The sequence below is a fragment of the Eubacterium album genome, from assembly GCF_025336545.1.
GTDB lineage: Bacteria > Bacillota > Clostridia > Lachnospirales > Lachnospiraceae > Eubacterium_U > Eubacterium_U album.
This window is the reverse complement of record NZ_JAODBU010000011.1, coordinates 1-57,671: the sequence shown is the minus strand read 5'-3', so window position 1 is coordinate 57,671 and position 57,671 is coordinate 1. Positions and strand designations below refer to the sequence as shown.

Annotated in this window: 48 protein-coding genes and 1 pseudogene (1 of these 49 running past the window's edge); 41 read left to right on the top strand and 8 right to left on the bottom strand. The window is 32.0% G+C overall.

What is annotated here, in order from left to right; translation table 11 throughout:
• The 9 genes from N5B56_RS11000 to N5B56_RS10960 form a co-directional block, all read left to right on the top strand.
• A protein-coding gene (locus tag N5B56_RS11000) for a discoidin domain-containing protein (RefSeq protein WP_260978946.1) crosses the window boundary here: on the top strand, positions 1-3,888 show its 3' portion. Its footprint begins 1,272 nt before the window's first position; only the last 3,888 of its 5,160 coding nucleotides appear in the window; its start codon lies beyond the left edge, outside the window; its stop codon occupies positions 3,886-3,888.
• A gap of 101 nt (positions 3,889-3,989) precedes the next feature.
• A complete protein-coding gene (locus tag N5B56_RS10995; protein WP_260978945.1) occupies positions 3,990-6,452 on the top strand; it encodes a galactose-binding domain-containing protein in 2,463 nt (820 codons plus the stop codon).
• Positions 6,453-6,901: 449 nt separating this feature from the next.
• Positions 6,902-7,867: a beta-ketoacyl-ACP synthase III gene (locus tag N5B56_RS10990; protein ID WP_260978944.1), complete on the top strand. Its 966-nt coding sequence runs from the start codon at positions 6,902-6,904 to the stop codon at positions 7,865-7,867.
• A 137-nt stretch (positions 7,868-8,004) separates the two neighbouring features.
• Positions 8,005-8,718 carry an AzlC family ABC transporter permease gene (locus N5B56_RS10985; protein WP_022088851.1) on the top strand — a complete coding sequence of 238 codons (714 nt, stop codon included), beginning with the start codon at positions 8,005-8,007 and terminating at the stop codon, positions 8,716-8,718.
• Positions 8,719-9,042, top strand: coding sequence for an AzlD domain-containing protein (locus tag N5B56_RS10980; RefSeq protein ID WP_022088852.1), 324 nt, complete (start codon positions 8,719-8,721; stop codon positions 9,040-9,042).
• 265 nt (positions 9,043-9,307) lie between these two features.
• On the top strand, positions 9,308-10,720 hold the full coding sequence (locus N5B56_RS10975; protein ID WP_260978943.1) for a glycoside hydrolase family 25 protein: 1,413 nt from the start codon (positions 9,308-9,310) through the stop codon (positions 10,718-10,720).
• Positions 10,721-11,085: 365 nt separating this feature from the next.
• Complete coding sequence (gene metA, locus N5B56_RS10970) at positions 11,086-12,009, top strand: homoserine O-acetyltransferase MetA (RefSeq protein ID WP_022088854.1); 924 nt, start codon at positions 11,086-11,088, stop codon at positions 12,007-12,009.
• Between the two features lie 14 nt (positions 12,010-12,023).
• Entirely contained in the window at positions 12,024-12,179 is a 156-nt protein-coding gene (locus tag N5B56_RS10965) for a hypothetical protein (RefSeq protein ID WP_158562616.1), read from the top strand.
• 128 nt (positions 12,180-12,307) lie between these two features.
• Positions 12,308-12,802, top strand: coding sequence for a CarD family transcriptional regulator (locus tag N5B56_RS10960; RefSeq protein WP_022088856.1), 495 nt, complete (start codon positions 12,308-12,310; stop codon positions 12,800-12,802).
• A 21-nt stretch (positions 12,803-12,823) separates the two neighbouring features.
• On the opposite strand, the gene N5B56_RS10955 is transcribed toward N5B56_RS10960, so the two are convergent.
• From N5B56_RS10955 to N5B56_RS10945, 3 genes are all read right to left on the bottom strand, one after another.
• Positions 12,824-14,287 carry a hypothetical protein gene (locus N5B56_RS10955; protein WP_487318532.1) on the bottom strand — a complete coding sequence of 488 codons (1,464 nt, stop codon included), beginning with the start codon at positions 14,285-14,287 and terminating at the stop codon, positions 12,824-12,826.
• A 10-nt stretch (positions 14,288-14,297) separates the two neighbouring features.
• Positions 14,298-15,023, bottom strand: coding sequence for a glycosyltransferase family 2 protein (locus N5B56_RS10950; RefSeq protein ID WP_260978941.1), 726 nt, complete (start codon positions 15,021-15,023; stop codon positions 14,298-14,300).
• A gap of 270 nt (positions 15,024-15,293) precedes the next feature.
• Positions 15,294-16,379 (bottom strand): DUF975 family protein, encoded by a 1,086-nt coding sequence (locus N5B56_RS10945; protein ID WP_260978940.1) that lies wholly within the window; start codon positions 16,377-16,379, stop codon positions 15,294-15,296.
• A 143-nt stretch (positions 16,380-16,522) separates the two neighbouring features.
• Between N5B56_RS10945 and N5B56_RS10940 the strand changes: the two genes are divergently transcribed.
• The 13 genes and pseudogenes from N5B56_RS10940 (at position 16,523) to N5B56_RS10885 (ending at position 31,243) form a co-directional block, all read left to right on the top strand.
• Entirely contained in the window at positions 16,523-17,389 is an 867-nt protein-coding gene (locus N5B56_RS10940; RefSeq protein WP_260978939.1) for a zinc ribbon domain-containing protein, read from the top strand.
• Positions 17,390-17,425: 36 nt separating this feature from the next.
• The gene (locus N5B56_RS10935) at positions 17,426-18,874 is read left to right on the top strand and encodes an aminoacyl-histidine dipeptidase (protein WP_260978938.1); all 1,449 of its coding nucleotides are present in this window, start codon (positions 17,426-17,428) and stop codon (positions 18,872-18,874) included.
• A gap of 105 nt (positions 18,875-18,979) precedes the next feature.
• Positions 18,980-20,863, top strand: a complete 1,884-nt coding sequence (locus tag N5B56_RS10930) for a fructose-1,6-bisphosphatase (protein WP_178514925.1) — start codon at positions 18,980-18,982, stop codon at positions 20,861-20,863.
• A gap of 79 nt (positions 20,864-20,942) precedes the next feature.
• Positions 20,943-21,071, top strand: a complete 129-nt coding sequence (locus N5B56_RS10925; protein ID WP_260978937.1) for a hypothetical protein — start codon at positions 20,943-20,945, stop codon at positions 21,069-21,071.
• A gap of 24 nt (positions 21,072-21,095) precedes the next feature.
• Complete coding sequence (gene nadA, locus N5B56_RS10920; RefSeq protein ID WP_346432201.1) at positions 21,096-22,004, top strand: quinolinate synthase NadA; 909 nt, start codon at positions 21,096-21,098, stop codon at positions 22,002-22,004.
• 95 nt (positions 22,005-22,099) lie between these two features.
• Complete coding sequence (locus N5B56_RS10915) at positions 22,100-23,398, top strand: L-aspartate oxidase (RefSeq protein ID WP_117908371.1); 1,299 nt, start codon at positions 22,100-22,102, stop codon at positions 23,396-23,398.
• 69 nt (positions 23,399-23,467) lie between these two features.
• A complete protein-coding gene (gene nadC / locus N5B56_RS10910) occupies positions 23,468-24,322 on the top strand; it encodes a carboxylating nicotinate-nucleotide diphosphorylase (RefSeq protein ID WP_260978936.1) in 855 nt (284 codons plus the stop codon).
• Between the two features lie 114 nt (positions 24,323-24,436).
• Positions 24,437-24,988, top strand: a complete 552-nt coding sequence (locus tag N5B56_RS10905) for a transcription repressor NadR (protein ID WP_260978935.1) — start codon at positions 24,437-24,439, stop codon at positions 24,986-24,988.
• A 235-nt stretch (positions 24,989-25,223) separates the two neighbouring features.
• On the top strand, positions 25,224-26,498 hold the full coding sequence (locus N5B56_RS10900; RefSeq protein WP_260978934.1) for a sensor histidine kinase: 1,275 nt from the start codon (positions 25,224-25,226) through the stop codon (positions 26,496-26,498).
• 257 nt (positions 26,499-26,755) lie between these two features.
• Positions 26,756-27,382, top strand: coding sequence for a DUF3267 domain-containing protein (locus tag N5B56_RS10895; protein WP_260978933.1), 627 nt, complete (start codon positions 26,756-26,758; stop codon positions 27,380-27,382).
• 109 nt (positions 27,383-27,491) lie between these two features.
• Positions 27,492-28,808: pseudogene (locus N5B56_RS13415) on the top strand (peptidase domain-containing ABC transporter); the annotation flags it as partial.
• Between the two features lie 39 nt (positions 28,809-28,847).
• Positions 28,848-29,696 carry an ABC transporter ATP-binding protein gene (locus tag N5B56_RS13410; RefSeq protein WP_313958663.1) on the top strand — a complete coding sequence of 283 codons (849 nt, stop codon included), beginning with the start codon at positions 28,848-28,850 and terminating at the stop codon, positions 29,694-29,696.
• Positions 29,696-31,243, top strand: coding sequence for an HlyD family secretion protein (locus N5B56_RS10885; protein WP_260978932.1), 1,548 nt, complete (start codon positions 29,696-29,698; stop codon positions 31,241-31,243). The genes N5B56_RS13410 and N5B56_RS10885 overlap by 1 nt, the downstream gene beginning before the upstream one ends.
• Before the next feature lie 540 nt (positions 31,244-31,783).
• Here N5B56_RS10885 and N5B56_RS10880 read toward each other — a convergent pair.
• Entirely contained in the window at positions 31,784-32,914 is a 1,131-nt protein-coding gene (locus N5B56_RS10880) for a transposase (protein WP_346432200.1), read from the bottom strand.
• Positions 32,915-33,169: 255 nt separating this feature from the next.
• Complete coding sequence (locus N5B56_RS10875; RefSeq protein WP_428979604.1) at positions 33,170-33,460, bottom strand: glutamine amidotransferase-related protein; 291 nt, start codon at positions 33,458-33,460, stop codon at positions 33,170-33,172.
• 30 nt (positions 33,461-33,490) lie between these two features.
• Here N5B56_RS10875 and N5B56_RS10870 point away from each other — a divergent pair, with 30 nt between their 5' ends.
• The 7 genes from N5B56_RS10870 to N5B56_RS10840 all read left to right on the top strand — a co-directional run bounded on the left by N5B56_RS10870 (position 33,491) and on the right by N5B56_RS10840 (position 38,402).
• Positions 33,491-33,691, top strand: coding sequence for a hypothetical protein (locus tag N5B56_RS10870; RefSeq protein ID WP_260978931.1), 201 nt, complete (start codon positions 33,491-33,493; stop codon positions 33,689-33,691).
• Between the two features lie 19 nt (positions 33,692-33,710).
• Positions 33,711-34,493, top strand: coding sequence for a class I SAM-dependent methyltransferase (locus N5B56_RS10865; protein ID WP_260978930.1), 783 nt, complete (start codon positions 33,711-33,713; stop codon positions 34,491-34,493).
• Positions 34,494-34,511: 18 nt separating this feature from the next.
• Positions 34,512-34,685 carry a hypothetical protein gene (locus N5B56_RS10860; RefSeq protein ID WP_022088871.1) on the top strand — a complete coding sequence of 58 codons (174 nt, stop codon included), beginning with the start codon at positions 34,512-34,514 and terminating at the stop codon, positions 34,683-34,685.
• 285 nt (positions 34,686-34,970) lie between these two features.
• A complete protein-coding gene (locus N5B56_RS10855; RefSeq protein WP_260978929.1) occupies positions 34,971-36,317 on the top strand; it encodes an ATP-binding protein in 1,347 nt (448 codons plus the stop codon).
• Between the two features lie 132 nt (positions 36,318-36,449).
• Positions 36,450-36,863 carry an NUDIX hydrolase gene (locus N5B56_RS10850; RefSeq protein WP_260978928.1) on the top strand — a complete coding sequence of 138 codons (414 nt, stop codon included), beginning with the start codon at positions 36,450-36,452 and terminating at the stop codon, positions 36,861-36,863.
• A 574-nt stretch (positions 36,864-37,437) separates the two neighbouring features.
• A complete protein-coding gene (locus tag N5B56_RS10845) occupies positions 37,438-37,764 on the top strand; it encodes a hypothetical protein (protein ID WP_022088874.1) in 327 nt (108 codons plus the stop codon).
• 119 nt (positions 37,765-37,883) lie between these two features.
• Positions 37,884-38,402: a VanZ family protein gene (locus tag N5B56_RS10840; protein WP_260978927.1), complete on the top strand. Its 519-nt coding sequence runs from the start codon at positions 37,884-37,886 to the stop codon at positions 38,400-38,402.
• Between the two features lie 27 nt (positions 38,403-38,429).
• On the opposite strand, the gene pyrG is transcribed toward N5B56_RS10840, so the two are convergent.
• Positions 38,430-40,034 (bottom strand): CTP synthase, encoded by a 1,605-nt coding sequence (pyrG, locus tag N5B56_RS10835; RefSeq protein ID WP_260978926.1) that lies wholly within the window; start codon positions 40,032-40,034, stop codon positions 38,430-38,432.
• Between the two features lie 589 nt (positions 40,035-40,623).
• Between pyrG and ftsH the strand changes: the two genes are divergently transcribed.
• The 9 genes from ftsH to N5B56_RS10790 all read left to right on the top strand — a co-directional run bounded on the left by ftsH (position 40,624) and on the right by N5B56_RS10790 (position 50,986).
• Positions 40,624-42,609, top strand: coding sequence for an ATP-dependent zinc metalloprotease FtsH (gene ftsH / locus N5B56_RS10830; protein WP_260978925.1), 1,986 nt, complete (start codon positions 40,624-40,626; stop codon positions 42,607-42,609).
• 527 nt (positions 42,610-43,136) lie between these two features.
• The gene (locus tag N5B56_RS10825) at positions 43,137-43,796 is read left to right on the top strand and encodes a YkgJ family cysteine cluster protein (RefSeq protein ID WP_117908379.1); all 660 of its coding nucleotides are present in this window, start codon (positions 43,137-43,139) and stop codon (positions 43,794-43,796) included.
• A 1-nt stretch (position 43,797) separates the two neighbouring features.
• Positions 43,798-45,696 carry an excinuclease ABC subunit UvrC gene (gene uvrC, locus N5B56_RS10820; protein WP_260978924.1) on the top strand — a complete coding sequence of 633 codons (1,899 nt, stop codon included), beginning with the start codon at positions 43,798-43,800 and terminating at the stop codon, positions 45,694-45,696.
• 131 nt (positions 45,697-45,827) lie between these two features.
• Positions 45,828-46,769: an HPr(Ser) kinase/phosphatase gene (hprK, locus tag N5B56_RS10815; RefSeq protein WP_178514921.1), complete on the top strand. Its 942-nt coding sequence runs from the start codon at positions 45,828-45,830 to the stop codon at positions 46,767-46,769.
• Between the two features lie 15 nt (positions 46,770-46,784).
• Complete coding sequence (locus N5B56_RS10810) at positions 46,785-47,729, top strand: ROK family glucokinase (RefSeq protein ID WP_117908383.1); 945 nt, start codon at positions 46,785-46,787, stop codon at positions 47,727-47,729.
• A 129-nt stretch (positions 47,730-47,858) separates the two neighbouring features.
• The gene (gene murB, locus N5B56_RS10805) at positions 47,859-48,776 is read left to right on the top strand and encodes a UDP-N-acetylmuramate dehydrogenase (RefSeq protein WP_260978923.1); all 918 of its coding nucleotides are present in this window, start codon (positions 47,859-47,861) and stop codon (positions 48,774-48,776) included.
• A gap of 18 nt (positions 48,777-48,794) precedes the next feature.
• Positions 48,795-49,655, top strand: coding sequence for an RNase adapter RapZ (rapZ, locus tag N5B56_RS10800; RefSeq protein ID WP_022088883.1), 861 nt, complete (start codon positions 48,795-48,797; stop codon positions 49,653-49,655).
• A 105-nt stretch (positions 49,656-49,760) separates the two neighbouring features.
• The gene (whiA, locus tag N5B56_RS10795; protein WP_260978922.1) at positions 49,761-50,729 is read left to right on the top strand and encodes a DNA-binding protein WhiA; all 969 of its coding nucleotides are present in this window, start codon (positions 49,761-49,763) and stop codon (positions 50,727-50,729) included.
• Complete coding sequence (locus tag N5B56_RS10790; RefSeq protein ID WP_022088885.1) at positions 50,726-50,986, top strand: HPr family phosphocarrier protein; 261 nt, start codon at positions 50,726-50,728, stop codon at positions 50,984-50,986. Before whiA ends, N5B56_RS10790 begins: the two co-directional genes overlap by 4 nt.
• Positions 50,987-51,197: 211 nt before the next feature.
• On the opposite strand, the gene N5B56_RS10785 is transcribed toward N5B56_RS10790, so the two are convergent.
• Both N5B56_RS10785 and N5B56_RS10780 read right to left on the bottom strand, forming a co-directional pair.
• Complete coding sequence (locus tag N5B56_RS10785) at positions 51,198-52,463, bottom strand: sensor histidine kinase (RefSeq protein WP_260978921.1); 1,266 nt, start codon at positions 52,461-52,463, stop codon at positions 51,198-51,200.
• Positions 52,464-52,466: 3 nt separating this feature from the next.
• Positions 52,467-53,177 (bottom strand): LytR/AlgR family response regulator transcription factor, encoded by a 711-nt coding sequence (locus N5B56_RS10780; protein ID WP_260978920.1) that lies wholly within the window; start codon positions 53,175-53,177, stop codon positions 52,467-52,469.
• Between the two features lie 225 nt (positions 53,178-53,402).
• On the opposite strand from N5B56_RS10780, the gene N5B56_RS10775 reads away from it, so the two are divergent.
• The 3 genes from N5B56_RS10775 (at position 53,403) to N5B56_RS10765 (ending at position 57,449) form a co-directional block, all read left to right on the top strand.
• Positions 53,403-53,981 (top strand): accessory gene regulator B family protein, encoded by a 579-nt coding sequence (locus N5B56_RS10775; protein WP_260978919.1) that lies wholly within the window; start codon positions 53,403-53,405, stop codon positions 53,979-53,981.
• Positions 53,978-56,191, top strand: coding sequence for a S8 family peptidase (locus tag N5B56_RS10770; RefSeq protein ID WP_260978918.1), 2,214 nt, complete (start codon positions 53,978-53,980; stop codon positions 56,189-56,191). The genes N5B56_RS10775 and N5B56_RS10770 overlap by 4 nt, the downstream gene beginning before the upstream one ends.
• Positions 56,192-56,297: 106 nt before the next feature.
• Complete coding sequence (locus N5B56_RS10765) at positions 56,298-57,449, top strand: leucine-rich repeat domain-containing protein (RefSeq protein WP_260978917.1); 1,152 nt, start codon at positions 56,298-56,300, stop codon at positions 57,447-57,449.
• Positions 57,450-57,671 lie beyond the last annotated feature (222 nt).

Sequence of the window (57,671 nt, the reverse complement as noted above, 5' to 3'; positions counted from 1 at the left end):
GAGACAGATGTAAATGTTTCAGTAGTTTCAGAAACAAAACCTGATTTTTACATTATGCCTGAGAATCTTGATACAGCGTCAGCATGTGACAAAGTCATGGATTACAGTGATTACTCAGTAAAAGTTGGTTTATGTGATGATAATCATGTAGCAATGCAGTCAACACATGTAAAAGGTTCACCATATATTTTTACTGAATATGGAACAACAAGAACAATTTATGTTTCATCATCAGCTGATGCACAGTGCTTTGATGCAAATGGAAATGCCATTTTAGCAAATAATCTTGATAAGATTACAGCTGACCATATCGGACTTCAGGTTACAGATGATGATAATAAGAACGGTACAAAGAACTCAACAAGTTATTATTGTTTAACAGTACCTGAAAATACAACATTTAAGAAAATCGGAAGTTATATTAAAGTAACATTCCCGGCAGACAACGGATATATGTCAATTGGTACAATGCAGGCAAAGAACCAGTTAGAAACATTCTTTGCACATGGATATGCATTTGTAACAGATACAGCCGTAACATATGATTATAGTGATGACAATGCAAAGATTAATTCACACTATAACTTAACAACAACAGTAAAGAGAAATGGATTTTCAAATGAATCTATGTTATGTATGCTTCCTCATCAGTGGAAAAATTCAACAGATGATAATAACGCATTCACAACATATACTTCAGTAAGAGGTGATTTAAAGACAATCATTTCAAATAAATTTACTACAACAAAAACATTTGCAGGTCTTATTCCAACATTTGCGATTCCATCAGGAAGTGATTTCGACAGTGAAGAAGCACAGATGTATTTAGCACAGTTAGATGATGCAACAAAGAATTTAAACCCTGCAGCAGATGCTTATTGGGAAGGTAAGAATTTACATCCGTTAGGAATGGGAGTTCTTATGGCTGACCAGTTAGGGGATACAGAATTAAGAGATGAATTCCTTGCTAGAATTAAGAAAATTCTTGTTAACTGGTTTACATATGATGGTAAAGATGACATTAGTTATTTCATTTATGATAACAATTGGGGAACACTTTATTATGCACAGAGTGAATTTGGTGCAAATGCTTCAATTTGTGACCACCATTTCACATATGGATATTTCATGTTTGCTGCTACAGTATTAGCAACATATGATGAAGAGTTCTACAACGATTACAAAGAAATGATTGAAATGTTAATCAGAGATTACGCAAATCCATCTGATACTGATAGTGAATTCTGTAGATTCAGATCATATGATTTATATGAAGGACATTCATGGGCAGGCGGATACGCAGACAATGATTCAGGAAACAATCAGGAATCAGCAAGTGAATCATTATTCAGCTGGGTAAGTTTATACTTATGGGGAACACTTACAGGAAATGACACATACAGAGATGCAGGTGTATTTGGTTTCTCAAATGAAATGGATGCAGTAGAACAGTACTGGTTCGATTATGATAAAGATAACTGGGTTAAAGAATGGCCATATGATGTAGTAGGACAGGTTTATGGTGGAATTAACTTCTACGGTACATTCTTCGGTGGACAGCCATTATATGTATATGGTATTCAGTGGTTACCGATTTCTGAATATTTAACATACTATGGTATGAATCAGGCAAGATGCGCAGAAATTTATCAGGGATTATTAGATGATACAGATACAGCTATGAAGAAAGCTGTTATCGTAGCTAGAAATGAAGGAAAGACTGAAGAAGAAATTCAGACAATGTTAGATACATATCCACAGGCAGATACAGGTTGGCAGCATATTACATGGCCATTCTTATCACAGACAAATCCAACATTGGCATTACAGAAATTCCTTGCAAATGATGATAAGGTACAGAAAACAGATACAGCAAATACATACTGGTTCATTAACAGTATGAAAGAATTAGGAACAAAGACAACTAATATTGTAGCAACAGGAGATTGCTCAGCAGCAGTTTACTACAATAAAAATACAAATAAATATACTGCTACAGTATGGAACCCAACAAATGATACAAAGAAAGTAACATTTAAGAACGCAAATGGAACAACTTTAGGAACAGCAACAATTGGTGCAAAAGCATTAGTAAGCTTTGAAGTATACAAAGATAAGAAATTTGATATTACTCAGGCTCAAACACCTGAAATTTCAGTTCCAACAGGTACATATGATGATACACAGTATGTAGAAATTAAGTCATCTACAGAAGGTGCAACAATTTACTACACAACAGATGGAACAAGACCAACAACTTCATCAAAAGTTTATGACGGCATTATTCCTGTATCAAGTACATCAACAGTAAAAGCAATAGCAGTAAAAGACGGATACATTACATCAGCAATGGCATCTTCAACAATTACAGTAAATGGTGCAGAAGTATCAAAGAATACTAACATCGCATTAGGAAAGAATGTAACAGTATCTTCAAGTGAAAACCCATCAATAGGTGGTGACAAGTTAGTAGATAATGATGGAACAACAAGATGGTCATCAGAATTTACAGATGATCAGTGGTTCAACATTGATTTAGGTGGAAATTACACAATCAACAAAGTAACACTTGATTGGGAAGCTTCATATGCAACAGCATATAAGATTCAGACATCAGTGGACGGAAATAGTTGGAATACAGTTTACAGTACAACATCAGGAAAAGGAGGAGATGAAGAAATTGTATTTGATGCAACGACATGCAGATATGTAAGATTTCAGGGCGAAAAGAGAGTAATGCAGTATGGATATTCTCTTTGGGAAGTTGGAGTATATGAAGCAAAGAAGGTTGAACAGCCATCATTTAGCTTAGCTTCAGGAAATTACTCAGGAAATAAGAAGTTACAGATTAGCAGTGCAACAAAGGGTGTTGAAATCAGATATACAACAGATGGTTCTACACCAAATGAAAATTCAAAACTTTATGTACCAAGCATTACTTTAAATAAGAATACAACAATTAAAGCAATAGCATACAGAAAAGGAATGATTGCTTCAGAAGTTACAACAGCTACTTACACAATTAATGGTGGAAGTACAACAGAACCTGAACAGCCAACAGAACCTTCAATTCCTGAAGAAGGAGAATCAACATTAGTTAATGTTGCTAAAGGAAAAACAGCATCAACATCAGGAACAGAGACAGATGCAATGGCAGTGGCAAATGCATTTGATGGAGATGAAGGAACAAGATGGTCATCAAATTTTGCAGATGATGCATGGATTGCAGTAGATTTAGGAAAGACATATGCAGTTAGCAAGGTTGTACTTAACTGGGAAGGTGCATATGGAGAATCATATAAGATTCAGACATCAACAGATGGAAAGAATTGGACAACAGCAAAGGATGTAACAGGAAAGAACGGAGGTATAGATACAATTACATTTAACACAGTAAATGCAAGATATGTAAGAATGCAGGGTGTTAAGAGAGGTTTACCATATGGATATTCATTGTGGGAAATGGAAGTATATGCAACTGTTAAGGAAACTGCAGAATATGGCGTAGTTTCTAAAGGAAAAACAGCATCAACATCAGGAGCAGAGACAGATGCAATGGCAGCAGCAAATGCATTTGATGGAGATGAAGGAACAAGATGGTCATCAAATTTTGCAGATGATGCATGGATTTCAGTTGACTTAGGAAAAACATATGCAATTGATAAGGTTGTACTTAACTGGGAAGGTGCATATGGAGAATCATATAAGATTCAGACATCAACAGATGGAAAGAATTGGACAACAGCAAAAGATGTAACAGGAAAGAACGGTGGTATTGATACAATTACATTTAACACAGTAAATGCAAGATATGTAAAAATGCAGGGTGTTAAGAGAGGACTTCCGTATGGATACTCATTATGGGAAATGCAGGTATACGGAAAGTAAAATACTAGATTAAAGGACAGGTATTAAAGAGGCTTCATGGCATGAAAAAGGGCTATGGGCCTCTTTTATATAATTATATTAGGAAAATTGGAGGGTAAAAAATGAACAGGAGAAAGTTAGTGTCAATGGCACTTTCTTTAATGATGGTTACCGCATCATTAGGAACAATTAACGGAACAGCTTCGGTAAAAGGAGCAGACACATGGAGAAGTAGTTTATATCCGAGTAACTGGACACCCGGATACATGAACAGTAGCGGACAGTTTTTACAGGATTTTTCATATGCAGGATATGAAAAAGGTGAAAAAGAAGTTCCAACTCAGATGAGTGGAATGTATGTAAATGTAGTAAATTATGGAGCTGACAGTACAGGAGCGAAAGACTCAACAGCAGCAATTCAAAATGCAATCAACGCTGTTGAGGCAGCAGGTGGTGGAACAGTATATCTTCCGGAAGGAACATACAAGGTAAAGCCAACTACTTCAAATTCAGCAGCTTTAAGAATAAAAGGCAGCAACATCTTATTTAAAGGAGCAGGAAAAGGAAAGACTTTTATAAGATGCTATGCGGAAAATATGAGATATAGTCAGGTTATTAATGTATCTCCAAATGGAGGAACATGGAATAGTGCTGACGATGGAAATTATTATAGCTTGTCACAGAACATACCAAAAACACCAACAAATAAAATTCATTTGAGTAATGTTGGTAATTTAAAAGCCGGTGACTGGGTAATTATTAGAAGTGACAGAACATCTGCATGGATTAATGAGCATCAGATGTCAGGATTCTGGTCAGCAAATGTAAATCCTACAACAATGGGAACAACATTTTATAGACAGATAACAGCAGTAGATAAGAATAGTAAGACAATTACAATTGATATCCCTACAAGATATTATATGAAAACAAGAGACAATGCCAGAGTTTATAAAGTAACTCCAAAGCAGCAGAATGTAGGATTGACAGACTTTTCCATTGGAAATAAAGCCAACAGCAAGACAAATGGAACAGGAGCATATGATGCAAATAATGCATTTTTGATTAAATTTGCATTAAATGTAAACTGTTTTGCAAAGAATATTTCTACATATCAGGCAGGAAATGCAAGTCAGATTCATATGATTTCAAATGGACTTGATTTAAGTCAGTGCAGAAGTATTACAATCGACAGTTGTGATTTTAGCCATCCACAATATGAAGGTGGCGGTGGAAATGGATATGGAATGAATGTTTGTTCACAGGAAGCATTAATTAAGAATTGCTCATCGACAAGTGCAAGACATAGTTTTTCATTTAAATATGCATATGCAAATGGAAATGTAATTTATCACTATACATCAACAAATCCAAAATACGGAAGCGATTTTCATATGTATTTAAGCATGTCTAACCTGATTGATAACGAAGAACTTAATGGTGACTTTGTTGAATCAAATGTAAGACCATATGGTGGCACTGCAGGAAACAGACATGGTTATACATCAACAGAAACTGTATTCTGGAACACAAAAGGAAATTATTATAAATCAGGAACAAATTATATTATTGATTCAAGACAGTTTGGAAATGGTTATATTATAGGAACTCAGGGTGCTGCAACTAATGTTAAGACAACACCTACAACGATGTCTTCACAGTACGGAACTGTAAATACAGCACCGGAAGACTATAAAGAAGGAATTGGAAAAGGAGCAACATTATATCCACAGTCACTTTATTACGATCAGCTTGAAAAGAGACTTTCGAAATCAAGTGGTGGAGAAACAGTAACAGCAAAGAAAATCCCGGGAACAATTAATGCAACAGAGTATGTAAGTGCTACATCAGGAATAACAAAGAACACATCTACAACACCAAATTATGTAGGAAACCTTGTTTCAGGATCTTCACTGGAATATAAGGTTAATGCAGCTGATACAGGAACATATAAGGTTAATATAGGTTTGGCAGCAGGAGACACAAAATACAATGCAAAGAACATTACAGTAAAAGTTGATGGAACAAATGCGATAAATGTACCGGTTATAGGAAGTACAAGTTGGACAGAATTTGTACAACACAATTTACAGCTGACATTATCAAATGGTGAACACACAATTGCAATTAGTTCAGTTGATGGAGCAGTTAATATTGGAGATATTGTATTTACTAAGGAAGTAGTAAAAGAAGAAGCGACTAATGTAGCTAAGGGCAAAAATGTTACAACTTCAGGAAATGAAAATAATGAGTTTGCAGGTAGTAATGCAGTAGATGGAAATAAAGATACAAGATGGTCATCAAATTTTGCAGATAATGCATGGATTGCAGTAGATTTAGGAAAGACATATGCAGTTAGTAAAGTTGTACTTAACTGGGAAGCAGCATATGGAGAAGCATATAAAATCCAAATATCAACAGATGGAAATAACTGGACAACAGTAAAGGATGTAACAGGAAAGAACGGAGGTATAGATACAATTACATTTAACACAGTAAATGCAAGATATGTAAGAATGCAGGGTGTTAAGAGAGGTTTACCATATGGATATTCATTGTGGGAAATGCAGGTGTTAACAAAATAATGCTTTGCAGAAAAAACGGATAATGCCGGTGTTACAATTATTGACATTAACCAAATAATACTTTGAAAAATCATAGGAAGAAATTTAATTATCTTATAAAATAATTTCTTATCCTTCACCCCATTTGGGCAGAGTACAATTTACCCAAATGGGGTATTTTAATTTGACAAAGAAATTAATATTCTCTATACTCCATATAGTAGTAAATTAACAATGATTTATATATTGCCCCGAAGCCTGTTGATATTAAGAGAAAGAGCATTTGTCCCCGTAGGTTCAATGTTTTGCCATGTGGAATGATTAGAACCAAAGGTTCTAAAGTCAGACCATATGGCAAAACGTTAGAACCGCTACGAGGGACAAGCAGCGCGAGCGTTCTTTCGTTAATATCAACGGGCTTCGGGGCAGATAATGAATAAACATAATTGAATATTAAAATGGAGAGAAAAATGTATACAAAAATAGTGGGAACAGGAAGTTATCTTCCAAAGAAAGTATTAACAAATGATGATATAGCACAGCTTGTAGATACAAATGATGAATGGATCAGGGAAAGAACAGGAATACAAAGCCGTCATATAGTCGAAGACGAAACTACGGTTACTATGGCATCAATGGCAGCAAAGGATGCACTTGAAAATGCAAATTTGCAACCTGAGGATATAGATTTAATAATAGTAGCAACTGTTTCAGCAGATAATCTTTTGCCTAGTACAGCATGTAGCGTTCAGAAGGAGTTAGGGGCTGTAAATGCAACTGCATTTGATATAAATGCAGCATGCTCAGGATTTTTATTTGCACTCAATACAGCAGATGCGTACATAAAAACGGGCATGTATAAAAATGCACTTTTAATTGGAGTGGAGACTTTGTCAAAAATCGTAGACTGGAATGACAGGGGAACATGTATTTTATTTGGTGACGGAGCAGGTGCAGCAGTTGTTGCAGCAAGCAAAACACCGGGGATTTTAGCAGGAATACAGGGCGCAGATGGAGCAGGCGGAGATGTATTAGCGTGCAAAGGACGTGAAAACAATAATCCTATTGTGAAAGGAGATTTGACACCGGGATATGTCTCAATGGAAGGTCAGTCAGTATTCAAATTTGCAGTAAAAAAAGTTCCTGAATGCATAGATGAAGTCCTAAATAAGGCAGGAAAGAATATAGATGATGTTGAATTATTTGTGCTTCATCAGGCAAATTTAAGAATTTTAACTTCTATATCAAAGAGAAAGAAAATACCTATGGACAAAATTCCTGTAAATCTGGATACATGCGGAAATACTTCTGCGGCAAGCGTACCGATACTTTTAGATAAAGTAAATAAAGAAGGAAAAATTAAAGGAAACGATTTGATTTTACTTGCCGGATTTGGTGCCGGATTAACTTGGGGAGCGGCACTTATACAGTGGTAAAGTTTTTTATCAAGGAGGAAACAAAATGAACGAAGTTCATTTCCTATAAAAGTTTCCGACGAATAGCCGCCGACCGAAGGGCGGGGCATTACATAATTTATATACAGTAATTTAATGAAATAATGGGATTAGGTAAAATGAAACAACATACACATAGAAAAGAATTTGTAAGGGGAATAAAAAATGGAATACCAATAGCCATGGGATATCTGGCTGTGGCATTTACATTAGGAATAGCGGCGAAAAAAGCAGGAATTACAGCATTTCAAGCAGGATTAACAAGTTTTGGACTTCATGCATCAGCGGGAGAGTATATTTGCTTTACTTTGATTGCAGCTCATGCAGGTTTAATAGAAATGGTTGTTATGGAAGCGGTTGCAAATGCAAGATATTTGCTTATGTCATGTGCATTGAGTCAGAAAATCCCGGCAGACACACCAATTTGGAAAAGGCTCATAATGGGATATTTTATAACAGATGAAATATTTGGAGTGTCAATACTGACAGACGGGAAATTAGACCCATATTATAATTTCGGAATGGCAGCAGTTGCGTCACCTGCATGGGTATTTGGAACTGTATTTGGCGTAGTGCTTGGAAATTTTCTTCCTGTTTCAGTGGTTAGTGCATTAAGTGTAGGTTTATATGGAATGTTTATAGCAGTCATCATACCTCCTGCGAGAAAGAATAAAATAGTTGCAGTATTGATAATAATAAGCTTTGTTGCAAGTTACATATTTAATAAATTAGCATTATTTTCAGCTATATCAAGTGGTATGAAAATAATAATACTTACAGTAGTAATTTCACTTGGAGCAGCAATTTTGTTCCCTGTAAAGGAGGAAAAATAATTGAACAGTAAAATATATATTTACATATTTGCAATGGCTCTTGTTACATATCTGATAAGAGTGCTTCCTCTTACATTAATAAGAAAAGAGATAAAAAATCAGACATTAAAGTCATTTTTATATTACGTCCCATATGTAACATTGGCAGTAATGACGTTCCCGGCAATTTTGGATTCTACGCAGAGTACGTTATCTGCAATCATAGCACTTATTACTGCAGTTGCACTTGCATGGTGGGGAAGAAGTCTGTTTCAGGTGGCAGTTATCAGTTGCGTAGTAGTGTTTGTAGTAGAATTTGCTGAAAAAATATTAGATATACTATAAGGAAAAAAATATCGGAGTTATGATAATGCGTAGTAAAAAATACGGAATAACAGTTGTTAATTTCAAATAAAGAAAGTGTTTTTAGTTAACAAAAGTGTGGCAAAAATTCTGAAATTTAGCGCAGTCTATTGTAATAATTTATATATACAGTAAAATTGAAAAAGTGATGAGAAATCGATATTTTACAAGAGAGTTTGTAAAGTATATGCTAGTTACAATATAAATTTGGGTCAAATATACAATACTATATAAAAGGAGACCAACTATGAAATCAGAAGCAAAGAAAAAAGTAGCCGTTTTTCTTGTGGCGGCACTAATTGCTACGACGGTGCCATTTAATTTTACAAGTGTAAAGGCACAGGCAAAAACAAATCAGAATAATAAATATTCAGTAAGGGTAAATGCTGAAGAAGAACCGGTGACTGTTGATGGTAGTCAGCAGGAAACAACAAAAGAATCACAGGAAACTACAGAACCATCAAAAGAGACAAGTACAATAGAGACAAGTACAACAGAAACTTCTACAGTACAGGAATCATCAACTACAGATATTACAACAACACAGCCTGTAACTGAAACAACAACACAGGCTTCTACGGTAGAGACAACAACACAGGTCCCAACAACGGAAGCACCAACAACATCAAAAAAGACAGCATGGGGAGAAAGTAACGGTAAATTCTATAATGACAAATTAAAGCAAATTACAGGCGCTGTTGCAAAAGGTTTAGATGTAAGTCATCATCAGGGAAAAATAGATTGGGAAAAAGTTAGTAAATCGGATGTTGACTTTGTTATTATCCGTTGCGGATATGGAAACAATTTAACAAGTCAGGATGACAAATATTTTGCACAAAATGTTGCAGGATGTGAGAAGTACAATATTCCTTATGGAATTTACATATATTCGTATGCTTTAAGTAAGTCTGATGCAAAGAGCGAAGCAAATCATGTTTTAAGATTAATTAAATCTACAGGCGCAAAACCAACATATCCTATTTATATAGATTATGAAGATTCATCACAAAACGGACTTACTCCAAAGCAGTTAGGAAATTTTGCTACAGCATTTTTTAATAAGACTATTGCAGCAGGTTATAAGGCAGGCGTTTATGCAAATCTAAATTGGTGGACAAATAAACTTACAGATAGCAGATTTAATCAATGGACAAAGTGGGTAGCACAATATAATTCGGCATGCTCATATACAAAGCCTTACCAGATATGGCAATCAACATCAACCGGAAAAGTTCCCGGAGTAAATGGAAATGCAGATTTGAATTTCCTTATGCAGTTTGATTGTATAGAAGACGGACATATTTATTCACAGTGGGTAACTACAAAAAGTGCAACTATATTTGCAAAAGGAACTAAAGTAAGAATTTGTAGTGTATGTGGAAAATTACAGACAAAAGAGACGAAAAAACTTAAGCCTACAGGAAAATTAAATACAACAAAGGTTACACTAAGATTCCGCAGAAAATATAATAGAATACGAGTATCAAATTTATCAGCAGGCGATAAAGTAAAAAGTTATAAATCATCTAATAAAAAAATAGCTACCGTTAATAAGAAAGGTGTTATTAAAGCGAAGAAGAAGAAAGGAAAAGCTACAATTACAGTAAATCTTAAGAGCGGCAAGAAATTAAAAGTTAAAGTAACTGTAAGAAGAAAATAAAAGATGAATAAATTACTTGTTATATAGTAATAATAAATAATGAAAGTAATTTTGCAATTTATAAATGTAAAAAATGTGTTTTGGTTTTAGTAAAACTGAAGCACATTTTTTATTGCCATATTGCATATCTAAATTATATGGGATGAATTACATTTGAAGCATTTATAGAAGAAGTAAATTTTTTGTATGGCAATTAGCTAAATGTTATTGGTGGATATAATAGATTTGTGGTATAATATAATTTTATGATGCTAGGATTGTGGGAGTGCATAGCACGAAACAATTCGTAGGAATTAAAGTTGGAGGCTTTAGACCCCCCCAACGTCATTTTATATTACATATGAATTTGATAGAGGTGAAGAAAGATGCCTATTAAAGTAAAACAGAATTTGCCTGCACAGCATATTTTAGAGCAGGAGAATATTTTTGTAATGACAGAGCAGAGAGCTATGACTCAGGATATACGACCATTAAATGTTTTAGTATTGAATTTAATGCCGACTAAAATTGTAACTGAGACACAGCTTTTAAGAAAATTATCTAATACTCCATTACAGATTCAGGTGGAATTTTTACAGACAGTAACATATAAATCGCAGCATACAGACAGTAGTCATTTAGATGAATTTTACAAATCATTCGATGAAGTAAAAGATCATTTTTATGATGGATTGATTATCACAGGGGCACCACTTGATTTTATAGATTATGAAGATGTCGATTACTGGGATGAAGTATGCAAGATAATGGAATGGTCAAAGAAACATGTACATTGTACATTCCATTTGTGCTGGGGCGCTTATGCGGGCCTTTATTATCATTATGGTATTAGAAAGAGAGACAGAATACCTAAGCTATCAGGAATTTATAAACATCATATTCTTAAGAAAAATGCTCCACTATTTAGAGGATTTGATGATGTATTTTACGCTCCACATTCAAGAGCAACTGAAATTACAAAAGAGCAGATTCTTGCAGAACCTAAACTTGAATTGATGGCAGAATCAGATGAGGCAGGAGTAGCAATTGTTAAAAGTGAAGATAGCAGACAATTCTTTGTATTTTGCCATTCGGAATATGATGCTGATACTTTAAAATTAGAATATATACGAGATACGGAAAAGGGAATGAATCCTAAAGTTCCTGTAAATTATTTCCCTGATGATGATCCAACAAAAGAGCCGGTTGTTAATTGGCGTTCAGCAGGACAGTTGTTATTCACAAACTGGTTAAATTATTATGTATATCAGACAACACCGTATGATGTAAATGCAGTTAAAAATGAGTAAATAGGGAGGTTTGTATGTTTGGACCATATGATAAGAAATTTGATAAAAATAAAAACGGAATAATGGAAGACGATGAAAAGTTAGAAGAACAGGCTTACATCAGATATTTAGCAGAAAAAGATGATGAAGGTGAAGAAGATGATGATTTTGACAATGGTGAGTCAGTGTAGAGTTTAAATAGTTAACATAATGAACAAACATTAGCGTGTTAAAGTTTGTTTATTATGCCTATGACATTTTGTCGGTTAAAGGAGTATAATAAATACATAGCCGAAAAGAAAAGTCAGAGGTGAGATAAGTGTTTAAAATAGGAGAATATGTTGTACACGGCAGAAATGGGGTTTGTAAGATTGATGACATTACTAAGTTAGAGATATCGGGTGCCGACAAAGATAAGTTATATTATGTTTTGGTACCAATGAAATCTGAACAGAGTAAAGTATTTTATCCTGTAGACAACAACAGGGTAACAATGAGATCAGTTATTTCGAAAGATCAGGCGGAAGATATTGTAAATGAGATTAAAAGTATTGAGCCGTTGTGGATTAACAATGAAAGACTTAGAGAGGCTAAATATAAAGAAGCAATTTCGTCATGTGATTGTGTTGAATGGATTAGAATTATTAAGACATTGCATATGCGCAATAAGGAAAGAGTTCAACAGGGAAAGAAAATTACATATGTTGACGACAGATATTTAAAAGAAGCAAAAGAAAATCTATATGAAGAATTTTCAATTGCTTTAGATATTGAAAAGGACAATGTGGAACAGTACATAACTGACCACCTATAAAAAAAGACCATCATTTGATGGTCATTTTTTATATATTAAAATATTATTCTTTGAATTTTTGTAAGGAATATCAGCAATACAATTATAGTTATTTTTTTGTAAAAAGTTTTCTATATTTTTGTCAAATCGCTCTGGTTCTATAATTATAAGAACAGGTTGAGTTTTTTCTAAGTCATTAAAATATTTGTCAAAGATTTTGGGTGATACAGTTCCTATAGGAAACTGATATGAATATTTCGATGCAGGTAATCTGTTTGTTAAAAGATAAATCATATCCCAATTTCCATAAACAGAAATCTTATCATTTTCATTACTGTTAGATTCTATTACATTACATGTAGAAGTAACTCCTTGTGGATATTTATTTTCGTGTCTTGTTAAATAAGCTGATGAAGTTTGCTTTAGTGGCGAAAATAAAAAAACAATAATAAATATAGTTAATATAATATGTAATAAATTATTTAAAATTTTGAATTCATTAAAAATTAAATTAATAAAAATGCTAATTGGAAAAATAGTAGCAGGAATGTTAATCATTCCGTAATGCATATAATTTCTTCCGGGAAGACTTATTGTAAGTAAGGAAAATAGTAAATATAATGCAAAGATTATATATATATTTGATTTCACCTTTGTATACTGATAAATACAAGTTGATACACTAATTATCATTTGAGGAGTGAATGAAAAGACAGCATACATAAATATGACTAAAATACCTATTTTAGAGGAAGTTGAATATGTTAAATTAAATAAAATATAGCAATTAAAAAATTCCAAAAGAGAATTATTAAATGATAACCACATTAATACTGGAATGGTTACAATTGTTGCACCGAGTATAAACAATGAAATATATTTTAAAAGTTCGGTATATTTTTTTTGATAAATGCATATAACAAATATAGATAGACAAAAAATAACCCATAAAGCAACCATATTAACTCTTAGTAAAAAAACAAATGCAAAACACGAACCACAAATTATCAGTCTAAAATCAGTTAAATAATTATTTAAGAAGTAATCTAAAAAAATATAAAGGCTAATAGAAATGAAAATCATTGCATATTCTTCAGTTAAATTTCCGAAATCATAGTATTTAAAAAGTAACATCGAAGCAAAAAAAGTGGAAATCAATGCTAAAAGGTTATTACACACTAATTTGCTTATTTTAAACATAAATAATAATGTTGCTGTTAAAAAAAAGCATTCTATTAACCAAATTCCCCAGATAGCGTTGACTGAGTAACCAATATAATTAATTATATAAAGAAGAGGACCTTTATGATCAAAAGTATCTTTATATGGAAAATATCCTTTCTTAATTAACATAGCTATAGTTTGAAATACAGTTGAATCGACACAAGTATTTGACGAATTCCATGGATGTGAGGGACTATTTATTGAGAATACAAAAGAACAGAAAGAACAGAATGTAAAAAATAAAACAAAAACAATTTTTTTTATATATGGGTGTTGCTGCATAGTTGTCACGTTATATCTCCTTTTTATTTAAATTCATCTCTTTTTTTATAAGTTTAAAATCTTTTAAAGAATGAACTCCAAAACTAAATATTTTAGGAAGGTTTATTGAATTATTACCACCTTGTCTTGGCTTAAAAGTAATAGTTTTATATGTACATTTCTCTTTATAATATGAATAATACATACTTATTACAATGTTAGGTAAAGCATAAGTAGGTGAAAGTTTATATAAATATTTTTCTAAAACAGTTGTATTCATAAGTCTGAAAGGTGCATTTGCATCTGGAATATTTACGTTAAAATATAATTTTAAAATTATACATACGACTTTTTCAACAAGTAATCTTGAAAAACCATCGCCTCTTTTAGGTCTGTTTCCAAATATTCCATCATAGTCTTTACGACAATCCCAAAAGTGTTGAAATTCTTCAGGATTTGTCTGACCATCAGAATCCGTTTGGAAAACATAATCTATTTTATTTTTTATTGCATAATCATAAAGAGCAATAACTTTTGGACCATGCTCTTTAGCTGTATTAGAAATGACTTCTAATTTATCATATTTTTTCGTTAGATTTATTAAAATCTGATGAGTATTGTCAGAACTGCCACTATCTGCAACTACTAATTTTGAATTAGGACATTTGTCGGATAAAACCGGATACCAGGAAGCAATTACTTCTTCAATATTAGCTTCTTCATTATAAGCCAGCATAACAATATATAGTGAATTCATTTTTTTCTCCCCAATTGAAACATTATAATATAATACTATATAGGATATTGATTTTTTAGTCAAATATATATAATATGATGTAGGTGAAAAAATATTATGAAATGCCATATATTATACAGATATATAATATCGTGAAATAATACAATAAAAAAAGCATCAAACAATATATTAAATAACTTCCATTAAATAAATAATTTATATGGACATAATTGAAAATATAATGTTTGATGCTTTTTTATTCTGAAAATATTAAAATTTTATAAGCATAATCTATTCATCTAAATTATCATGGTTGTTGTAATCGTAGTCATTTGAACTATTGTTATAATTTGAATTACTGTTGTTGTCATAACCTGAATTGTCGTTACCATTGCCATATTTATTATCATAGCCATTGATATAGTTATTATCATCATAGCCATTGCTATAGTTATTATCATCATAGCCACTACCATAGCCGGAGTTACCATTACTATAATCGTTGTCATAATTATAACTATTGTTATTGTAACTATTATTATTACCATAACCATTATTGGTATTATAACTATTATAATTTGTTCCGTTATATCCATTATTAGGTTTTGAACATAAAGCTACATACAATTCCATGTCAGTATATGCCTGATATGGTGCCACATAGAAAAGACCGACAAGACCTAAAGTTAATGATGACAAAATATTCCAACCTATAAATGACAAATCAAGAACGAAGGCATTCCATTTTTCACCATCCATCATAGAGCGGCTTCTTGCAAATGCTTCATCTGTACTCATATATGGATTCTCAGCAAGTAAATAAGGAATCATACGATATTCATAGGATTTGATGATTCCGGGAAAGACAAATAACAATGACCAGAAAAATGTGTAAAGCTGTTTTAAGAACATTGTTTTTGTAACATTTCCATATCCTTCTTTAAATGTAAATCCTACACTACCAATATTATAATTGTCTTCAGTTCTTGAACGAATAAACCAATGCTGGCACCCAACCTGCAAAGGATTAAATACAAAAACATTTAAAAGTAATGAAAGTAATACGACAATTAATATTACTAAAGATAGACCTTGAAGTAATGCACTAACATTTACTCCCGGAAAAATGGAAGTTATGTAATCCTTCATGTATGCTGACATATCTGAATATGATGAGTCAGGAATAGAAGAATCAGATAGTATATTATTAATATCTGAACTGCTATAATAATTATCAGAAGTTGCGTTAGAGAAACTGTTTCCAAAAGAAAAAGTTCCCAATGTAATTGATAAGATAACAGCTACAACAACTGATGGCCAATAGTTAGAATGAAATCTTTGCTTTGCAGCTGCTTTAAGTTCTATTCTGTTCCACATAAAATAATCTCCTGCGAATGTATTTATAAAATTTAGTTACTGTGTTATTATAATACAAAACAAAAAAGAAATAAATAAAATAGCATTTTTTTTCGTATATATATATGGATGCTTAATTTAAAACACAGGGAGGATATGTACATATGTATTGTAAACATTGTGGAACTCAATTGGCAGATTGGCAGAAGACATGCCATATATGTGGAACGCCGGTTGATTCAGATGCTAAGAAAACTTTTTTAGATGATATCGATTTTTCAGAAACAGAGGAACTATCGGATGCAATTAATGCGGATGAAGGCAAGACAAAAATCTTTAACGTAGAAGATGATGATATATCTAAAACTCAGGATTTATCAGGCATGGCTGATACAAAGATTTTTGAAGAAAATAAAGCTATGGAATTTGAGGACATAGAACCTCAGGAAGTTGATGACTTTAATTTTAACACTACAGATTTTCAGTTTGATGATGAAGCGGAAAATGCTCAGAAGGAGAGAGCAGGAGTTATAGAAGACCTGTTTTACGGAGAAACTGACGATGATGGTATAGAAGAAGACGAATTAGAAATATTAAGAGAGAGCAATAAGAATAAAAAGATGAGTATTATTGCATTAGCATTAGCAGTAGCAGCAATACTTATAGTTGTTCTTGTAATTATTCTTGCAAATAATCTGACAGGTGGAAATAAAGATGCTAAAGAAACCGAAAATACCACTCAGGAGACAACAACACAAGAATATACAACAGAAGAATACACAACAAAAGCAACAGTTGTAACAACTTACAAGAAGGAAACAACAACAGAAGAAAAGACTACAGAAAAGAAAACAAAGAAAGCTAAAGAAACAACAACGGCAGCACCAACAACAGTGGCGCCAACAACAGAGGCTCCTACAGTGGCACCAACAACAGTAGCGCCAACACAGGCGGCTACAGTAGCACCAACACAGGCAGCGGCACAGGATAATGATAATAATGCAGCAGATTCTAATGATGGAGCAGAATAGATATAGAATTTTAACAACAGGAAAGGATGACATAAAATGAAAGTATTAGAAAATTTACAACCGACAAGTGTATTTAAATATTTTGAAGAGATAACACAGATACCACATGGTTCAAAGAATGTAGAGAAGATAAGTAATTACCTTGTAGATTTCGCAAAGGAACATAATTTAAAGTATATTCAGGATGAAAGCAAAAATGTTATTATTTTTAAAGATGCATCAGAAGGATATGAAAATGCGGATACGGTAATCATTCAGGGACACATGGATATGGTTGCGGTTAAAGAAGCTGATTGCAACAAAGACATGGAAAAAGAAGGCTTAGATTTAGAGGTTAATGGAGATTACATTAGTGCAAAAGGAACATCTCTTGGCGGTGACGATGGTATTGCAGTGGCAATGGCTTTAGCCATTTTAGATGATGACAGCATTAAACATCCGGCAATTGAAGCAGTATTTACAGTAGATGAAGAAATTGGAATGTTGGGTGCAGCAGCACTTGATACATCAGTTTTAAAAGGAAAGATTTTATTAAATGCTGATTCAGAGGATGAAAGAGTATTTACGGTAAGTTGTGCAGGTGGTGGAACAGTAGAATGCAAAGTTCCATTTCAGCATGAACCTGTAAACGGACAGATATTTGAAATAAAGCTTGATCAATTTACAGGAGGACATTCAGGGGCAGAAATTCATTTAGGAAGAGCTAATGCAAATGTTGCTCTTGGAAGAATATTATTAAATCTTGTTCAAAATATGGATATAAGAATTATTTCAATTAATGGTGGAGAGAAAGACAATGCAATTGCCAAATTAAGTGAAGCTGCAATTGCCGTATTACCTGAAAACGTTGATAAAGTAAAACAGATAGTAGAAGAAACATTTGAAGAGATAAAGGATGAATACAAGCATACAGACCCTGATATGAGACTTACAACTAATGTTCTTCCAAGTCAGGTACTTGATGTTGCAACAGTTCCAACTACAATTAGAGCAATTATGACTTTAGTTAATATGCCACATGGTGTACAGAAAATGAGCCATGATGTAGAGGGATTAGTTCAGACATCACTTAATTTAGGCGTGTTAAGAACAAATAAAGATGACATAATATTTACTTATTCAGTAAGAAGTTCAAAAGATTCAGAAAAGAAATATTTAATAGAAAAAATTCGCTCATTAGCGGATTTACTTGGAGAAGAAATAAGCATAAGCGGAGAATATCCGGCATGGGAATATGTTGAAAATTCTAAAGTGCGCGATATTATGGTAGATGTATATAAGGAAATTTACGGTAAAGAACCTATAGTTGAAGGAATTCATGCAGGACTTGAGTGTGGAATCTTTTCATCAAAATTAGAAGGACTTGATTGTATTTCATTTGGACCGCAGATGCATGATATTCATACGACAAAAGAAGTGTTATCTATAGCATCAACAGAAAGAACATGGGAATTATTGTTAAAAACTTTAGAGAGACTTAAATAAATGATAATAGAGAAACTCTTGCATTAGGATTTAATTTTTTGAAATTAAGTCAAAGCGAGAGTTTCTTGTGTTTATATAAGAAGAGAAAGATTTGGAGATACAGATATGAGCGAAGAAAGATATTTACAGTTACTTTCAGAAAAATACCCAACGATACAGTCTGTGTGTACAGAAATTATAAATTTAAATGCAATATTAAATCTTCCAAAAGGAACAGAACATTTTATGAGTGATTTGCACGGAGAGTATGAAGCTTTTTGTCATTTGTTAAATAACTGTGCAGGTGAAGTAAGAGACAAAGTAGACAGAATGTTTAGTGACATTATGACGAAGGAAGAACGAAAAGAGATATGTACATTAATCTATTATCCGAAAGAAAAAATGAATTTGCTTAGGCAGGAAGACAAACTGACGGACGGTTGGTATAGGGATAATTTGAAAAAACTTATTAATATAGCAAAGAAATTTTCATCAAAGTATACACGTTCTAAAGTGAGAAAAGCCATGCCTCAGGACTATAGATATATTATTGATGAACTTTTACATATGCAGGAAGATGAAGACAATAATCAGATTGTTTATCATGAAAAAATATTAGACACAATTATTAGTATAAAAAATGCAGAGGAATTTATAGAAGCATTATCGACCCTGATAAAGCGTCTTGCGGTAGACCATTTGCATATAGTGGGGGATGTATTTGACAGAGGAGAACATCCTGATGATATTCTTGATTTGCTGATGGAACACCATTCAATAGATATACAGTGGGGAAATCATGATATTTTGTGGATGGGAGCAACAGCCGGAAGTGATGCGTGTATTGCCACGACAATAAGAAATAATATTCAGTATAATAATATGCAAATGCTTGAAAACGGATATGGAATAAGTCTTAGAACTTTAACGCTTTTTGCAGAAAGATTATACCCGGATATGGAACCTATGAAAGCAGCATTAAAAGCAATTTCAGTCATTTTATTTAAATTAGAAGGACAGATTATTTCAAGACATCCCGAATATAATATGGATGATAGAAGACTTTTACATAAAATAAATTATGAAAATGGAACTATTGAAATTGAAGGAAAAACATATGAGATGAATGATGTTAATTTTCCAACAGTTGATAGAGAAAATCCGTACGAATTATCATCAGAAGAAAAGCAACTCGTGAAAGAACTTCGAAGAATGTATGTTAATAACAAACGTTTAAAACAACATATAGAATTCTTATATGCAAAAGGAAGTATGTATTGTTGTTTCAATAATAATTTGTTATATCATGGCTGCGTTCCTTTGGATGAGGATGGAAATTTTGCTGTTATTAAATTAAATGACAAGAATTATAAAGGAAAAGATTATCTTGATTATGCTGATAAAATGGCGAGAAAAGCTTATTTTAATAAGAATAATCAGGATGAACTTGATTTTATGTGGTATTTGTGGTGCGGTGAAAAATCTCCGCTATCAGGAAGAAGAATAAAGACATTTGAAAGAACTTTTATTGATGATAAAAATGCATGGAATGAACCTAAGAATCCATATTATGATTTTTATAAAGATGAAAAAACATGTAATATGATTCTTCATGATTTTGATATGTATTCACCAATGTCTCATATAATTAACGGCCATACGCCAATCAGGGTAACAAAAGGAGAAAAGCCGGTTCATGCAAATGGCAAACTTATAATAATTGATGGCGGATTCTGCAAAGCATATCATGATACTACAGGTATTGCAGGATATACGTTAATTTATAATTCCCACAGCATGAGACTTATGTCACATCAGCCATTTGAAAGTATTGAAACGGCACTTGAAGAAAATAAAGATATTGAATCAACTGCAGATAGAATAGAGACTATAGATAAACGAGTTATGGTTAGAGACAGTGATATAGGAAAAAATATTAAGAAGCAAATAAAAGAACTTGAGGAATTACTCGAGGGTTATAGACAAGGTGAAATAAAGGAAAGAGTATAACTGTATAACAGCCCTTTAAAATATAATCAGGTTAAAGAATATAGTCGGATTTGAAGCTAGATTAAATTAAGAGTACAACTTGAAAAGAGCCATCACTTGTTCTGAATTGACATATGAGTTAACAACTGATTTGACAACTGACAAGACAGATGATATAATGCCACCTAATGAAAACACGAAAGGAAAATACTGGTTCTATAAAACATAATGGCGAATCAGTTCAGGTGGCAAAATGGAAAATATGATAGCACGTATTGAACAGTTAAAGCAGGAGAAAGATGTTGCAATAGTAGCACATTACTATGTAGATGGACAGGTGCAGGATATCGCAGACTATGTAGGAGATTCATTTGCATTAAGTAAGATTGCAACAATAGTTCCACAGAAGAATATTTTGTTCTGTGGTGTACTTTTTATGGGAGAAAGTGCTAAGACATTAAATCCTAAGAAAACAGTTATGATGCCGGACTTATCAGCAGATTGTCCTATGGCTCATATGGTTACAGTAGAAGATATATTAGATGTAAAAGAAAAGTATCCTGATGTTGCGGTTGTATGTTATGTAAACTCAACAGCAGAAATAAAAGCATATTCAGATGTATGTGTAACTTCATCAAATGCAGTAAAAGTTGTAAAGGCATTACCAAATAAAGACATATTCTTTGTTCCTGATAACAATTTAGCGCATTTTGTAGCAAAACAGACACCGGACAAGAACTTTATATTCAACGATGGATATTGTCATGTACATAAAAAAATAACAACACAGCATATTGCAGACGCAAAGAAAAGACATCCCGGAGTTAAAGTCTTAACACATCCGGAATGTACAGAAGATGTATTAGCTGTTTCAGACTTTATAGGAAGTACAGCTGAAATTATTGACTATGCAACAAAGTGTGAAGATGAAGAATTTTTAATTGCCACCGAAATCGGAGTATTTCATGAACTTCAGAAAAGAAATCCGGATAAGAAATTCTATCCGGTTAAGGATTCACAGATTTGTCCAAATATGAAAAAGATTACACTTGAAAAAGTGTTAAACGTATTAGAAACATTTGATAATCAGGTTGAATTACATGAAGAGATAAGACAGAAGGCTAATTATCCATTATCAAGAATGCTTGAATTAGCAAAATAAAGATTAGAATTCGTTAATAAGAAATTAAAATATACAGATTAAATATAATTTATTTTTTTTAGAATAGAAAATCTCTTTATAGAAAGTGAAGTAAAATGAAAACAGATATAGTAATTGTTGGAAGTGGATGCTCAGGACTTTATTGTGCATATAATCTTCCAAGAGATAAAGAAATATTAATAATTACAAAAGATATAGTTGAGCATAGTGATTCATATTTAGCACAGGGTGGAATGTGCATGTTGACAGATGAAGAAGATTATGACAGTTATTTCTATGATACAATGAGAGCCGGACATTTTGAAAATGATACAGCTGCAGTAGAAACAATGATAAAATCTTCACCGGATATAGTAACAGATTTGGTTGAATTTGGAGCAGATTTTCATAGAGAAGAGGATGGCTCATTAAGTTATACAAGAGAGGGTGCACATTCAAGAAACAGAATAATATTTCATGAAGATGTAACCGGAAAAGAAATTACAAGTCATATTTATGAAAGAGTTAAACAACTGCCAAATGTTACAATAAAAGAACATTGGACAATGGTGGACATTCTATGTGAAGATAATGTATGTTATGGTGTGGTGGTAAAGAAAGATGACGGCACACTTGATACAATAACGGCTAATTATACAGTATTAGCAAGTGGTGGAATTGGTGGAATTTACAGATATTCTACAAATTACAGACATTTGACAGGAGATGCAATTGCACTCGCTTTGAAACACGGAATTGAACTTAAGAATACAAATTATGTTCAGATTCATCCTACAACATTTTACACTGAGAATGAGACAGACAGAAGTTTTCTTATTTCAGAATCAGTAAGGGGAGAAGGGGCAGTTCTTTTGGATAAAAAAATGAAAAGATTTACAGATGAACTGCAACCAAGAGACGTTGTTACCGGAGAAATAAGAAAACAAATGAAGAAAGACGGAACTGATTTTGTGTGGCTGTCTATGAAACCAATTGACAGAGAACAGTTAGAAAGCCATTTTCCAAATATAGTAAAACATTGTAGAGAATATGGCTATAATGTGCCTGATGACTGCATTCCAGTAGTACCGGCACAACACTATTTTATGGGTGGCATAAAAGTAAATCTTGAAAGTAAGACATCAATGGACCAGCTTTATGCAGTAGGAGAAACTGCATGTAATGGGGTTCATGGAAAGAACAGACTTGCAAGTAATTCGTTATTAGAAAGTCTTGTATTTGCGAAAAGAGCAGCAATCCAGATGGGAGAACAGTATAATACTACAAAACAGAAGGAATTTGAAAACATAGATATAACAAAATACCAGGATGGAGATGCCCTTGCAAAAGAGTACAAAAAACTTGTTTTAGATGAAATAGACAGATTAAATAATGAAGCACAACAGGCAGTTTAAATAAATAAGTTAAACAATTAGATTAAATGATAGATATAAAGTGAAAGATTAAACAGTGAGGTATTATAAATGTACGATCCAATTACTTTGAAATTAAGCGTTGATCCATTAGTATTAAGCGCATTAAAAGAAGATGTGACAAGCGAAGATGTAACCACAAATGCTGTAATGCCAACAGCACAGGCTGGCGAAGTAGATTTAGTATGCAAGGAAGATGGAGTTATTTGTGGACTTCAGGTATTCAGAAGAGCATTTGAACTTTTAGATGAAAATACAGAATTTGAATTCTACGTTCAGGACGGGGATGAAGTAAAAAAAGGACAGCTTATGGCAAAGGTAAGAGGCGATATCAGAACTTTGTTAGTAGGTGAAAGAACAGGACTTAATTATCTTCAGAGAATGAGTGGAATCGCAACATACACACATTCTATAGCAGTATTACTTAAGGATAGCAAAATAAAATTATTAGATACAAGAAAGACAAGCCCGAACAACAGAATATTTGAAAAATATGCTGTAAGAGTTGGTGGTGGAAATAATCACAGATACAACTTGACAGATGGTGTTCTTTTAAAGGATAATCATATAGGTGCTGCAGGTGGTGTCAAAGAAGCAATAATGGCAGCAAAGGAATATGCACCATTTGTAAGAAAGATAGAAGTTGAAGTAGAAAATCTTGAAATGGTAAAAGAGGCAGTAGATGCAGGAGCAGATATAATCATGCTTGATAATATGAGCCATGAAGAGATGAAAGAAGCAGTGGAAGTTATAAATTATAAGGCAGAAATTGAAATTTCAGGAAATGTTACTAAGGAAAATATAGCAAAATTAATTGATTTAGGTGTTGATTATATTTCAAGCGGTGCATTAACACATTCTGCACCAATTATGGATATTTCACTTAAAAACCTTCACAGAATATAAGACACAGGAGAGATGGAACTTAATATATTTGATATTGAGATGTATTAAATTTATATATTTAAGGGCCGGACATTAAACATTCATATATTTAAATTTGTAGGAGAGATGGAAATTATGAGCGGAGAAAAGAGAAGGGAAAATCTGTTGAAAATATTGCAGGAAAGCACAAATCCTGTATCGGGAACGGAATTGGCTGAAAAATTTAATGTAAGCAGACAGATTGTTGTTCAGGATATTGCACTTCTTAGAGCAAAAAATCACGAAATTATTTCTACTCATAAGGGTTATATTTTAAATGACGAAGAAACATTTAAAAGAGTGTTTAAAGTAAAACATACAACAGAGCAGATTCCTGATGAATTAAATCTCATTGTAGATTTAGGAGGAGTGATAGATGACGTATTTGTGTATCACAAAGTATACGGAGTCATAAAAGTTGATATGAATATAAAGTCACGCCGTGATGTAAAAAAATATATTGAAGGAATTGAAAGTGGCGTGTCTACACCGCTTATGCAAATAACTTCAGAATATCATTATCATACTGTATCTGCTGATTCAAAAGAAACATTAGATGAAATACAAAAGGAACTTGACGAAAGCGGATATTTGGTAGCTTTAAGAGACTATGAGCCTGTAGATTTCTGGAGCAGAGTAGATGAATAAATATTTAATATTAAACAATAGGTGTTGTATGGAGAGGATAGATGAACTATCCTCTTTTTTGACTGTATAGGGAAAGGCACTGTTTATAAAGGTAGGTTTTTTGAAGAAAAACGAGGTCATAATTTTTAGGCTTATATTAAATGTTGTACAAATGATTAAATATTGTCATATTATGCAAAATAATGTATAATTTACCGAAGTATTGGTTAAAGGGGTAAGGGGGAAAGTCATAAAAATGATAATCTATAATATGATTTTATGTTTCCTGGAAGTATTGAAGTACATATTTATATCAGATATGTTTTTTCTCAGACAAAAAAGAAAATTTAATAATATAATATTGCCGGTTAGTTTAGTATGTGTGGCAATGGGAATAGTTGCGGAGTTTAATGTTGTGAACTATCTTATTTTATATACTTTATTTGTATTTGTCCAAATGGCAATAATATATGAAAATGTGAATCCAAAATTTATGCTATTGACATTGTGGTCAGTATTTATAATAACTTTATTGGACGAAATGACAAGGGTAATAATAGAAGTACTAATGGATTATAAAAAAATAGGTAACCACTTAATTGAGAGATTTATGTCGAGTCTGATAACAGTTGCCTGTTTATTGAGTTTATCAATTATTATTGGAAAAAAATATCGGAACAGAATAGAAAAAGTAGGCATAGGCTATTACATATTTTTCTTAGGATTGACAATTGCAAATACATTTATCATCGTATTTTTTAAAGAATATGTTTTCGCTCAGATTCAGGTTGATAACGTGGCGTTAGTGTATGTGACGTTTTTGGCAATGTCAATAGGTATGTTTATTGAAATAGCGTTGGTAATGATGCTTGCAGTTTCAAGAAGTGATTATAAAGAAAGAAATGAACTCAATCAGAAATTTCTTGAAGAACAGAAAAATCATTATAAATATCTCGAAGAACGCGAACGTGAGACTAAATTGTTCAGACATGACATACGAAGTCATCTGAATGTTATTGCAGAAGGATTGCGTAAAGAAAAATATGATGAAGTTGGCAAATATATAGAAAGCATATGTGGACAAATTGAAAATTTCGGTAATGTGCTCACTGTTAATAACGGAATAGTAGATGCCATATTAAACAGGTATTATAGTGAAGCCCCAAAAAAGAATGTTTCAATGTGTGTGAAAGGACAAATTCCTAAAAATTGCAAGATAGAAGCTTTTGATTTATGCACAATATTTTCAAATGTTTTGTCAAATGCAATAGAAGCAGCTTCAAAAAGTGAAAATAAAAGTCTTGAAGTAAAGTGCGGTTACAAAGACAATAAAATAGTCATAGCAGTAGAAAATGATTATGATGGCAATATTAAAATGAAAAATGGTAAATATATATCAAATAAAAAGAATACTGACTATCATGGATACGGACTTATAAATGTAAAAAGAAGCGTGGAGAAATATTCCGGAAGCATGAATATCCGGGCGGAAAATAAGTTCATTGTTAATATTTTGATGTATAACAGATAGATATGACTTTGATATAAATATTTAATCATACAAAATATAAAGATAAGTTCAGTTCAAGTATTTTATAGTACACTTTAAATAAGACTATTTAAATGTAATAAAAATAAACCGGTTAAATTATGAGGTGAAAAATGCAAATAGCAATAGTTGATGATGAAATTATATGGAGACAAAAGATGTAAAAAAGGGAAAACCTAATTCGCCGCAGGAAAGTAGATTAAAAATAGAGCAAAAAAGATTTAGAGGGGAGAAAACAGTTGTTTAATATTTCTTATGAAGGTAAATATGTTGATGAAAATCAGTTGAAAAATAAGGGAAAAGACCCAGTTGGTTGGACTCAATTTGAAGAGGGTGAGAATCTGAATGAAGCTTTTTCGAGAGGATTGATAATTACATTGCCAGTAATATTATTTATTATTGTGTTATCAATACAAAAAATAATGACAATAGATACTACATATAAATTGGATGTGTGGACTGTAGTGACTGTTTTAACTTGGATTATAGTAGTGAATTTTATGAGAATATTACATGAATATATACATGCTGTTTTTTACCCAAGAACATCAAGAAAATATATATATACAAATATGAAAAAAGGTTTTTTCCTGATTTATTGTAATGCAGAAATATCAAAAAAAAGATTCATAGTTATTAATATTGCTCCTGTTTTTTTTCAAGGGATAGGATTGTTCGTAGCATGGTATATTTTGGCGGGCATAATAAATACAAATATAAATTTAGCAATGCTGTTTATGTCCTGGTATATGATTATGTTTTCTTCAACAGACATCTATAATATTTATTATTCTGTGTTTAAAACGCCGTCTCACATTAGAATTGTTAATTATGGATTACACTCGTATTGGAAGAGATTCCAATAGTTAGGAAATTGTAAATGCCTGGTTGAAGTAGAAAGATTATTATTTGATATAATTTGAGAAATTTATACCATATCTATTAATCTATAAATAATTACAAAGGGAAGATAAGATGAAATACAATTGTGTAAAGCAACATGATAATACAGATTGTGGTGCGGCGTGTATCGCAACAATTTGTAGACAACAGGGGTATAATATAAGTATTTCTAAAATAAGAGAAATCGCAGGAACTGATAAACGTGGAACAAATGTCTACGGAATGATTCAAGCTTTAAATACTTTAGGATTTAAAGTTAAAGGTGTGAAAACCAAAGAAATAAATAATGATATATTAAGAGAAAAGATTAGTTTGCCGTGCATAGCACATGTTATAGTTAATGATAGTTTATTACATTATGTTGTAATATATAAGATTACAAAAAAACATATAATTATTGCGGACCCTGCAGAAGGGGTAATGAAGATAAGAATTGATGAGTTTATTGGAAAATCTGAAACGGGCAATAAGTATAAGTGGACAGGTGTGTGTATACTTTTTGTTAAAGATCATAAACTTGATAAAACATTTACAAAGAGTAATGTACTTTTGAGCTTTTTTAAATTGCTTATACCACAAAAAAGATTATTGTTGCACATTTTTTTAGCTTCTTTTATTTATACTGTACTAGGAATATTAAGTGCCTTCTATTTTCAGGAGTTGATTGATACGGTGCTGCCAAATAGTTTGGCACAGACACTTATGACGCTATCAATTGGTGTTATTGTTCTCAATCTTTTTAGAGTTATCCTTAATGCATTTAGGTCTCAGATGCTTCTATATTTGAGCCAAAAATTAGATATAGTTCTTTTGCTTGGATACTATAGACATGTGTTGGAACTCCCAATGAATTTCTTTGGTACAAGAAGAGTAGGAGAAATAATATCAAGGTTCCAGGATGCAGGAAAAGTAAGAGATGCAATATCAGGTGCAACTCTTACAATTATGATTGACACTATAATGGCAATTGCAGGAGCGATTATTTTATATATTCAGAATGCAAAGATGTTTGGAATCTCAGTTGTTGTGGTTGGACTTTATTTTATTATTGTTATATCATTTAACAAATGGTATGAGAGACTTAATCGAAAGCAGATGTAAGCAAATGCACAACTTACTTCTTATATGGTTGAGTCCCTTAATGGTATTCAGACAGTAAAATCATATAATGCTGAGAGAAAAGCAGAATTTGAAACAGAGCGGAAGTTTGTAAGACTTTTGAGAAGTATATTTAATCTTGTTTTCGCAGAAAACATCCAGACATCTCTTAAGACGTTTGTAGAACTTGTAGGAGGAGTTATTATTCTATGGATTGGAGGTATCAGTGTTATAAACGGTGAGATGACCGTAGGTGCCCTTATTACATTTAATTCTTTATTGGTATATTTTTTAGATCCAGTAAAAAATCTTATAAACCTTCAGCCGCAGATGCAGACAGCAGTTGTAGCAGCAGACAGACTCGGAGAAATACTTGAGCTAGAAGCGGAGAAGACAGAAAAAGAAAGCAGAAAAATGTCCCCTGAGAGTCTTTCAGGAGATATAGAAATAAAGAATTTGAAATTCAGATATGGAACAAGAAAACTTGTTCTCGAGGATATTAATCTGAAAATAGAAAAAGGACAAAAGGTTGCATTTGTCGGAGAGAGTGGCTCTGGAAAGACTACGTTGTCAAAACTGTTGCTTCACATGTACACGCCTGAAGAGGGAGATATTCTTATCAATGGGAATAATATTGAAGATATTCAGATTGAAAAACTTAGGGATAGGATTGCATATATCCCTCAGGAAACATTCCTTTTTAGCGGGACGATATTTGAAAATTTAACATTAGGTCTTGATAATGCCACAATGGATGACATTATAGAAGCAAGTAAAATGGCACAGGCGCATGAATTTATTAATGAATTGCCACTTAGATACGAAACGTTTCTTGATGAAAACGGAGCTAATCTTTCCGGAGGACAGAGGCAGAGACTTGCAATAGCAAGAGCTATGCTTAAAAAACCTGACATCCTTATACTCGATGAAGCAACCAGCAATCTTGATGCAATAACTGAACGAGCCCTTGATAAGACAATCAATGAGTTTTCAAAGGATAAGACAGTAATATTTATTGCACACAGACTGAGTACAATAAAGAACTGTGACAAGATATATGTTATGGAAAAAGGGAAAATCATCGAAAGCGGTAATCATAAAGAACTGACAGAACTTGGTGGTAAATATGCAGATCTTGTAAGTCAGCAGACACTTGAAATAAAGGAGGAGGCAATCTGATGAAACCAATCATTGTGGAAATGAGAGATTTGAGCGACAGTGTTGAAGTTTACGAATCAAAGCCAAGCCCTTTTATAATGTATACAATCTATGCAATACTTGCGTGTATTCTGGGAGCGGTTATCTGGGCATCAATTTTTAAACTGGATGATGTTGTTACCGGAAACGGAATCTTTAAGGGAACCAACCGAATATATGATGTAAGTAGTGGCATAAGCGGTCAGGTTTCCGACTGCAAAGTGCAAAACGGGGATTATGTAAATGAGGGGGATATACTTTATATTGTAAAGGTTGATTCGCTTGGCGATACAATACTCTCCTACAATAAAGAGTTGGAAAACGCAAATGCAAGGTTGGAAATGCTTACGGCATACGAAGTAGCTCTTGATAAAGGTGAAAAAATTTCGGATAAATACGCGAAAAACAAGTATTATGATGAGTTTGTAAACAGATATGAACTTCTTTATGCAGGCATAGAGCAGGGGACAGTTAAAAATACTGAAATGCAGGATGCTTATGTTGAAAATGTTGACTCAATACAGTCAGCAATTAATCAATACGAGGATAAAATTAATAAGCTTAACCAGGTAAAAGATTGTATTGTAAACAGAAACAACAAATTTTCGGATGCAGATAATTATTATAACAGTATAGTAAGCAGTTATCTTTCTTCATATAACTACAATAAACTGCAGTACGACAATAAAATAAACGAATATGAGAATCAGATTAACAAACTTGACAGTCAGATTAAAAAGGCTTCAGGAGAAGAGGCTGCTACATTAAAAAAAGAAAAAAGCGAAACAAAAAACGCAAAAGAAGCAACAGAATCCGAAAGGAAACAGTCACTTGTTAATCTTGAACAGAATCAGATAGCAAGTATTGAGCAGATGATAGAAGGATATAATAATAATCTGATTTCGCTTGAGACAAGCCTTTCGTCGGCTAAAATCCAGCGGGACAGTTCTGGCGCGCAAAAAACAGAGGATAACATAGCTGTTCTTACTGAAAAAGGTAATATAGCTGCGGAAAAGCTTACCTATGAAGATAAAAAAGCAGAGTGCGAAAACTATCTGAAAAGTTATAATATTCAGAACGATAATTGTAGCATTTCGGCTTTAACATCAGGGTATTATTACAGTAACAGTAATGTTAAAAACGGAACATATATAGATGCCGGAAAAACAATAGGCAGTATATATCCTGAGAAGGAATCGGAATTCTATGCGGAAGTTTATGTACTTAACTCGGATATTGGAAGAATAAAAGAAGGCATGGAGGTTAAGTTTGAAATAGCAGCATATCCGTCAAATGAGTACGGATATTTTACAGGTAGCGTGGAGAGCATATCAAGGGATATTAGTGTAGATGAAACCACCGGAAATGCTTATTACGTTGTTAAAGTAAAATGTGACAAAACGGAACTCAAGGATAAAGCTGGAGAAAGTGTCAGCCTAAAGAACGGAATGGCATGCAGTGGAAAAGTTGTAATAGGATCAAAGTCTGTTATGACATATGTACTTGAAAAACTGAATATATATGGTTAAGTGGAATTGCATTATATATTAATTGAAAAAAATTAAAGTATATAGTGATAATGACAATTATTCACATTGCACAATTATATAATTTGATTTACTTAGTACAAATAAAAAGCGCAGGATATTGCATATTGAAAAAATATGTATATCCCGCGCTTTTTATTTGTCAATATGCAGTAGTTCCGTTATTAACCTTAAACTATCCCTTAGAACGGCTCACTCATGCTTGCCGTTCTAAGGGGCTGTCGCTTTAACGAATGAAAATTTGTGAAACGGCAGCTTCATTTATGTACTTTTGAGTTTATTTTTATATTTAAATTTAAACTATTATGTCATTTCGAAAAAAATTGCGTACTTTAATAAGCCATCATTAATGGCTTTGAAAAAATATTTTAAAAGTTTAAAAATTAGGCACTTTTAATTGGAAATAAATGAGTTCCTGTTTTTTCTTTTTGAATCTTGTTATGCAGTTTATTTATGTTTCTAGCCATTGCCAGCAATGGACTTTCTGCCTAAACATTTGTTGTTCCTTTGCTTAAATATCTTCTAAACTGCATATCCTGTTTTACTTTTGGTATGATGAATATAATCTACAGTAAGCTTTTTGCCATTTTTACATGTATAAATATCAGATTCCTTATCGTACTCCATGTTTTCAATTTTTCCAATGTCAGTTTTGTATTTTCTTGTCTTTGAGATTTCGTAATTAGCGGGTTTTATATATGAAAGCTGCCCGTTCTTTTCAAGAAACAGATAATTTTCTTCACTTTCATATCCGGAATCAGCAGTTATATTTCGATACTTGAATTTTAGATGAGCTTCTGCATCTTTTAAAAATGGTATCAGGGTTGTTGTATCAGTTGGCTGTGGTCCAAGAGTAAGCCATATGATATATTCAGAGTCCACACCATGCTGTAGATTGTATGCCGGTTTTAACTGTCCGTTCCCCATGGCATCTTCCTTCATTCGCATAAACGTTGCATCAGGGTCTGTTTTGGAATAGCTGTTCCGTTTTCCACAGATATGAATTTTTTGATTGTATTCTTTGAGTTTGGATAAATATCCCTCAAGAGTTTCAATGCTCTTTTGAAGTGGTGTTTTTCTTTTACCAATTCCATGAACAAAATGCACATTTTCACATTGTTTGAGGGCATAAAGCTTTTTGCGTAGCTTCCTTACATGCTTTATCTTCAATTTGTCACCATAAACAACCTTTAAATCATACAGTTGTTCACATTCAGCCACAAAATCGGCAAGCTTTATAAGAAGTTTAGCCTGATTCTTTGTTACCGCCTTCTTCCAGACAAAAGTATACTTATTTGCACTGTCTTCAATTTTTGTGCCATCAATAAAAATGGTCTCCCCTGAAATTTCCCCAAGATCAAAAAGTGTATTAGACATTTCTGCAAGAATTCGCTTAGAACAGGGAGCAAAATGAATACTTCTAAATCGTGCAAATGTTGCATGGTCAGGAGCCTGTGCTCCTTCCAGAAGAAACATAAAATTGATGTCTCGTTTACAGTTTAATTCCATGGAACGTGAAGAATAATCTCCATTCATGTATGAGTAAAGAACAATTTTCAGAAGAGTTCTTGGCGATACTGAATTTATTCTTTCATAAGTAGAATATAGGTCAGTTAAATCCATAGCCTCCACAAACTGACTTAGTAAACGCACGGAATCATTCTCCGGAATAATTGTTTCGATATTTAGCGGAAGTTTTAATTGATATCTGCTCTGATTTAGACTATAATTTTTCTGTAAGTTAATGTGTTTGGTCATACGTTAATTTTACATCAACTGTCAGATTCTTTCGAGGCCTAACAGTTATTTTTTGAAAAATTTTGCACTAAAAAGGAGCTGAACACTAATTACTTAGTGCGACAGCCCCCTCTTAAGGAACTTTATTACAGCCCCTGTTTTCATTTTATATTATTTATTTTGATTATCGAGTGATGCATTAACAAATCCAAGGAATAATGGATGAGGTCTGTTAGGACGACTCTTAAATTCCGGATGTGCCTGAGTGTCAATGAAGAATGGATGAGATGGGATTTCTACCATTTCAATAATTCTTCCGTCAGGGGAAATACCGGAAAGCATCATTCCGTTATTTGTCAAATCTTTTCTGTAATCGTTGTTAACTTCATAACGATGACGTTCGTGGATTAATTCTTCCTTGTATAATTTATATGCTAAACTATTTTTGGTCCTATAAAAGATTTAACTACACATTATTTTGATAAGCCTAAGATGGATACTATAGTTGTTGATTTGCCATTTACAAGAGAAACATGGCATGGAAGAATGATGGCTAGCAGAGGCGTTATGGCATCTATGGATGTAAATAAGATTGCACAGTTTGACAGAGAACATATGGCTATGTTAAAGAATAAATATCCGGAAGAATTCACAGTTAAACACAAAATATTTTTGACTTGGTATTATATGTAAAAATGGGAGAAGTAGTAAAATGAATAGAGAACAAATGTTAAATCAATTTTACACAGATGTCTGCGATGAAGAGAAAAGATTAGCAGATAGAGTAGGAAATATAGAATTTATTACAACAACAAAATACATAGATAATATATTAAAGGACGGAGATTGTATTTTGGAAGTAGGGGCAGGTACAGGTAGATATTCGCTGTATTATGCAGAAAAAGGATATAATGTTAATGCGATAGAATATGTAGAACATAATGTCGAAATATTAAAATCTAAAATAACAAATGAGATGAATATATGTGCAGAGCAAGGCGATGCGCTTAATCTTTCAAAATTCTCAGAGGGACAATTTGATGTGACATTAGTTTTAGGACCAATGTACCATATGTTTACTATGGAAGATAAAAAGAAGGTTTTAGAACAGGCTGTACGTGTTACTAAAAAAGGTGGATATATTTTTGTCGCATATGTTTTAAATGAAGCAACAGTACTTCAATATTTATTTGAACAAAAACATATCATGGAATATTTAGATAAAATAACTCCTGATTATAAATTTAAATCAGATATCGAAGAAATCTTTGATTTGGTTAGAATAGAAGATATTGATGAAGTGAATTTCAGCCAAAATGTGACAAGAGAAAAGATAGTTGCAACAGATGGAGCGGCAACTTATATGAGTAATGTTATTGATAATTTTTCAGAAGAAGAATATAAAAAATTTATTCAATATCATTTAATAACCTGTGAAAGAATGGACTTGATAGGTGCATCAAATCATATTATGGATATATTAAAAGTAAATTAATTTTTAAGGAGAATTGCAATGCAAACTTTTTACTATACGGTAGTCAGTATTGATGGAGACTATGCAAATTTAAAAAGAACAGATATTGAAAGTGAAAATATAAAGTTGGTAGCAAGAGCTTTACTACCAGAGGGAATAAATGAAGGCACAAATCTTAAATATGAGATGTTACAATATGAAATTATTGAGTAAAGTACTATAGGATGATGGCATATCTATATTTGAAAAAATAAATATCCTCATAAAAGTGTTGGAATTGATGAAAAGTTCCCTCATAAAAATGTAAATATTATAAAAAAGTTCGCTCATAAAAATGTAAAAAAGTTAAAAAAATCGCTCATAAAAATGTAAAATAGTGTATAATATATGATGTCAGGGTAGGATTGTGCAAGCGCATAACACGGAACAATCCGTAGTCATCATAGTTAGGGATTGCTGGAATTGGTATTATATAAGAAGGTTTTGGAGGAGCGAAATATGACTTATCTTAAAAGAAAAGCTGATTATTATTTGCAGGAATGGAAAAATAATTCAGATAGATATCCATTAATAATAAAGGGGGCAAGACAGGTAGGAAAAACCGAGACAATTAGAAGATTTGCAAAGAGTAATTACAAAAATATAATAGAAATAAATTTTATTACAGAACCAAAATACAAATCAATTATAGAAGAGGGATTTGCGGTTGAATCAATTGTAAGGTTAATAAGTAGAATAGACCCGACAAAACAATTTGAAGAGAACGAAACACTTATTTTTTTTGATGAGATTCAAGATTTTCCTGAAATAGCAACAGCGCTAAAATTTTTTAAAGAAAACGGTAAGTATGACGTTATATGTTCAGGGTCATTATTGGGAGTTCAGTATCATCGTATAGCAAGTATTAGTGTGGGATATAAAACAGATTATCAAATGTTTTCCATGGATTTTGAAGAATTCTTATGGGCAAAAGGGTATTCTAATAAAGACATATCAGATATGCTAGTGCATATGCTTAAAGAAAAGGCTTTTACTGAAATAGAATATCAGGTTTATTCCAATTTATTTTTGGAGTACTGCATATTAGGTGGTATGCCCAATATAGTATCGACGTATATTGAAAAAGGTACATTTGAAGGCTCATTAGCTTTGCAACGACAACTAAATAATGACTACGAAAATGATATTGTAAAATATGCTGAAGGATTGGATAAGGCTAAAATATTAAGCGTTTATCAATCAATACCTGCTCAATTGGCAAAAGAAAATAGAAAATTCCAATACTCAAAAGTATCCAAAGGTGGACGGGCAAAAGAATATATGGGATGTGTGGAATGGTTAAAAAATGCAGGACTTGTTAATGTTTGTTATTGTTTGGGATTTGCAGAGTTGCCATTAAAAGGAAATATAGATGATAGTAAATTTAAAGTTTATATGGCAGACACAGGAATTTTAATTTCAAATCTTGATGATGAGTCTCAAATAGATTTACGTGCAAATAAAAATATGGGAATTTATAAGGGTGCTTTATATGAAAATTTTGCTGCCGAAGCATTGATAAAACAAGGTTATGGATTATATTATTACAAAAAAGAAAATTCTTCTTTAGAAGAGGATTTCTTTATTCGCAGTGCAAATGAACTTATACCAATTGAAGTGAAGGCAAATAATAACAGGTCAAAATCATTAGGACAATTAATTAATAGCGAAAAATATTCAGATATTAAGCATGGAATAAAATTTACTACAGGTAATATTGGAATTAATAACAATATAATTACGTTTCCGTATTTTTGCATATTCTTATTAAAAAGATATATGGATAAGCAAGATATTTTCAAATAAATAAGTAGGGAACAGTTATAGTGAGTTTACTTATTCGTATAGATAAAAGAGTTTGATTTATTATTATTTAATAATTAAATGAGTAAATTGTGTTGTTTATATAATGAAAATAAATTTTATGAGAGTGAAAATATGAGAGGATATAATATAATAGTAGTATATAATGAAAATGCAGATAAAATATTGATGTGTAAAAGAAAAAAAGAGCCATATAAGGGATTAGCGAATTTTGTGGGTGGAAAAATAGAAAAAAATGAAAATGGACTTGACGCTGCATATAGAGAACTTAAAGAAGAAACAACCATAACAAAAGATGATATTACACTTTTACATATGATGGATTTTACATATTATCTTGAAAACTGTTACCTTGAAGTTTATGTTGGAAAGTTAAATAAAATAATAGATGTTAAGGGCACAGAAAACAAATTGTTTTGGTCTACATTAGATAATAATTTTTTTGATGAAACACAATATGCGGGAGAGGGAAATATTGGACATATTGTTCGACATATTCAAACGCTTAAAGGCGAACTGTTGAAATGATTAATATAGTGATAAATTTCAGATGTTTTATCTGTGAATGTGTAATATATTTAGTGTATTCGACATAATAAAGATGGCAAGACGTAGTATGTGAGAGTTTGTAAAGAAAGAGTATTTTGACACATAAAGGTTTACTATTACAATTTTTAAATAAATATGGATTAAGAATAAAGGCGATACACCACGAAAGTAATGAAACTGAAAAGTCTGCATTTTCGTGGTGTATCGCTTTTTTCGTATAATTTAATACTTGAGTATTTTTATTTTAATCATTTCTTCAAGGGTGCAATGGTGGATAAATATTGTAATATTATGTAAAATAATATATAATTTACTGATGTATTGGTTAAATATTAAGGGGGAGGTCATGAAAATGATTATCTAAAATATATTTTAGTAATTCTAATAAATATATGTATCAGATTTTATTTCCCATAAAAGAAAAGTTAAAAGTATTATTATACGAAATTTAGATTTTTAAAAGAACTGTAGCAGATAGCAAATCATGCGACATTTAAGTATTGTTTTTTAGAAATGTACTTTATGGAAACAACATTATTGCAAAGGAGACAGAATGTATAACATAAAGTTTAGGGGAATTTATGAGAATGAGAAACAACTTCAAAAAAATGAAATCTTAGATACAAGTGTTAGATTTAAAGAACCGGAAAATATAAATAAATTCATGCTTAAAGCAACTATAATTTCATTGCCGATGGTAATGGGAGTAATTGCTATAGCAGGATTTGCATTATACGACACATTAATGAAATTACAGAACCATCTTAAAATGAAACTGATTTTTTCGATGGTTGTTAGTGGGTTTATTATAATAATTAGTCTATTCACTCATGAGATTATTGATAGTTGGCAGTATATCAGTGATAACCGGAGTTGGTGATTACTATAATATATATAATACTATTTATCAGGTGCCTAGAGGTGCATCTGTTTTTAATAATGGATTACACACCTATTGGAATGTGACTGAAATTAAGAATAATTAGAGGGAGGAATTAAATGAAAACACACATAATAACAGCCATATCCTATATGATTATGGCACTAATTCCGGCAGCAGTTATTTATGCCGCCATAATACTTATATCAACTAAATTGGGAAAGAGAAAGAAAGTAAAGAAATCAAAGTGTATAGTAGAGTATTTGTGTCTGGTATACATTTGGACAATATTGGAAATAACAGGAATTATTGGAATGCAATTTAATCTACAGTGGTTTAAAGAGTCTGTAGGTTCTATAGGTTTCTATTTACCGTCAGGTAGAGGGGAATGGATGATGCTACTATTAAATATTGGATTATTTGTTCCATTGGGTGCTTTGATTCCATTTGTATTCAAATTATCTCCGTTAAAAATAATCTTAGGGATAATGTTTTTTTCAATAGCAATAGAAGTATTGCAAATGTTTTCAGGAAGATTTTTTGAAATAAATGATATATTGGCAAATACACTTGGTGGCGCAATCGGATATGGAGTTTATGCAATAGTTAGTAAAAAACAGGGAAAAGCTTTCAATTGAAGGCTTTTCCCTGTTTTTGGTTTATATTTATTTGTTCTGATTATCGAGTGATGCGTTAACAAATCCAAGGAATAATGGATGAGGTCTATTAGGTCTGCTTTTAAATTCAGGATGTGCCTGAGTAGCAATGAAAAATTGATGAGATGGAATTTCTACCATTTCAACAATTCTTCCGTCAGGAGAAATACCTGAAAGCATCATTCCGTTGTTTGTTAAATCCTTTCGATAGTCATTGTTAACTTCGTAACGATGACGATGACGTTCATGAATTAATTCTTCTTTATATAATTTGTATGCTAAACTGTCTTTAGCTAATTTACATGGGTAAGAACCAAGTCTTAATGTTCCACCGATATTATCAACACCTTCCTGATCAGCCATAAGAGAAATTACAGGATGAGTAGTTGCTGAATTAAGTTCAACACTATGTGCATCTCTAAATCCTACAACATGTCTTGCAAACTCAACAATTGATAATTGCATACCAAGGCAAAGACCAAGGAATGGAATGTTGTTTTCACGTGCATAACGGATAGCAGAAATTTTTCCTTCAATACCACGGCTTCCAAATCCGCCAGGAACAAGGATTCCTGAAACATCGCCAAATACTTCAGCAGCATTTTCATCTGTTACAGTTTCTGAGTCAACCCATTTGATATTTACACTTGCGTTAGCAGCATATCCGGCATGCTTTAATGATTCAACAACGCTGATGTAAGCATCGTGTAATGCAATATATTTTCCAACTAAAGCAACAGTAACCTCTTTTGTAGGATTCTTTGCTGATTTAACCATTGCTTTCCAATCATCTAAGTCAGGTTCAGGACAATCAAGATTTAAACTTTCGCATACGATTTCAGCCAGATGTTCTTTTTCCATTGCAAGAGGTGCTTCATAAAGCATGTCTACAGTTAAATTTTGTACAACATGGCTTGCAGGCACGTTACAGAAAAGACTGATTTTATCTTTTAAAATATCATCAATTTCAAATTCTGTACGGCATACAACGATGTCCGGCTGAATACCAAGTCGCTGTAATTCCTTAACACTCATCTGAATTGGTTTTGTTTTCATTTCTTCAGATGCTGGGAGATAAACCATTAATGCTACATGAATAAGAATGCAGTTTTCATGTCCAACATCATGCTGGAACTGTCTGATTGCTTCGATATATGGCTGTGATTCAATATCACCAACTGTTCCACCTACTTCAATGATTGCGATTTCAGTTTCTTCATTTAAACTTCTGTGAAAACGGCTTTTGATTTCATTTGTGATATGAGGAATAACCTGAACAGTTCCCCCACCAAAGTCGCCACGACGTTCTTTAGTAAGAACAGACCAGTAAACTTTACCGGTTGTTACATTTGAATTTTTTGTAAGACTTTCGTCGATAAATCTTTCATAATGACCTAAATCAAGGTCTGTTTCAGCACCGTCATCAGTTACGAAAACTTCGCCGTGCTGTATTGGATTCATAGTACCGGGATCGATATTTATATATGGATCAAATTTTTGCATTGTTACTTTGTATCCACGAGCCTTAAGAAGTCTGCCAAGGGAAGCGGCTGTAATTCCTTTGCCAAGGCCGGATACAACACCACCGGTTACAAATACGTATTTTACTGACATAATTTTCCTCCTATAATTCAATCAGAAAAAATTGATTTTATCAAATATATTTAAATTCGAAAAATAATTAAAACAATATTTCTGAAAGTGTTTTGTTGTACCTATTTTATTATATTAAAATGCTCATTTTCTAAAAAAACAAACACGATTAAAATATACAACATATAAGAACGCAATACTATAAAAAATCAGAAAAAATGAATTTTTGAAAAAAAAACTTTTGATTATATAGTGAAATACAAAAAATATGTAATTATTATGCATACTTTAGTTTATAATAATAAGAAAAAAGCACTGACAAATTAAAATAAATAATTATAACCTTTATAATAAGCACTTTAGGTAATTGTTAAATAAATAGAAAGTATAAGTGATGGTTATATGAGAAAACAAAGAAAATAAAGGTGATATATAATTACCGGATTATTTGAGAAAACGAAAAAAATAAAAATTTAATATTTGTTAAATCTTTTTTCATAAAATAACATTAGTATGGTATGTGAGATAAAAAATATGCTATATAACTGGCATTAATTAAGACAAAATGATAAAATAAACTACAATTACACAGTTGACAGGAGAATTTTAGATGGACAATAATTTTTATCAAAATAATAATCAAAATAATAATGGCAACAATAATGGTAATAATTCAGGTAATAATGGTAATGGCAACAGACCTAACAAAAACACAATTATACCTATAGTAATAGCAATAGTTGCCGCATTTTTATTTATGTCACTTTCATCTTATATGACAAGTGCGTTAACAACAAAGGAAATAACATATAATCAGTTTATAGCTTTGTTAGAGCAGGACAAAGTTGATACAGTAGTATTTGACAAAGGAAAAATTGTATTAACTTTAAAAGGCTCAGAAAATTCATTTATTCAGTATAAATATTGGACAACAGACTTAGAAGATAGAGATATTTCACTGATTCAGGAATTAAAAACAAAATATACTGATGTTAATTTTAAGGCACAATTTGACAGCGGCTCACAGGAAATAATTTTCTATGTAATACAGCTTGTTATTATGTTTGCCGTATTCTATTTTATCTTTGGCATGATGATGAAAAGAAGTGCCGGTGGCAAAAATGGAATATTTGGAGTTGGAAAGAGCAATGCCAAAGTTTACATTCAGAAAGAAACAGGTGTTACATTTAAAGATGTAGCCGGACAGGATGAGGCTAAGGAATCAGTAGTTGAATTGGTAGATTTCCTTCACAATCCCGGAAAATATGCAGAAATTGGGGCGAAACTTCCAAAAGGAGCTTTGCTTGTAGGACCTCCGGGAACCGGTAAAACTTTACTTGCAAAGGCAGTAGCAGGTGAAGCTAAAGTACCGTTCTTCTCATTATCAGGTTCAGATTTTGTTGAATTATATGTTGGTGTAGGTGCATCAAGAGTTAGAGATTTATTTAAACAGGCAGAGGAAAATGCACCATGTATTATATTTATCGATGAAATTGATTCTATTGGTAAGAGCAGAGATTCAAAATATGGTGGCGGTAATGATGAAAGAGAACAGACATTAAATGCATTGCTTGCTGAGATGGATGGATTTGATTCTTCTAAAGGTATTTTAATCTTAGCTGCAACTAACAGACCGGAAGTGCTTGATCCGGCATTGTTAAGACCAGGACGTTTTGACAGACGAGTAATCGTAGATACACCTGATTTACAGGGAAGATTGGAAACATTAAAAGTACATTCTAAAGATGTTAAGATGGATGAAACAGTAAATCTTGAAGAAATTGCATTGGCAACAAGTGGAGCTGTTGGTTCAGACCTCGCAAATATGATTAATGAAGCAGCAATTAATGCAGTTAAAGCCGGTAGAAAAGCGATTTCACAGGCTGATTTATTTGAAGCTGTAGAAGTTGTAATTGCAGGTAAAGAGAAGAAGAACAAGATTCTTGGAGCAGAAGAAAAGAAGATTGTTGCTTATCATGAAGTTGGTCATGCTCTTGTAACAGCAATTGAAAAGGATGCAGAACCTGTACAGAAGATTACAATTGTACCAAGAACGATGGGTTCTTTAGGATATGTAATGACAGTACCTGAAGAAGAAAAATATTTGATGTCACAAAGCGAACTTGAAGCAAGACTGGTTATGCTTCTTGCCGGAAGGGCAGCAGAAGAAATTGTATTTGATTCAGTTACAACAGGTGCTTCAAATGATATGGAAAAGGCAACAAAGATTGCAAAATCAATGATTGCAATGTATGGTATGTCAGAGAAGTTTGGACTTATGAGTCTTGAACAGGTAGAAAATCAGTATTTAGGAAGAAGTACAAGTTTAAATTGTAGTGAAAAGACAGCTTCACAAATTGAAGAAGAAATAAAGATTCTTTTGAAAGAAAAATACGAAGAAGCAAAGAGAATTCTTACAGAAAACAGAGACAAGCTCGATAAGATTGCTGAATATTTATATGAAAAAGAAACAATTACAGGAAAGCAGTTTATGGAAATTTATCATCAGTGCCAGGCTGAGGAAGCAGGAGAGCAGAATGCTAATCAGACAACAGATAAAGATGCAGATAAGTCTGAAACTGATAGACAATGTTAATCAGACAGCAAAAATATGAAGAGTAAATCAGAACATTTTAGAATAAAAAAGAAACCATAAGAACTATTTTAAGAGACATTATCTCTTATACAAGTTCAAGCATCAATGAATAATTTGAATTAGAGGCTATACTTTTACAAGTAATATTGTTGAAGTATAGCCTTTATTAATCTGTCAAACTTTTGTTGAAAATTCTTTTCATTGCAATTACGGAATTTAAATAGGATTGGCAAAAATATTCGTAATATTTAATAACAAATACTACATTATACACTCTCTGAAATCGATTATTTTGCCCGATAAATAGTTTTATGTTAGAATAAAAATTAAAATAAACTCAACAAATTACAGATAATAAATATGCTAATAAAAAATCACTAAAACATATGAAATAAATATTATTATTAGCTATATCACAAATCATAAAAAATGTAATTAGCAGCTTACTGTAATTAGCAGCTTACTATAATTAGCAGTTCACTATAATTGCAGGATAGTAAATAAATATATAGTCACAAGAGGTAAACATGGAGAGAAATTGGGATTTGTCAGAGATGACAGATGGAAAATTATATACAGAAAATGATTTGGCAAGGATAGGATGCAACGACTGCGAGGGATGCAGCAAGTGTTGTCACAATATGGGAGAGTCAATAGTGCTTGATCCATATGATATATACCAATTTGCAAAAGCCGGAATCACAATGGAAGAATTGATGAGCAGGGCGGTGGAATTAAATGTAGCAGACGGTGTCATTTTGCCAAACTTAAAAATGCAGGAAGACGGTGGGAAATGTTATTTTCTAGATGAAAACGGAAGATGCAGTGTGCATTCAAACAGACCTGGTATATGCAGATTGTTCCCGTTAGGCAGAATATACGATGATAATGATTTTAAATATTTTAATCAGATTTATGAATGCCCGAAGAAAAATAAAACTAAAGTTAGAATAGATAAATGGCTTGGAATAGATAATATAAATAAATACCATGAATACATTGTTATATGGCATTATTTCCTAAAAGACATACAACATATATTGAAAGGAATGCAGGATGAAAGTCAGATTAAAACAATAACAATGTATTTGGTAAAATTATTTTATTTAATGCCATATGATGTGAATAATGAATTTTATTTGCAATTTACACAGAGAATAAATAAGGTGAAAGAAGTAATAGGATAGAATGTTTAATTTTCAGGAAGAATTAAAAAAATTGCCGGAAACTCCGGGCGTATATCTTATGTATGACTCTCATGATGATGTAATTTATGTTGGAAAAGCAGTAAAGTTAAAGCGAAGAGTGAGTTCATATTTCAGAAAAGATGTAAAAAAAAGAGGACCGAAGATTGAATCAATGGTTCAGAAAATAAGCAGGTTTGAATATATTCTTACAGATTCAGAATTAGAGGCGCTCATATTAGAATGCAATCTTATAAAAGAATACAGACCAAAATACAATACAATGCTTATGGATGATAAAAGTTATCCGTATGTGCAGGTAACGATAAATGAAGATTATCCAAGAATTTTATTTGCAAGAAGAATGAAGAAAGACAAGAGCAAGTATTTTGGACCATTTACAAGTTCAGGAGCGGTAAAGGATACGATAGACCTGCTTCAGAAAATGTATCACATAAGAAATTGCAATAAGTCAATAGTTACGGATGATACACTGACAGCTGATGGTGAACATAAGCAGGTGCCCAAAATAAATGGAAGACCGTGCCTTTATTATCATATAGGACAGTGTGATGGGGCTTGTCAGGGCTACATTTCAAAAGCAGATTATAGAGAAAATATAAATAAGGCTATAAAGTTTCTTGAGGGAAATTATAAAGATACAATAAAAGAATTAGAAGAAAAAATGATGAAGGCATCAGAGGCTTTAGATTTTGAAAAAGCCATGGAATGCAGAGATTTGATAAATAGCATAAATCATGTTGCCGGAAATCAGAAAATTACAACGCATCAGTTTGAAGACAGGGATATTATAGGATATGCAGAGGAAGGAAATGATGCAGTAGTTCAGGTTTTCTTTGTCAGAAATGGCAAATTAATAGGAAGAGAACATTTTTACATGAATACTGTTCCGGGTGATACAGGGATGGATATCGTAACTAATTTTATCAAACAGTATTATGTGGGAACTCCGTTTATTCCAAGAGAGTTATTTGTGCCAACAGAAATTGAAGATGAAGAACTGATAAGCAAATGGCTTAGCAGAAATCAAAACTTTACGGTAAAAATTGTAAAACCGAAAAAAGGTCAGAAAGAAAAACTTGTGGAGCTTGCAAATAAAAATGCGAGAAATCTCCTAGAACAGAATAAGGAAAAATACAGAAGAGAAAAGCAAAAAACAATCGGAGCCGTAAAAGAAATTGAAGAATTGCTAAATTTAACAAATATTCATAGAATGGAAGCTTACGATATTTCTAATACTAACGGATATGAATCAGTAGGCTCGATGATAGTTTATGAAGATGGGAAGCCAAAAAGAAACAGTTATAGACGATTTAAAATTAAATGGATAAAGGGCGCTGATGATTACGGAAGTCTTGCGGAAGTTCTTACTAGAAGATTTTCCCATGGATTAGAGGAAAGAGAAAAAATGGATGAAGACGGAAGAGATTATGAACTTGGAAGTTTCAGCAAATTTCCTGATATTATTATGATGGATGGTGGAAAAGGACAGGTTAATGTTGCCCTTGAAGTGCTTGATAAACTTCATTTGAACATACCGGTATGTGGAATGGTTAAGGATGATAATCATAGGACAAGAGGGCTATATTATAACAATATAGAAATTCCGATAGACAGAAATTCGGAGGCATTCAAATTAATTACAAGAATTCAGGATGAGGCACATAGATTTGCAATTGAATTTCACAGAAGTCTTAGAGGTAAAAAACAGGTTAAATCTATTCTTGATGACATCCCGGGAGTTGGTCCGGCAAGAAGAAAGGCTCTGATGCAACATTTTAAATCGATTGACAATATAAAAGAGGCATCATTAGAAAATTTAGAGCAGGCACCTTCTATTACAAAAAATATTGCAAAAAGTGTTTATGATTTTTTTCATTAAATTAGTGTACAAAGAGTGTTTATGATGTTAAAATCTAGGAAGAATATATTACGGAAATAGTAAAAAAGGGCTTAAGAATAGGTTTATGCAACATATTCTTATGTGAAATAAAAAATAGGAGGAACATAGATATGGCAAAAGTAAAGTTTTCAAAAATAATAGAAAATTATAATCTTAAAAATTATATACCGGAAATTGATACTAATAAGATAATGATAACAATTCCGGAAGTAAACAGACCGGCTTTGCAGTTAGCAGGATTCTTTAATCATTTTGATAAAGAACGTGTACAGATTATAGGAAATGTTGAGTGGGCATATATTTCAGAAATGACTCATGAGAAACGTATTGAAATGTATAACATGTTAATGACAAGCGGAATACCTTGTTTAGTAATATGTCAGGGAATTGAGCCGGATGAAGATTTGATTGAGGTAGGACGAAAGAATGGAGTACCTGTTTTATCAACAGATATGACAACGTCAAGTTTTTATGCTGATTTGACAAGATGGCTTAATGTAGAACTTGCACCTTGTATTTCAATTCACGGAGTTTTAGTTGATGTTTATGGTGAAGGTGTTTTGATTATGGGTGAAAGCGGAATTGGTAAAAGTGAAGCTGCCCTTGAACTTATTAAAAGAGGACATCGTCTTGTAACAGATGATGTTGTAGAAATAAGAAAGGTAAGTGAAGAAACATTAATTGGAACTTCACCTGATATAACAAAACATTTTATTGAACTTCGAGGAATAGGTATTATTGATGTTAAGACTTTGTTCGGTGTTGAAAATGTTAAAGATACACAGAACATTGACATGGTAATAAAATTAGAAGAATGGAACAGAGAAAAAGAATATGACCGTTTAGGGTTAGAGGACCAGTATATTGAATTCCTTGGAAATCAGGTTGTATGTTACTCAATACCTATAAGACCGGGTAGAAACCTTGCGGTTATTGTAGAAGCAGCGGCAGTTAACCACAGACAGAAGAAGATGGGTTATAATGCAGCAAGAGAACTTTATAACAGAGTTCAGAATAACATTATGAAAAAAAGTGAAGAAGATGATGATTAGGAGGAAAATAAAAAAATGAAGAATTATTGTTTTGGCATTGATGTGGGAGGAACAACAGTAAAGTTAGGACTTTTCAGCACAGCAGGAGAACTTTTAGACAAATGGGAAATTACTACAAGAACAGAGAACTTTGGTGAAAATATCCTCTCAGATATTTGCGAGGCAATGGAGGCTAAGTTAGCAGAAAAAGAAATAAGCCTTGATGATATCGAAGGCGTAGGAATCGGACTTCCGGGACCTATTACAAATGACGGAACAGTTCTTCAGTGTGTAAACCTCGGATGGGGAACATTCAATGTAGAAGAAAAGTTATCTGAAATGTTCAGAGGAATAAAGGTTAAGGCAGGAAATGACGCTAATGTTGCAGCTTTAGGAGAAGCATGGCAGGGTGGCGGAAAAGATTATGATGATATCGTAATGATTACACTTGGAACAGGTGTAGGCGGTGGAGTTATAATTAATGGAAAGATTCTCACAGGCTACAATGGTGGAGCAGGTGAAATTGGTCATATGCATGTAGATGATAATGAAACAGACAGCTGTAATTGTGGAAGAAAAGGATGCCTTGAACAGTTTACATCAGCAACAGGTGTTGTAAGACTTGCAAAACGCTTAATGAATAATACAGATAAAGAAACAAAGATGAGAGAATTTGGAGAAAACATCACAGCTAAAGATGTATTTGACCTTGCAAAAGAAGGAGATGCAGGAGCAAATGAAGTTGTTGAAACAATGGGTACATATCTTGGAACAGCAATGTCACATATCGCAGTAGTTGTAAATCCTCAGGCATTTATCATAGGTGGAGGTGTTAGTAAGGCAGGACAGTTCCTTATTGATGCTATTAAAGATAAATACCGTGAAACATGTTTTGCAGCATGTGGTGACGCAGCAGTACATCTTGCAACATTAGGAAATGACGCAGGAATGTATGGTGCAGCAGCAATGATATGTAAATAAATATCAGTTTTTATAAAGTAGATTTGTAGCAAATGTTAATCATAAATGTATTTTTTTGTGAATTTAACATATTTGCCTTTAAATCTAATATAGAAACATAATCAAAATAGTTGAATGGAGATTTTTTCAATGAATAAAAGTCTGGAAAACAGATTAAAATTAATTGCCGGTGATAGTAATGTGCGATGTGATGAACCGATGAGTTCACACTGTACATTTAGAGCCGGAGGAACTGCAAAATACTATGTAATCCCTGATGAATATACAAAAGTCAGGGATGTTCTGCGTTTATGTGTAGAAGAAAATATTCCATATTATGTCATTGGAAATGGAAGTAATTTATTAGTACAGGATGATGGATTTGATGGTGTGATAATTGAAATTGATTCTGCATTAGCGGAAATAGAAATAAATGGAAATGAGATAGTTGCAAAGGCAGGAGCCAAATTATCTAAAATTGCAGTAAAGGCATTAAACGAAAGCCTGACAGGATTTGAATTTGCCCATGGAATTCCGGGAAACTTAGGTGGAGCGGTAACAATGAATGCCGGTGCCTATGGTGGGGAAATGAAGGATGTTCTTAAGTGGGTTAAGGTACTTGATAATAATGGAGAAATGAAAACTCTTAAAGCAGAAGAACTAGAGTTAGGGTATAGAACAAGTATTATTGTAAAAGAAAAAATGATAGTACTTGAAGCATGCATTGAGTTGCACGAAGGCAACAGAGATGAAATAGAAATGCATATGAAAGAATTAATGGCTAAAAGAAAAGAAAAACAGCCTTTAGAATACCCAAGTGCCGGTAGTACATTTAAAAGACCGGAAGGATATTTTGCAGGCAAATTAATTCAGGATGCAGGATTAAAGGGCTACCGTGTAGGTGGTGCAATGGTATCTGAAAAACACAGTGGATTTGTAATTAATTATGATAATGCAACAGCAACAGATATCATTAATTTGATGAAAGATGTGAGAAAAAAAGTATACGAAGAATTTCAGGTGACTCTGGAACCGGAGGTTAAAATATTACCGGCTGTTAAATGGTAATAAAATGAAAGGACAATTATGAGATTTGTTATAGTTACAGGAATGTCAGGCTCAGGTAAGATAACAGCACTTAAAATCTTAGAAGACAGCGGCTATTATTGTGCAGATAATCTTCCTATAGAACTCATAGGAACGTTTGCTGATTTAGTTTATAGTCAGACGAGTGAAGTTAACAGAGTAGCCATAGGTGTGGACATTCGTAGTGGACAAAATTTGGGCAAAATAAATAAAGTTCTTGAGCAAATGAAAAATAAAGGTCAGGAATATGAAATTTTATTTTTAGACTGTAGTAAAGAAATGCTCATCAAGCGATTTAAAGAAACAAGAAGAGCTCATCCTATGGGTGAGAATAAAAGTGTTGCCCACGGCATAAAAGTTGAGCAGGAAAGGCTTGCTTTCTTGCGTGAGCAGGCGGATTACATCATAGATACAAGTAATCTGCTTGTAAGAGATTTGCGCGTAGAATTGGAAAAAATATTTGTTCAGAGTAAAGGGTACAAGAATCTGTTCATATCGGTATTGTCATTTGGTTTTAAACATGGAATACCGACAGATTGTGACTTAGTATTTGATGTAAGATTTTTGCCAAATCCATATTATGAACCGGAGCTTAAGCATAAAACAGGGCTCGACAGAGAGGTACAGGAATTTGTTTTAAATGCAGATGTAACTCAGGTATTTCTGGAAAAATTAATTGATATGGTAAGATTCCTTATTCCAAATTATATCGCAGAAGGAAAAAATCAGCTTGTAATTGGAATTGGATGTACAGGAGGACACCATCGTTCAGTAACTGTTGCAGGAGAACTGTATGCCGCACTTGATGTTGAAGATGCACAATACGGAATAAAAATATCACACAGAGATATTAACAGATAGTTGTTTTAAAAACAAAAATAAAATAGCTGTTAAAAGACGGAGATATTTTAATGACAACATAATTAATAGATGTTAGCAGACAAGAACTTTTTAGTAGGAGTAAAAATGTCATTTTCAAGTGAAGTAAAAGAAGAATTATCGAGGCAAATGAGTAATGCACAGCATTGTAGAATTGCTGAAATTGCCGCGATTACAAGTATGTGCGGGAATGTAATTATTTCCTGGGATAACAAATATTCTATCAAGATGAGAACTGAAACATTGGCTGTTGCAAGGAAGTATGCAAATTTAATAAAAAAATCATTTAGAATAAAACCTGAAATTTCCATAAGGACAAGTGCATATTCTAATAAGGCAAGAACATATACTGTTAATATAAAGAATCATGAGGAAAGCCTTAAAATACTTCAGGCAACAAAATTAGTCAATAATGATGGTGATATTGAGGAAATATTGTCAGTACAAAATAATATAGTAATAATGAAGAATTGCTGTAAAAGGGCATTCCTTAGGGGAGCATTTATGGCAACAGGATCAATTAATGACCCTAACAAATCGTATCATTTTGAGATAGCATGCAATAATGAACTTAAGGCTAAACAGATACTGGATATACTGAATATTTTTAATATTGAGGGAAAAACGGTTGCAAGAAAGGGTAATTGTGTGGTATATATCAAAGAAGGCGAAGGCATAGTGGATGTTTTAAATGTTATGGAAGCACACGTTGCTCTTATGAAAATGGAGAATGTAAGGATTCTTAAAGGTATGAGCAACTATTATAACAGACAAGTTAATTGTGAAGCAGCCAATATTAAAAAAACAGTTAATACGGCATGCAGACAGATTGATGATATCCAATACATAATAGATAAAGCAGGCATAGATTATTTGCCGGGTAAACTTCAAGATATTGCCATGGTGAGACTGGAGAATCCGGACTCTTCATTGCAGGAACTTGGTGGATTGCTTGAGCCACCACTTGGAAAATCAGGAGTAAACCACAGATTACGCAAAATAAGCGAAATCGCAGACGATTTAAGAGGTAATACCCAGGGAGGATTAGATCAATGACGACAAAGGACATAACAATAGGAATTCAGACAGGATTGGAAGCAAGACCGGTAGCGGTATGTGTACAGGTGGCAAGTCAGTTTCAGAGCAAGATTTATGTAGAACATGGAAATGTTAAGGTAAATGCAAAGAGCATCATGGGAATGATGACATTAGGACTTGCATCAGGTGAAACAGTTACTGTAACAGCTGACGGTGAGGATGAAGTTCAGGCTATTGACAAAATTGAAGAATATCTTAGCAATAATGCAGAGTAAGATGTATTAATATTAGGCAGGAAAATATAAATATATAAGAAAATTATTGGTAATAGGATAAATAAAAAGATGCTGTTGTGTTAAACGCGACAGCATCTTTTTATTGTAAAAATTTCCACACATTGGGTAAAGCATATAGGTAGCACGATGAATTAATGTAGCATTGATGTAAATGATGAGGCATATAGAATTTTCTCAATTAATCCCATTATTACACAATAATTTCAAACAAAATATCAGTTCCCTCGTTCCAAAGAGAAACACTGCCATTGTACTGATTTAAAACGATATCCCTAAGATTATATAAACCCAAGCCGGAGTTTGTATTGGTAGATTTAGTTGTATATCCTTTAGTAAAGAAATTTGTTCTATCATCAGGAGTTAAAACATATCCCGGATTTCTAGTTGAAAAAATAATTTTTCTGTTAGCAGAATTAATTGTAATATGTACAGTTCCATCTTTAGGAGTGGCTTCTATAGCATTGTCTATTAGAATGCCAAAAAGTTCAACTAAGGTGTATTCAGGAACTTTGGATTCTAAATTATAAGAAAGGACATTATACTCCAGAACTATTCCATGTTCGGAAGCTGTCAATTTTTTATGATAAAGAAATCCTGCTACAAGATGCAAGTTGAGTTTCAGCAGATAATCAGGTTCAGTGGAATCTAAGCTGATATTAATATATTTTGTCATCTCAGAAACTAAAGAATCATAATCATTACAAGTATGAAGAAGAGAAATAATAGATTGAATTTCATTTGTATGATTATGTTGCTTAATTCTAACGTTTTGGATAAGAGATTCAAGAACAGGAAGATACTGCTCATAAGCATTAAGTTGTGCTGATTGTACACGAAGTCGTTTTAATTGATTTATCAATACAATATTTATTGATACTAAAGTAAAAAATGAAATTAGTATAAATAAAATAATTTCAGCAAAATTTGAACGATTTAATTTGAAATAAAGCGCAAATAAAAAACTTAACCCAAAAACATTTGTTATTATAAATGTAATTAGTTTGCCACCTTCAAATAAGTAAAAATATATTTTCCTTAGGTTAAAAAAATGATTGATAACAATTGCACATATTAAGGTATAAATTGCTCCTAAAAGAGAAAATAAATCTGAATTAACAAAATCTCCCAACAAAGGAACAAATGCTACTAAAACAATTTGCAAAAGAAAACCGATAATGTAAGCTAATATATAACAAAAGATGGAGGCTAATACTCCTGAATCTGTTAATATCATAATTGAAAGAATCCCAAGTATTATATTTATACATGATGATAACGATTCTGCCTGCCATGACACAGGTAAAAATATAAAGGCAAATTTAAAAATGCATATCGGAGCCAGTGAAAGAATTACCTTTGATAATTTAGGTCTCTTTGATAAAAATCCTGTACTTAAAACAAGAAAAAATAGTGTTTCTATAATTGTTGAAAAATAATCTATAAAATTTATATTCATATATTAATCCATCTTTCTTAATAGTGTTTCTTTGTATTTTCGACCAATTGGAATTGAAAATACTTTATCATTAAATTGAAGAGTTACAGTATATGTCGTTTTATCTAAATTTGTAATGAATTTAGGATTTATCGCATAGCTTTTATGACACTGAATTAATATGTCAGACTCTTTGATAAGCTGTGCTAATGAATAATTCATGCATAAAAATGAATTTGCGGTTGTAAAAATTTCAAGGGTATGTCTGTTGGTGTTAACATAAATAATGTCATTATCATTTATATAAGAGTTAATTCCAAATGAATCCTTTATTGAAAAACGTTTTTCCAGATTATTGTAATTTAAAATCTTATTAAGCATATGCTGTATATCTGCTTTCTCATACGGTTTTATCAAATAATAAATACAATGAAGTTCATTTATAATAGAAAAAATATGATTTGGGTAACTTGTTTCAAAAACCATAGGCGTATTCTTATATTTAGGAATATTCTTTAATTCAATGCCAAGATTAAATCCATTTTCAGTTAAATTGTCTTTATTTAATTCATAGTCAAGGATAAATAAATCGATATCTTGATTCATCGCAATGTCAATTGCCTTCTTATAAGAATCGGCATTATAAACCGACCATTTAGGGTATAATTCTGATATTACATTTATAAGAAAATCTGTAATTATAGAATTATCTTCTACAATTAATATTTTATACATAATTAAATTACCTCCAATACAATGACAAATTTTACAAGATGATGTTTGTCATAATTAAAGTATATAGATTGAAAACATTATGGTCAATTAAAATAAATGTAGTTTGTGTACAGTTAATTGTCGTTGGGGAAAGAGTACGAAGAAAGAATTGAAGCAATATCCTTAATATCTTAGAATGAAAATATAAGAAATGGTAATCGTTTTAAGGTAAGGAGAGTAAAGAAAATGAATCATTTGCTAGCGATGAGATTTTCTGATTTCCTGGCAGAGGGATTGGATAAAATAACAAAAGTAAAAATTTGTTATTTACTTGAATCTATTATTGGAGAGGTAGAGAAGATAGCAATAATATTTATTATATTTTCAGTAATAGGTAAAAGAAAAGAGGTTTTAATAGTAATTGCAGTATTAATTAGTCTGCGTCCGTATGTAGGAGGGTTTCACTGCAAAAATTACTTTACATGTTTGTTTTATTCGATACTAATGTGTGCGGTATCTATATTTCTTGGAAAGTTTGTAAGTATATATAAATATACAAAGATTATGATTGTATTGGGATTTGGGGCATTTATTGTGATGAAAATTCCTATAGAATCAAAAGACAGGAAAATATATACAGAAAAAATGAGACTAGTAATAAAAATAAAGGCTTTATTGATATTAATATGCATAAGTATAACATCGACTATATTAAAAAGATATGAATGTGAGATTATGACAATGGTCATATTAATATTGATGAATGCTTTATTAGAGAAACTAAGAGTATTCATATCAAATTACAAGGAGAGAGAAAATATATGAAAGATTTAATAGCAAACTTATTGGCTGAACTGTCAATAGGAATGGTAGAAACCAGAGCTAGTCATATTTTATTTGGGGAAGTGGACCTACCTAATGAAATAATGGAAGAGATTGCGAAAGGAAACTGTAATAGTAAACGAGAGAAAAAATTGGAGGTAAATATGAAGAAAGTGAGCAAAAGAATAATAGCAACTGTAGTTGCAATGTCAATGTTTTTTGTGAGCGGAATAAATACATATGCATATGAAAATGAAAAAAATATTGATAAAAAAGAATATTTAGTAATGACGAAGAATTCTAATGAAAAAGATAAGACTATTGACAAATACAAAAATATAGATGATAAAAATGTGAAAAAATTAAATGATAATAATATTTGCTATGTAAAAATGACTCAGGAACAGGCGAAAAAATTAGAAAATGAAAAGAATATAGAAAGTGTTGAACAGAATATTGTAATAAAAGGAGCGGGCGAAGAGATAGATCCGGATATAGTAACTGACAATTGGAATCTGGAAATAGTTAATGCTAATCAGTCTGATAATAGTAATGAAAATGATACTGAAAAGATAAAAATTGCAATAATAGATTCGGGTGTTGATTTATGTGAAGAAATAGACGTAAAAGAAAGATATAATCTTGTACCGGAGGAAGAAGGAGTATTACCTATATATGATGATATGACAGGACATGGAACCGCTATTGCAGGAATAATTGCCGGAAAGTCAGTTGAAGGAAGATATGCAAAGGGAATAAACAGTAATGTAGAATTATATTCTATAAAAGTGTTGGATGGAGAAAATAGTGCGCCATTAAACAGACTTGTAGAAGGAATATATAAAGCAATAGAATATGATGTGGATATTATTAATTTAAGTTTAGGAACAACTATTAATTCAAAAATATTACATAAAGCAATAATAGATGCAAATAATGCAGGAATACTAATTGTTGCAGCAGCAGGAAATAGAGGAAAAAGTGATGGAATAGTTGAATATCCGGCAGCGTATAAAGAAGTGCTTAGTGTAGGAGCAATTGATTCAAATGCTGACATAAGTGAAACGAGTTCATATGGAGATAAAGTAGATGTAGTTGCACCCGGAGAATTAATTAAAACAGTTGCAAATTTCGGAATGGAAACAGTTTCATCCGGTACTAGTATGGCAGCACCACATGTAGTTGGAATTGCTAGTGTATTATGGCAGAAAGATAAAACTAAAGATGCAGACTTTATAAGAAACTTGATAGAAGATTCTGCAAATAGTATATGTAAAGATAGCAAAAACTATAATCTGGTAGATATGGAGTATGCTATTAAAATGTATGATGAATATGCAACTAATAATGATATTTTAGAAAATGATAGTGAAATAGAAATAGACGATGAAATGAGTAAGGTTACAGCTAAATGGTCTAGAGATAATCATGAGGCATTAGTAAGTAATTTAAATGGAGGAAAAGCAACAACAAAACAGTTAAACTTAATAAAATTAGGAATAAGATACAATGATAATTATTTAATGTATAAAAAAGATGAAAGTGATAAAGTAGAACGTGACATATGGCATTCATTAAATGCAGATACAAATTATATGGCTGCGGTATATTATGTTGGGAAAGTAATACAAAATGCTAGTGTAACACCTTCAGGAGTTGCTAAACCTAATGGATTAACAAATGCACAGTATAGCAAAATGATAGAAGATATAAATGTGCTAAAAACAGATGATAGATGGAATAAAGCGTTAGATAATTACAAAATTAGTTATAAGAAGAATAATGATAATATAAGGTGCGTATTGTTTGGAATGAGTTTACATATTATAACAGATGCATTTGCACATAGAGCATACAGAAAAAAATTTGCAATGTCAGGAGTAAATTGGGAAGATTGGGAGCATGTAACACCTACAGACGATATAAGTGAGACACCTAGAAGATATAATGCAGCAGGAAAAGTAGTAAACAACGCATTTGAACTGGCATTTAATTCATCTAACATTAGTTCAAGTTACACTATAAGAAGTAAGCATATTATGTATAATAATCCATTTTTCGATGGAAGTTTTAGAATGAAAGATTTGGTATTTATGGCTGAGGCAAATAGTGGAAATGATTCAACTTATCAGGAATGGAGAAGAAACTTAGCGGCTAATACATGGACAGATGATGTGTCTAAACAACAAAGAATACCGGGACTATTACAATGATAATAATAAATAAAGGTTTAGTTGTTATGACTAAACCTTTATTTGAAATAAATCTCTTAATATAATAAAATTAAGATAAGAAAAAATATATTAAGGAGAGGGTGTTATGAACGTTAAAAAAATCATTATTTATGCAATGTTTACAGTTATAATTTTAATAACCAGTGGCTGTTCAAATGATAATATAGAATATACAAAAAGTGATAAGAAGGAAGAAAAAGGCATTGAAATTAATGAGAAAAATTTTCCGAGTGAATATGTAAGAGAATTAGTCAGCGAATCCTTTGATTCCAATAATGACAATCAATTGAGCCAAAATGAAATTGATGCAGTAACAGAATTATGGATAGATCCTGATGATACATATACTTATATGGATGGATTGGATAATAGTAATTTCAAATATTCTGTTATTGACTGTAGAGGACTGGAAATATTTAAAAATGTAGAGAAAATAAGAATCTGTGTGGAAATTGTTGAACATAATGATGAAATAATAGAAGAATATGGCTTGTTAAATTTTGAAAAATTATATGAATTAGATAAAGTTAAAGAATTGTTTATATCAGGAGAAAAATATAAAGCAAAATATGAATTAAATCGCTTCCCAAATTTGGAAAAAGTACAATTGAACTATATTAAAAATTTAGATCAAATAAAATTTGGAGATAAAATAAAACAGATAAAATTTAATTCTGTATATACCGATAGTGTTATTGACCTTTCAAAAGTACATAGCTTAGAAAGATTTAAGGCAATAGGATTTAATTGTAATGGCATCGTGTATGGAAAAAATAAGAAACTTAAAAATATTTCCATGAAAGAAATAGGTAAAGGAATAAAAGAAATAGATGTATCAAAGTTAAAGAATTTAAGAAGACTTGAAGTATGGTACTCAAAATATTTAAAAAATATTAAAATTGGAAAAATAAAAAATATAGATTTATATGAATGCAAAGGAATAAAAGAATTAGATATATCGAAATGTGATAAATTGAAGAGAGTGACAGTAATAGCTACGGAAATTGATAAAGTGCGAATGAGTAAAACGCCATCAATAAATCATTTATGTTTATCATTTAATAAAATAGAAAACATTGATTTAACAAATGCAAAAATTCATTCTCTTTCTTTGCAAGGAAATCCTATAAAAAACATAGATGTATCAAAGGCAAAGAAGATTGATAAGATATATGTAAAAAAATGTCAAATTGTAAAAAAAGGAGATAAACAACAAATTAAAATAATAAGGAGGTAGCATATGAGAAAAAAGCATCCGGTTTTTATATGCATTACTGTAATCAGTAAATGAGTAGAGAGGAGGGTACAGACATAGACTTGGATTGGTCACTTAGATAGTCGAGAGTGTGAAAGTTTTTCTGTAAATTAATATTTAAATATAATTAATAGGCCTTCTATGATAAAATTTATTATTATAGGAGGCCTTAATTATGGCAAGAGAAAGAAAAAAAGTACACAA

Coding starts and splice junctions, on each gene's coding strand:
- N5B56_RS10785 (WP_260978921.1), bottom strand. CDS start 52,463: ATGAATATAAATTTTATAGATTATTTTTCAACAATTATAGAAACACTA.
- N5B56_RS10825 (WP_117908379.1), top strand. CDS start 43,137: ATGGAGAGAAATTGGGATTTGTCAGAGATGACAGATGGAAAATTATAT.
- N5B56_RS10935 (WP_260978938.1), top strand. CDS start 17,426: ATGAAAGTATTAGAAAATTTACAACCGACAAGTGTATTTAAATATTTT.
- ftsH (WP_260978925.1), top strand. CDS start 40,624: ATGGACAATAATTTTTATCAAAATAATAATCAAAATAATAATGGCAAC.
- N5B56_RS10775 (WP_260978919.1), top strand. CDS start 53,403: ATGAATCATTTGCTAGCGATGAGATTTTCTGATTTCCTGGCAGAGGGA.
- N5B56_RS10905 (WP_260978935.1), top strand. CDS start 24,437: ATGAGCGGAGAAAAGAGAAGGGAAAATCTGTTGAAAATATTGCAGGAA.
- N5B56_RS10870 (WP_260978931.1), top strand. CDS start 33,491: ATGGATACTATAGTTGTTGATTTGCCATTTACAAGAGAAACATGGCAT.
- N5B56_RS10850 (WP_260978928.1), top strand. CDS start 36,450: ATGAGAGGATATAATATAATAGTAGTATATAATGAAAATGCAGATAAA.
- N5B56_RS10940 (WP_260978939.1), top strand. CDS start 16,523: ATGTATTGTAAACATTGTGGAACTCAATTGGCAGATTGGCAGAAGACA.
- N5B56_RS10885 (WP_260978932.1), top strand. CDS start 29,696: ATGAAACCAATCATTGTGGAAATGAGAGATTTGAGCGACAGTGTTGAA.
- uvrC (WP_260978924.1), top strand. CDS start 43,798: ATGTTTAATTTTCAGGAAGAATTAAAAAAATTGCCGGAAACTCCGGGC.
- N5B56_RS10810 (WP_117908383.1), top strand. CDS start 46,785: ATGAAGAATTATTGTTTTGGCATTGATGTGGGAGGAACAACAGTAAAG.
- N5B56_RS10770 (WP_260978918.1), top strand. CDS start 53,978: ATGAAAGATTTAATAGCAAACTTATTGGCTGAACTGTCAATAGGAATG.
- N5B56_RS10780 (WP_260978920.1), bottom strand. CDS start 53,177: ATGTATAAAATATTAATTGTAGAAGATAATTCTATAATTACAGATTTT.
- N5B56_RS10845 (WP_022088874.1), top strand. CDS start 37,438: ATGTATAACATAAAGTTTAGGGGAATTTATGAGAATGAGAAACAACTT.
- N5B56_RS10840 (WP_260978927.1), top strand. CDS start 37,884: ATGAAAACACACATAATAACAGCCATATCCTATATGATTATGGCACTA.
- hprK (WP_178514921.1), top strand. CDS start 45,828: ATGGCAAAAGTAAAGTTTTCAAAAATAATAGAAAATTATAATCTTAAA.
- N5B56_RS10955 (WP_487318532.1), bottom strand. CDS start 14,287: ATGCAGCAACACCCATATATAAAAAAAATTGTTTTTGTTTTATTTTTT.
- nadC (WP_260978936.1), top strand. CDS start 23,468: ATGTACGATCCAATTACTTTGAAATTAAGCGTTGATCCATTAGTATTA.
- murB (WP_260978923.1), top strand. CDS start 47,859: ATGAATAAAAGTCTGGAAAACAGATTAAAATTAATTGCCGGTGATAGT.
- N5B56_RS10995 (WP_260978945.1), top strand. CDS start 3,990: ATGAACAGGAGAAAGTTAGTGTCAATGGCACTTTCTTTAATGATGGTT.
- nadA (WP_346432201.1), top strand. CDS start 21,096: ATGGAAAATATGATAGCACGTATTGAACAGTTAAAGCAGGAGAAAGAT.
- N5B56_RS10855 (WP_260978929.1), top strand. CDS start 34,971: ATGACTTATCTTAAAAGAAAAGCTGATTATTATTTGCAGGAATGGAAA.
- whiA (WP_260978922.1), top strand. CDS start 49,761: ATGTCATTTTCAAGTGAAGTAAAAGAAGAATTATCGAGGCAAATGAGT.
- N5B56_RS10765 (WP_260978917.1), top strand. CDS start 56,298: ATGAACGTTAAAAAAATCATTATTTATGCAATGTTTACAGTTATAATT.
- N5B56_RS10930 (WP_178514925.1), top strand. CDS start 18,980: ATGAGCGAAGAAAGATATTTACAGTTACTTTCAGAAAAATACCCAACG.
- N5B56_RS10860 (WP_022088871.1), top strand. CDS start 34,512: ATGCAAACTTTTTACTATACGGTAGTCAGTATTGATGGAGACTATGCA.
- metA (WP_022088854.1), top strand. CDS start 11,086: ATGCCTATTAAAGTAAAACAGAATTTGCCTGCACAGCATATTTTAGAG.
- N5B56_RS10950 (WP_260978941.1), bottom strand. CDS start 15,023: ATGAATTCACTATATATTGTTATGCTGGCTTATAATGAAGAAGCTAAT.
- rapZ (WP_022088883.1), top strand. CDS start 48,795: ATGAGATTTGTTATAGTTACAGGAATGTCAGGCTCAGGTAAGATAACA.
- N5B56_RS10945 (WP_260978940.1), bottom strand. CDS start 16,379: ATGTGGAACAGAATAGAACTTAAAGCAGCTGCAAAGCAAAGATTTCAT.
- N5B56_RS13410 (WP_313958663.1), top strand. CDS start 28,848: ATGCAGACAGCAGTTGTAGCAGCAGACAGACTCGGAGAAATACTTGAG.
- N5B56_RS10865 (WP_260978930.1), top strand. CDS start 33,711: ATGAATAGAGAACAAATGTTAAATCAATTTTACACAGATGTCTGCGAT.
- N5B56_RS10790 (WP_022088885.1), top strand. CDS start 50,726: ATGACGACAAAGGACATAACAATAGGAATTCAGACAGGATTGGAAGCA.
- N5B56_RS10990 (WP_260978944.1), top strand. CDS start 6,902: ATGTATACAAAAATAGTGGGAACAGGAAGTTATCTTCCAAAGAAAGTA.
- N5B56_RS10985 (WP_022088851.1), top strand. CDS start 8,005: ATGAAACAACATACACATAGAAAAGAATTTGTAAGGGGAATAAAAAAT.
- N5B56_RS10975 (WP_260978943.1), top strand. CDS start 9,308: ATGAAATCAGAAGCAAAGAAAAAAGTAGCCGTTTTTCTTGTGGCGGCA.
- pyrG (WP_260978926.1), bottom strand. CDS start 40,034: ATGTCAGTAAAATACGTATTTGTAACCGGTGGTGTTGTATCCGGCCTT.
- N5B56_RS10900 (WP_260978934.1), top strand. CDS start 25,224: ATGATAATCTATAATATGATTTTATGTTTCCTGGAAGTATTGAAGTAC.
- N5B56_RS10965 (WP_158562616.1), top strand. CDS start 12,024: ATGTTTGGACCATATGATAAGAAATTTGATAAAAATAAAAACGGAATA.
- N5B56_RS10915 (WP_117908371.1), top strand. CDS start 22,100: ATGAAAACAGATATAGTAATTGTTGGAAGTGGATGCTCAGGACTTTAT.